Genomic DNA, 57,671 nt, shown 5'->3' with positions numbered 1-57,671 from the left:
TGCCCTACAATTCCGACCCCATCGCGCGGGAAAAGATCAATCGCGGCGAGATGGAGTATTTCGACATGCACCTGAGCCAGGTCGCGCCGATGGCGTGGCAGGGCTTTCTGGGGCCGCTCGACGTGGCGGTGGTGGAGGTTTCGGGCATCCGCCCCGACGGGTCGCTGATCCCCTCCTCCTCCGTCGGCAACAACAAGACTTGGCTCGACCGCGCCGAAAAGGTGATCCTGGAGGTCAATCGCTGGCAGAACCCCGCATTGGAAGGGATGCACGACATCTATTACGGCACGCGCCTGCCGCCCCACCGCGTGCCGATCCCGCTGGTCAGGCCCGACGACCGTATCGGCCAGCCCTATCTGACCTGCGATCCCGACCGGATCGTCGCGATCGTGGAAACCGACGCACCCGACCGCAACCTGCCCTTCGCCCCGCCGGACGCGGCGGCGTTCGCGATCGCGGGGCACCTGCTCGACTTCTTCCGGCACGAGGTGAACAAGGGCCGCCTGCCCGCCTCCCTGTTGCCGATCCAGTCGGGTGTGGGCAACATCGCCAATGCCGTGCTGACCGGCCTGGTCGACAGCCCGTTCGAGGACATGACCGCCTATACGGAGGTGATCCAGGACGGCATGCTGGACCTGCTCGACGCGGGGAAGCTGCGCATGGCGTCGGCGACCGCCTTTTCCCTGTCGCCCGATGCGGCGGCGCGGATCAACGCGGACATGGGCCGTTACCGCGACCGCATGATCCTGCGCCCGCAGGAGATCAGCAACCATCCCGAACTGATCCGTCGCCTGGGCTGCCTGGCGATGAACGGGCTGATCGAGGCGGACATCTACGGCAACGTCAATTCGACACACGTGATGGGCTCGCGCATCCAGAACGGCATCGGCGGGTCCGGCGACTTCGCGCGCAACGCCTATGTCTCGATCTTCATGACCCCGTCGACCGCAAAGGGCGGCCGCATCTCCGCCATCGTGCCGCAGGCGAGCCATGTCGACCATATCGCGCAGGATGTGCAGGTGCTCGTCACCGAACAGGGTCTGGCCGACCTGCGCGGCCTGTCGCCGAAACAGCGTGCGCAGCTCATCATCGAACGCTGCGCCCATCCCGACTACCGAGCGATGCTGGCCGATTACTACGCGCGCGCGCGCGCCGGATCGTACGGCCAGCAATCGCCGTCGCTGCCGGCCGAGGCGCTGAGCTGGCACCAGCGCTTCATCGAGACGGGAAGCATGCTGCCATGAGTGCGGCTGCCACGGACACGACCAAGGCGTCGCTGTTCGACCGGATCGGCGGAGAGGCGGGCGTGCGCGACGTCGTGGAACGCTTCTACGACCTGATGGAGCACGATCCCACCTATGCCGATCTGCGTGCGATGCATGACGCGGACCTGTTGCCGATGCGCGTGTCGCTGACGCAGTTCCTGTCCGCCTGGCTGGGTGGCCCGCGCACCTGGTTCGAGGAACGGCCCGGCGCGTGCATCATGTCCGCGCACCGCGCCATGCCGATCGACCGACGGACCGCGGCGCAATGGGTCCACGCCATGAGCCGTGCGATGGCGGAAAGCCGGGTCGAACCCGAACTGGGCACCCAGATGCAACAGGCGTTCCTGCGCATGGCGAACGGGATGATGATGCGATAGGACGGTTCGTCCTTCCTTGATCGCCGGTCCATGATTGCCGTTCCATGATCGTCCGTCCGCGCCCGACCCTGTTCGACATCCTGTTCCGCGTGCGCGGATCGATCGTGCCGCGCATCGCGGGGCGGCTGACGGCGATGCTCGCGATCTCGGTCGGCGCGGTGCTGCTGGTCGACAGCCACCCGGCGATGCTGGTCCAGCTGGGTGCGATCCCGTTCACGCTGATCGGCCTTGCGCTCTCGATCTTCATGAGCTTTCGCAACACCGCCTGTTTCGACCGGTGGTGGGAGGGGCGGAAGCTGTGGGGCGACCTGATCAACCACAGCCGCTCGTTCGCGCGGCAGATATCCTCGCTTGATGCCGAGGCGCAGGCGCCGCTGCTGCGCGGCCTGATCGGTTTCGCGCACGGGCTGGCCGCGCGGCTGCGCAACGGGCACGAGGCCTCCGTCGTGGCGCGGTGGTGGGCGGATGCGCCGGCGGCGGATCATCCCAACCCGACCGACGCGATCCTGCGCGACGTGGGAACGCGCTGCGCCCGGCTGGCGCGCGCGAGGCACATCAGCGACATCCACCTGTCGATCCTGGAAGGGCAGCTGACCGCGCTGTCGCAGGTGCAGGGCGGGTGCGAACGGATCAAGGCGACGCCCCTTCCCTTCACCTTCACCCTGCTGCTCCACCGCAGCGCCTATGCGTTCTGCCTGTTGCTGCCGTTCGCGCTGGCCAACGCGCTCGGCTGGTGGACGCCGCTGCTGGTGCTGATCGTCTGTTACACCTTTTTCGCGCTCGACGCGCTGGGGGACGAGCTGGAGGACCCATTCGGGCTGGACACCAACGACCTGCCGCTGGACGCGCTGGTGCGGCTGGTGGAGCGCGAGATGCTGGCCGCGATGGGTCGTGACGACCTGCCGCCGCCGCTGCTGCCCGAGCGCGACCTGCTGCTTTGACGGATTGGGGTGCAAGGAACGGGAAGCGCCACGGGACAACGCGCGGTACAGGCGGTGCGTCGCTTACCCCGGACCGCACGCCATGAACGCACCCCACGCCACCAAGGACGACCCCCGCTGGCCCAGCATCGTGGCGCGGGACAAGGCGGCGGACGGACGGTTCTGGTACTCGGTCGACACGACCGGCGTGTATTGCCGCCCATCCTGCCCGTCGCGTGCGGCCCGCCCCGAACATGTCCGCATCCATGACACGCCGGAGGCCGCGCGCGCCGCCGGGGCGCGGGCCTGCCGCCGCTGTGATCCGGACGGGCCGGCGACCGACACCCGCCATGCCGCGCTGATCGAACATGCGTGCCGCACGATCATGGCCGCCGAGACGCCGCCGCGCCTGGCCGCACTGGCCGCGGACGCCGGCCTCAGCCCCGCGTATTTCCACCGCCTGTTCCGATTGATCACGGGCGTCACGCCCCGCGCCTTTGCCGATGCGCATCGCGCGGAGCGGGCGGCCGGCGAACTGGCAAGCGGCGCGTCGGTGACGGAGGCGATCTTTGCCGCCGGCTTCGCGACCAGCGGCCGCTTCTACGCGGGCGCGGCGGGGCGGCTGGGCATGGCGCCGGCCCGGTACCGCGCGGGTGGCACGGGGGAGACGCTGCGCTTCGCGGTCGGGGATTGCTCGCTCGGCACGGTGCTGGTGGCAGCCAGCGAGCGGGGGATCGCCGCCATCCTGCTGGGTGACGATCCGGAGGCGCTGGTGCGCGACCTTCAGGATCGCTTTCCGCGCGCGGAGCTGATCGGCGGCGACGCGGGCTTCGACGGCCATGTCGCGGCGGTGATCGGCCTGATCGACACGCCGGGTGAGGCGTCGCCGCTGCCGCTCGACATTCGCGGCACCGCGTTCCAGCAGCGGGTGTGGCAGGCGCTGCGCGCGATTCCGCCGGGCACCACCGCCTCCTACACCGACATCGCCCGTGCGATCGGCGCGCCATCCTCGACCCGCGCGGTCGCCGCCGCCTGTGCCGCCAACCGGCATGCGGTGGCGATCCCGTGCCACCGCGTGGTGCGCAGCGACGGCGGACTGTCCGGCTATCGCTGGGGCGTGGAGCGCAAGCGGGCGTTGCTGGCGCGGGAGGGCGCCGCGATCATCCCGCCTGGCGATAGCGGCTGAGGAATTGGTGGTGCGGCGGCACCGCCGACACCCGCCGCCGGATACCCGCCGACAGCGACTCCAGCGCCGTACGCAGCTCGCCGGGCGGGATCGCGGCGGGCATGCGGTGGTGGCCGGTCGGCATCACCCCCTGCCCCAGCATCACCTGGACCCAGCTGTCGGTGCGGAACAGCTGGTCCTGATCCTGATGCGCCATCCCATGTTCGCGGAACAGACGGATGCGCCGCGTCAGGCTGTCGGGCAGGTCCATCGTCGCCGCACGCCGCCAGAACGGCTCCGGCCGATCGTTCAGCGTGTAGTGCAGGATGATGAAGTCGCGCACATCCTCCCACTCCGCCCGCGCCCGCGTGTTGTAGCGGTCCGCCAGCGTCTCCGTCTCGGTGCCGAACGGAAAGCTCTGCAACAGGTGCGTCACCGCGATCATCACCAGGTGGATGCTGGTCGATTCCAGCGGCTCGATAAACCCGCTCGCCAGGCCCAGCGACACGCAGTTGCGGTTCCACATGCGCCGCCGCATGCCGGTGGTGAAGCGGATCAGGCGTGGGTCGAACAGGGGTGCGCCGTCCAGCGCGCCGAGCAGCAGCGCGCGCGCCTCCTCCTCCGCCATCTCGGCGCTGGCATAGACCAGCCCGTTGCCCACACGCCGTTGCAAGGGGATGCGCCAACGCCACCCGGCGCGGTGCGCGGTGGCACGGGTGAAGGGCACGGGCGGCTCGACCACCTCCGTCTGCACCGCCAGCGCGCTGTCGGTCGGCAGCCAGCCGCTCCAATCCTCGTATCCGGTCTTCAGCGCCCCCCCGATCAGCAGCGCGCGAAAGCCGGTGCAGTCGATGAACAGGTCGCCCTCGATCCGGCGGCCGTCGTCCAGCACCAGCGCGCGGATGTCGCCGGTGTCGCCGTCCTGATCGACCTCCGCGATGCGTCCCTCCACGCGGCGCGCGCCGGCCGCCTCCGCCAGCCCACGCAGGAACGCCGCATAGGCGGTCGCGTCGAGGTGGTACGCATAAGCCAGGCCGGCATCGGCATCGGCCGAGAACCGCCGCTCCGCCGCCGCCAGCGCCTCCGCCGAATAATCGATGAAGTTGCCGCCATGGCCCTGCGCGCGCGCTTCCAGCCAGAAATGCTGGAAATCGGCCAGCGGCATCGCCCGTCCGATCGATCCGAACGGATGGAAGTACCGCACCCCCTCGCGCAGCCAGTTCTCGAAACTGATGCCCAGCTTGAACGTCGCGCCCGTCGCCCGCACGAACGCGCTCTCGTCCACCCCGATTAGGTCGTGGAAACTGCGCGTGGTGGGAATAGTCGACTCCCCAACGCCGACCGTGCCGATCGCGTCCGATTCGACCAGTGTGACATCGACCAGCGGCCCCAGCTGCTTGACCAGCGCGGTGGCCGCGACCCAGCCGGCGGTGCCCCCGCCCGCCACCACGACGCGGCGCTTAGGGCCGCTCATCGGTTCAGCCTGTTGGCGACCAGCGCGCGCAGCCGCCGCGCGCTGACCGGATCGATCGGCGCCAGCGGCCCTTGCGCCGCCGCCGGCAGGTGCGCCGCCGCGCGATCGGCGGGGCCGAAGACGTAATACTCGAATATCGCGCGCCACGCGGTCTTCTCATGCTCCGGCCGGTCGCGCAGCGACAGCATGGCGTGGAGCAGCGTGGTCATCGGCGTGTCCAGTTCCTCACGCGCCGCGTTCCACCAGAAATTGATCAGGACGTTGAACGGCTCCAGCGCCTCCACCTGGTGCCACCACAGCGCCGGGTAGACGAGCAGGTCGCCCGGCTCCAGCTCCGCCACCTCGCCCGCCTCCACCGCCTCGGCAAAGAGCGGATAACGGGCCAGGTCGGGGTCGGCGAAATCCACCATGGTGACCGCCTGCCCGCCCGGTGTCGGACCGAGCGGACCGGGGTAGAGGTTGGCCACCTGTTCGGGCGGGAACAGCGTGAAGCGGCGGCGGCCGACCGCACAGACCGCCGCGTTGTTCGACTGGTCGTAATGCGCGGCGGCGGTGGTGCGGTTGCCGACCCAGATGCTGGCAAGCGGCGGGTGGCGCGCGAACAGGTCGCCGGCGTTCAGCGGCACCTCAGCCGACAGGCCCGGCAGATAGGTGTCGAGGTCGGTGGAGCCGACATACAGCGCGGGCGCGTCCGGATCGTCCGCGTGCGCCGCGATCCGATCCAGCATCTCCGTCAGCGGCAATCGTTCGCCGCGAAAGTTCATGCGGGTGACCGTCTCGTCGTAATGAAAGCGGCCCCTCGCATCCGGCGGCGCGGTATAGCCGACGATCGGCCGACCGGCATCGAACCGGCGCAAATACGCCGCCGCCGCGCCCGGCGACTCCAGCCCCGCCTGTACCAGCGGCCAGTCTCGCGCCGCGCCGCGAAAGATCGTCGGCACCCCGTCCGCAATCGTCGCCGCCAGATCGGGCGGCGTGCCGCGCCCGTCCCGTTCCCGCGTGCGGCGGGTCACGCGAAGCGGCGCGGTCGTCGGGTCAGGCCGCCCCATCGCGCCGCACCTTGCGATCGACCAGCCGCGTGACGTTGGCGAGCGAGGATGCGACCCACACCGCAGGGCGCAGGAAGTCGTCGCGGTGCAGCGCGGCCAGCGCGTCCCCATCCAGCGCCCCCAAACGATCCTGGCTGACCGTCACGCAATCCGGAAGCGAGAAATGGCGCCCATCCTCCACCTCGACATCGATGTCGACCGGCTCGAACAGGTCGTGCGCGGCGAATGCGGCGCTCAGCGCCGGCTCGATCGCATGGCCCGCATAGATACGACGTAGGACGTCGCCGACCCGGTCGAGCAGCGGCGCGTTGCCGCCATGGTCCAGGAAGATCGGGGCGCCCCAATCGCGGCTGATCCGCGCATGCGTCGGATCGATGTGGATCATCGGCTCTCCCGCCTCTCCCGCCGGTGGCACGCCGATCGAGAACGGACCGCGCTGCATCAATGCGGGGATGTGGTGCGCGTCCCAGCGGTCGCCGTCCAGGAACAGGTTCTCCCCGGCCGCGAGGCCCAGCGGGACGAACGCATGGTACGTGCCCTCCGCGTCGACCCGGAACAGGATCGCATATTCGCGCTGCAATTCCTCGAACTCGGTCGCGAAGACACGGCACTGGTTGACGCCGTCGCCATAGGCCGAGCCCCGTTCCAGAACCACGCGCAGGCCGGCATGGTCCACATTGTTCAACGGGATCGGCCCGTTGTCCGCCCGCTTCTCGTCCACGCTCATGTCCATCCCGGCATCCCGAAAACAGGAAGGGCCGCCGTCGCCGGCGACCCTTCCACCTTACGTCGTCGCGATCAGAAGCGATACCGTGCGCCGATCAGATAGCGCGCCGTTCCCTCCGACTCGTACCAGGTGTTGATCTTGTCGCGGGCGTAGACCCGGATTCCCTCCTCGAACAGGTTGATGCCCTCGAACGTCAGCGCCAGACGCGGCGTCACGTCATAGCTGATGTTCATGTCCACCTGGCCGTAGGGCGCGGTGAACGCCGGGTTGTGGTAGCTGTCGCGGTTGACCTGGCTGAGGAACTTCGCGCGCCAGTTATATGCGACGCGCGCCGACAGCCCGTTCTTGTCGTAGATCAGCGTGGCGTTCGCCGTGTCGGACAGGCCGACCAGCGCGAACTGGTCGACGCTGGGGTCCGCCGCCACGTCGATGCCGACATTGCCGCGCACCAGCGTGTAGCTGGCGGCGATGCCGAACCCGGTGTCGCCCAGGAAGTACTGACCGGCGAATTCGGCGCCGTAGATCTCCGCATCCTTGTTGTTGATCGGGGTATTGACGGAGAAGTTGAACAGCGGGTCGCTGCCATTGGCGATGATGTCCACCGCCGCCAGCGTCTTGTCGACGAAGCCTTGATCCAGGGCGCGGGTCTGCTGGTTGTAATTGGCCCGGAACGCAGCATCCGCCGCCGCCACGTTGCCATTGTTCTGCTGCAACAGCGCCGTATACGTGAACAGGTTCACGTCGGTGATGTCGGCCTGGAAGCCGTTGGTGAGCCGATCCTTGGCAATACCGGAACGCGTGCCCGCCGCACCCGAAGTCGGGTCGCGCAGGCCGAACAGGTTACGCTGCACCAGCGTGTTGCCGATGAAGTTGTGCACCCGCTTGTCGAAGAAGCCGGCCGACAGGTACACGTCCTTGCGCGGATACCATTCCAGCGACACGTCGAAATTGTCCGACGTCAGCGGATCGAGGTCCGTGTTGTTCTGGTTGCCGCTGGCGATACCGCCGATCGCCGTCGGACGCGGCGGCGCGCCGACGCCGGTGGACGCGAACAGGTTGCCGTACGGCGCCCGCGCGATCGTCTTGCTGTAGGAGAAGCGCCCCTTCAGCGACCGGGTGAAATCGACGGAGAAGTCCATCGCCGGCAGCAGATTGTTGTACTTGCCCCTGCTCGTGATCTCCTGACGATCCGTCGAGTTCTGGATGAAGAAGTCGTTGTCGGCCTGCCACACGATCGCCAGCGGCACGGGTTGCAGCGACAAAGCCTTTACGCGCGTGCTTTCGAAGCGGGCACCGGCCACCAACTGGGCATCGAAATCGCCGAGCTGACCGTTCCAGGTGACCTGGCCGTACACCGACCAGATGCTCTCCCGCACGCGATTGTCGTTGTTTGCGTCGATGTTGTTGCGGTGGTCCACGCCATCGATCGACTTGCCCGCGAACCTGACCTGGTCCGGGTCAAGCGGCAGGCCCGTGTAATAATTGAACAGCGCATTATACAGCTTGGTCGCATCTTCCGTACGGAACGCGATCTGCGTGTTGGGGTCTGAGCCAGCATCGTTGTGATGGAACTGGCACGCCGCGCAGAACTGGAACACCTGACCGGGCGCGATCCTGTCGATATCTGGCGGCAGCGAATTGCCCCAGTCACCCAGAACCTGGCGCGTGTTGTACTGGGTCTGACGCGTGTTGGTGACGCGGTAGTTGCCGCCAAAGTCGAACCGGCTGTTGCCGCCTAGGTCATAGCCGCCGTCGAGGCGGATTTCCTTGATCCGCTGCGTCTGGCGGGAGTCGAACTGGCGCTGCACCGCGCCCGACAGATCGCCCAGATCGATCGCGCCGTTCGCGTTGCCCTTGGTGAACGGGAGACCGTTCGGGTTCGCTGTGGACGGCGGCGTGACACTGCGCGTGGCGTCATTGAAGGAGATGGTCTGTACCGGGAAGCCGTTGGTGCCCCAGTCCAGCGAGTGCGCGGTGACGACCGGCGCGTTGAAGGCGACGGTGGTGGAGGTCTGGCCGTTCGGATTGTCCGGCAGGCTCTGCGCCTTGCCGAAATGACCGTCGAGTGCCAGGCTCAGCCGGTCGGTGGCCTGCCACGCGATGTTGCCGCCAAAGTCGTACAGCCGGTTCTTCTGCGCGCGATACGCCTGCTCGAACGCCTCGTCCTTCACGCCGTTGATGGTTTCGTGAAGGTAGCGGGTGGTGGCGATGCCGTTCGACGAGTCATCGAACGTCACCTCGTCGAACGGGCGGTTGAACCAGTTGGACTGGGTCGAACGCCGCTCGGATTCGCGCAGCTGCGCGTACAGCGCGTCGGCGGTGATGGTCAGCGTGTCGGTGGGCTTGAACTGCACCACGCCCTGCCCGTTGATGCGCTCACGGCTCGCTTCGGAGAAGTGATACCGGCTGTCGTCGGGCACCGAAACCAGCACGTTGGAATTGGTCGGCAGGTTGTTGAACTTGGTCGACGGATTGACGAAGCCGTTGGACGGGTTGAGGAAATCGGACAGCGTGCGAATGTTCCAGGCGTTGTTCGCCTGGCTGGGGAAGCTGAAATTGCGCTTCTGGTAGCTGCCGAACAGCGACACGCCGAAACGCTGGTCCGGGTTGCTCCAGCTGGCGGTGCCGGACACTTCGGGCGTGACATGGTCGCCGCACGAGACGCAATCGTCCGCGCCGGTGTCGTAACTTGCCTTGGCGCCGATCGAGCCGGTCAGGCCTGGCGTGCGCTGGTCCAGCGGACGGCGGCTGATGACGTTGATCGTGGCGCCGATGCCGCCCGACGGGACGGCCGCGCGACCTGTCTTGTACACCTCCAGCGTCTTGACGCCTTCCGACGCAAGGTTCGCGAAGTCGAACGAACGGCCGAAGCCGCCCGCGCCGTCGCCGCCCTGATCGCCGCCCACCGCGACGATGTTCGACGTGGCGAGCTGACGCCCATTCAGCGTGACCAGGTTATATTGCGCGCCGAAGCCACGGACGGTGACGGTGGACCCCTCCCCGTTCACGCGGTCGATCGAAACGCCGGTGATCCGCTGCAGCGATTCGGCCACGTTCGTGTTGGGAAACTTGCCGATGTCCTCCGCGCTGATCGCGTCGACGATGCCCGACGAATCGCGCTTGATCGCGATCGACCGTTCCAGCGACGCGCGCACGCCCGTGACGACGATGTCGCCCGGCTGCTGATCGGGAACCGCGTTGGTCGCGGTGGCGCCGCCTTCCTGCACCGGACCGCCGCGCGCGGTATCGGCCTGGGGCGTGCCCTGCTGCGGATCGGTGGCCGAGGTCCCGCCGGGCGGCGGCACCGTTTGCGCCAGCGCGGTGCCGGACATGGCAAGCCCGGTGGCGAGCGCGATCGCCGATGCCGAGCGCGCGAACATGGTCGTGAGCGTAAGCCCCCTCATTACATCCTCCCTGAAGCGCCACGACGGGCGCGTATGTGTCCCCGGCGATGTTTCTCGCCGTTCGACGCAAGACGTAGCCGAGCCGACAACGATGTCAATGGCCGTACCGGACCCGTATCGACGTGACCGGATTTCGTGGCCGGGATGTCACGCATGACGCCTACGACACGCCACCGGGCTTGGGAGCGGGCATTGCATGGTCCGGCCGAACGGCTCATCTTGCGGGCCGTGAACACCCGCTGCCCCGCTTCTTCCGACCACCGATGACCCGCGTCACGATCAAGGATGTCGCCGCGCGCGCCGGCGTGTCGATCAAGACGGTGTCGCGCGTCATGAACGGGGAGGCGCATGTCCGCGCGGACGTCCGCGAACGCGTGATGAAGGTCGTGGAGGAGACGGGCTATCGCCCGAACATGTTCGCGCGGGGCCTGTCCAGCGCGCGATCGTTCCTGGTCGGGGCGTTCTTCGACGATCCTGCCTCACCCTATGCCAGCGACATCCAGCGCGGCGCCCTGACACGCTGCCGCGAACGTGGGCATCACCTGTTGATCGAGGAGGTCGATCGCGATGCCGGCGACTGGAAGTCCACGCTGGACACCACCTTGCGACAGGTGCGGCTGGTCGGGGCGATCCTGACCCCGCCGATCTGCGACTGGCCGGAACTGATCGACCTGTTCGACGCGCATGGTGTCCCGGTGGTCCGGATCGCGCCGGCGCTGGTGCCGGAGCGCACGCCGCTGGTCCGGGTCGACGATCGCCGCGCCTCCGCGGAGATGACGCAACTGCTGATCGCCGCCGGACACCGCGACATCGCCTTTATCAAGGGACCGCCCGCGCATGGGTCGTCGAACGAGCGTTGGCGCGGGTTCTGCGATGCGATGCAGGCCGCCGGGCTGACAGTGGCCGACCATCGCGTGCTGGAGGGCGATTACCGATACCGTTCCGGCCTGGCCGCTGCCGAGACGTTGCTCGACACCGGCACGCCGCCCAGCGCCGTACTGGCCAGCAATGACGAGATGGCGTTCGCCGTCCTGGTAGTGGCGATGCGCCATGGCATCACGGTGCCCGACCGCCTGTCCGTCGTAGGGTTCGACGACATGGCGCTGGCACGCATGGCCTGGCCGCAGCTGACCACGGTGCACCAGCCCAATTTCGAGGTAGCCGCCGCCGCAGTGGACCTGCTGATCGACGCAGCGGAGCCGCAGGACGCGGCGCACCACCGGATCGAGGTCCCCTACACCATCGTGAAACGCGCCAGCGTCGGGCCGGCGGCGGTATAGACGAGCAGTCCTGCCCGGGCGCCCGTCAGCCAGCGAGATGCTCCCCGCGCCGCGCTGTAGTGTCGTTACCGACGCGTCGTGCCCGCCCTAGGCTACGCGCCCAATGCTGGCTCGGACATTACGTACTTGTGGCGACCGCAACTCCGCGCAGGCGAACGACCAACCTGCCGATCACGCCGGCTGGGCATAGCCGCCGCCCGCGTCCAGCCCTCCTACTCAGATGCCGTAATTCGCTGAGCCGCCACCCACAGCCAGCGTCCGCGCGCTGAACGAGCTACCGGAGCCCAGAAAGCCGCTGCCCAGCGAAGCCGTTCCGCGGTTCAGCTTGCCCAGGCCGTCCTGCACGCGCCGCAGCGCGGCCGGCATGTTCGACCAGCCATTGTCAAACCCGACCATCATCGCCAGCGCCTGGCGTACGACCGCGTCATGCGCCTTGGACTGCGCGATGGCGAACACGATGCTCGCCTCCAGGTCCTCGGCGTTCGCGGCCTGCGGCAGCGCCTTCACACTGGCGCAGATGCAGCTGACCAGCTCGGCCACGGCCGGGTCGCGCCGGGCGTCGCCGTTCTGGATCGAAGCGGACATGGCGGCGGCCGGCAGGGACGCGCCCAGCGGGCACACGCACGGATCCTCGGCCTTGCTGTCCGTCACGACACTGGCAACGAGCACGGCCGGCGGAGCATAGGGTGCGGCCGGCAGGGTTGCCACCGGTGCAGGCGGCAGGACGGGAACGCGCGTTCCCTCTGCCATCGCGCTGTGCACCGCCTTTGCCCCCTTTGAGAAGATCACGGCGCGTGGTCGCTGTCGATCGACTTGTGAACGGCGCCCCCGGGCTGGACATGTTGCGCGACTCCGACCCCGACGCCCGTGGCCGCGATGACGACGCAGATCCCCATCCAAATCTTGTTCATCTTATTTTCTCGATTTTCGCGCCCGTAGGAACGGGAAAAACACGCGCTTTGCGTTTTACTTACATGTCACCCAGTCGGGTTTGAAGTCCCGGCCGAGTCGATAAACCGGCCCTCTGTTATATATACACGATCGCCGACACAGGCCTGTTCGAACAACAGCTTCGCAAAGGCGATCGGCACGCCCAGGCAGCCATGGGATGCGCCGCCCCAATCCACTTCGCTGCCATGGATCGCAACCCCGTCGTCGGTCAGCCGCAGCATGTACGGCATCGGCGCGTGATAGATGTTCGACACATGGTCGGCGTCCTTTTCCGTGATCGGAACGGTGCCCAGAGGCGTGGGGTGATCGCGAGCGCCATACAGAATGGCGGCGGTCCCGATCTCGTAGCCCGAACGGAACACCGACAGGTTTCCGCCTGCAGGTCCGCAGTGATGACCAACGGCCCGGCCGGCACCCCGCTGTCGCCTCTGGCATAATCGCCGTGTCGCAACGGGTGCTGCAAGCGGAGTACGCGCTTCACCACGAACGGCGCCGCAGCATTTGAAGCCTTCGGGGCCACAACCGTACCACCCGGCACAAGGTCACGCAGAGCCGGCGTCCCGACCGGAGCCGCCGCCACCGCCATAATCATTGCCCGGGAATACAACACGCTCGCCCCACAATCCGCCTGCACGTAAGGTCCCCGGCGGTCCCCGGCGGTTCCCGACAAAGGCCGCCTATACGTGCAGGCCTGCCGCCTCCGATACGCACCGGAATGGCATCAGTACCGCGATTAGATCGAGAACGGAGACGCTTCACCACCACATGGATTGATCCGCGATCGTTCTCGCAACTAGCACCCGGCTTCGCCCCCATACGCATCGACCGGAGAGCATGCCGTGAAAGACCGATCCGATCGCCTGCTGGGCATCGCCCTGTTCATGGTCTCGCTGGCTGTCACCGCCGCCTACTGGGCGACTTGGCCGACAGAGGCGGAAAGCCCGAACTTCATCGGCTCGGAGGCCGAGTTGGCGCGTCCCTGATCGCGCCTATTAGGTCAGCATCCCCTGTCTTGTTCCTGCAACAGGTTCTAAAAACTCGTATAGCATATTTGCAAAGCCGGCCCACTCATGCTCGTTTGGCTCGGGCGCCGGGGGGCGGCGACGCAACTATGTTGCGCACATGCATGAAGGGTTTGTTTACGCATGGTTTCAGGTTTCGTGACCGGGTCCGCGCGCCTGCGCGCAACAAGCGCGGCCATCGCGCTTGCAATGGGCATGCTCGCCAGCCCGGTTCTGGCCCAGGACGGGGCACAGAGTGGTCAGCCGCAGACACCGGCGGCAAAGGATATCGAGGACCAGCAGACCGCACCCGCGACGACCCAGGGTCAAAGCGATCAGAGCAGCGGTGGTGACGTGGTCGTCACCGGCTCGCTGCTGCGCCGAACCGATACCGAGACGCCGTCGCCGGTGACCGTGCTGACCAGCGACACGCTGGCCAAGGCGGGCATCACCACCGCGTCAGAGGCGATCCGCTCCATCTCCGCCGACAGCGCGGGCTCGATCGGCACCGGTTTCCAGTCGGGCTTCTCCGCCGGCGGTTCGGCGGTGTCGCTGCGTGGTCTGGGCGTGTCGTCGACGCTGGTGCTGGTGGACGGCCTGCGCTCCGCCAACTTCCCGATCAACGACGACGGCCACAACGCCTATGTCGACCTGAACTCGATCCCGTTCAGCCTGATCGACCGGATCGAAGTGCTGAAGGACGGCGCCTCCTCCACCTACGGTGCCGACGCGATCGGCGGCGTGGTCAACCTGATCCTGAAGAAGCACGTCGTCGGCATCGACGGCCTAGTGGAGGGCGGCTCTGCCGAGCGGGGCGATGCCGGCCATTACCGCGCGCACCTGACCGCCGGCATCGGCGACTATGACGACAAGGGCTGGAACTTCTACGTCAACGGCGAATACCAGCGCGACCAGCGGGTTTCCAACCACAGCCGCGGCTTCCCGTTCAACACCCAGGACCTGACCTCGATCGGCGGCCTGGACAACAACACGGCCGACCAGTCGCTGACGGTGAACACGCCGACCGCCTATGTCGCGCCGACGACGCAGCGCGATCCCAACAACCCGCTGTCCGGCGGCACGGCTCTGATCCCCAGCGGCACCTATCTCGATGCCAACGGCCGCCCGCAGAACTACACCAACTACCAGGCGCTAGGCCTCGGCAACTGCACCGGCGGCACCTACACCGTCGCCACCGGCGGGGCACGCGGCACCGGCTGCAAATACGACCTGACCGACCTGTATCGTCAGATCCAGCCGCTACAGGAGCGTTACGCCTTCAATGCGCGCCTCAGCGTGCGGGTGAATGACAATGTCGAGGGCTATGTCACCGGCAGCTACAGCCGCGACTATGTCAGCATCACCAGCGCGTTCCCGGCCGCGATCCGCGCGACCCAGCCGTTCGGTGCCGCGCCCAGCGTCGCGTCGAGCAACCCGGGCGTCGTGCTGCCCGTCTTTGTCTGCGCGGCCGGTACCAACTGTGCCACGGCGACCGATCGTCGGCTCAACCCGAACAACCCGTTCGCGGCACAGGGCAATGCGGCGCGCATCTACTACCTGTTCGGCGACATTCCGGGCGGCAGCGATCGCACCAACGAGGTGATGCGCGCGACGGCCGGCCTGAACGGTCACTTCGGCGAAGGCTGGAACTGGCGCGTGGAGGGTGTCGCCGCGCGCGACGACCTGCACATCACCCAGCATGGCCTGCTCAACATCGCGGCGCTGGCCAACGTCATCAACACGGGCGCGTACAACTTCGTCAATCCACAGCAGAACAGCGATGCGGTGCGACAGGCGCTGGCGCCGGATCGTACCACGCCGTCCAATTCGCAGCTCTACTCGCTCGATGCGTCGATCTCGAAGGCGCTGTTCGCGCTGCCGGGTGGCGACCTGCAGGTCGCGGTCGGTGGCCAGGTCCGGCGTGAAAAGCTGACCAACCGCAACCAGAACGAGGCGCTCGACACCTACGGGCTCACCACCTCCTCCGCGTTCGGAAAGCGCACCGTGGCCGCCGCCTATTTCGAGGCGGACGCACCCGTGCTCGATCAGCTCGACGTGAACGTGTCGGGCCGGTACGATCATTATTCCGAAGGGTACGGCCGCTTCTCGCCAAAGGTGGGCGTGAAGGTGACGCCGTTCCGCCAGCTCGCTCTGCGCGGCACCTATGCGCAGGGCTTCCGTGCGCCGACCTTCGCGGAATCGGGTGAGCGCAGCCAGTATGCCGGCTTCGTCACGTTCCAGCCGCCCGGCAACTTCTGCGCCGCGCATGGTGGATCGGTCGGCAGCAACAACGGCTGCAATACGGGCGGCAATCCTTACAACGCATCGTACAGCCTGGGCCGCGGCGTGGTCGGCAACCCCGACCTGAAGCCGGAAACGTCGAAGAGCTTCACGGCCGGCGCGATCTTCCAGCCGGTGCGCTGGCTCAGCCTCACGGCCGACTATTATAACGTCAAGAAGTCGAACCTGATCGTCGCCGGTCCGGACATCGGCAAGGCGCAGCAGGCCTATTTCGGCGCCACCAACCTGGCGGCCGCGCAGGCTGCCGTGGCGGCTGTCGGACCGGGCTATTCGGTCAACACCGTGGACGCGATCGATCCGCTGTTCCCCAATGCCCTGCCGCGCGTGCTCATCATCAACGCACCGTTCGTGAACGCAAATTACTCGCGCACATCCGGCATCGACCTGGCAGCCACCGCCACGGTGCCGCTGGGCGAGGGCATCAAGTTCACCAGCCGTGTCGAGGCGACGCACATCTTCAAATACGACCTGCACACCGACTCCGGCGTGCAGCGTTATGCCGGCACGTTGGGCCCGTACGACCTGTCGTCGGGCAACGGCACGCCCGACTGGCGCGGCAACTGGCAGAACACGTTGCAGCTGGGCGCCTATTCGATCAGCGCAACGGCCTATTACGTCAGCCACATCAAGCAGGTCAGCGCCGATCAGGGCCTGCCCACCGACTGCGCGAACGGCAACCTCTACTCGCGCGCTGCTCCGTACAATGAGCAGTTCTGCTACGTGAAACGGTTCATCAACGTCGACCTGAACCAGACGTTCGCCGTGAACGACAAGTTCAGCTTCTACGTGAACGTGCAGAACGTCTTCGACGCAAAGGCACCGTTGGCGACGGCCGCTTATGCCAGCGCGCCGAACTTCCTGACCACCTGGCATTATGCCGGACTGATCGGGCGTCAGTACCGGGCGGGTGCGTCCTTCCGGTTCTGATCGACCGGCTAGAGCTGGTTTAGACTTTGGGGGCGGCGGTTCCGGCAACGGATCCGCCGCCCTTTTTTCGCGCACTCCACGGCCGGACCATTCCCGTAAGGGTGAGCGCCCGTCCCGGTTCTCAGGTGCGAGCGGACGTATCGCCGCCAGAAGCGTGCGTGACGAGAGTGGAGATGGGACAGCGTCGATGGTGGGTCCGCCGGGGCTCGAACCCGGGACCTCTCGATTAAAAGTCGCTTGCTCTACCGACTGAGCTACGGACCCGATCCATCGACCCGTCGGGCCCTAGGCATCGGTCGCGTCCGGGTCAACCGGCCGAGCAACTGGCGCAGGGTCAGGCCCGACACCGGGTCATGCCATTCGGGGGCGATCGCCACCGCCGGCTCCAGCACGAAGGTCCGCTCGCGGAATGCCCGGTGCGGTACCTCCAGCCCCGGCGACATCCAGCGGCCGCCCGACCACAGGACGATGTCCAAGTCGATCGACCGCGCGCCCCAGCGTCGTCCCCGGCGACGCCCGAAGGTTCGCTCGATCTCCTTCAGTCGGGCGAGCAGCGCCGGCGGCGTATCCTCGCTTTCCACCAGCGCCACCGCATTGGCGAAGCGTCGCGACGACGGACCGAGCGGCGGCGTGTCGATGATCGGCGACAGGGCGACCAGCGTCGCCACCTTCCCCAGCGTCGCCGCCGCCGCGCGCACCGTCGCGGCCGGGCCGCCGTGGCGGCTCCACCGGTTTCCCCCAAGCGCGACGAGGTAGGTTGCCCTGGCCATCCGGCCCCCTTACCGCGAGCCGATGCTTTTCGCACCCAGCGCCCTGCCCGACACCGAACCGCCCCGCGACTGCCCGCTCTGCCCCCGCCTGGTCGCGTTTCGTGAAGAGTTGCGCGCGGAGCATCCCGGCTGGTGGAATTCCCCGGTGCCCGCATTCGGCGATCCGGACGCGTGGCTGGCGATCAGCGGCCTTGCGCCCGGCAAGCACGGCGCCAATCGCACCGGCCGCGTGTTCACCGGCGATCATGCCGGCGTGCTGCTGTACGACACGCTGCTGAAATTTGGGCTGGCATCCGGCACCTACGCCGCCACGCCGGAGGACGACATCGCGCTGCACGGCGCTATCATCATCAATTCGGTGCGCTGCCTGCCGCCGCAGAACAAGCCGACGCCGGAAGAGATCCGGACCTGCCGCCCCTTTCTGGAGGCACCGCTCGCCACGCTCAGCAATGTACGCGTCGTGGTGGCACTGGGCGCGATCGCGCACCAGTCTGCGGTGAAGGCTATGGGCGGCCGGTTGCCGAAGGCGAAGTTCGGCCATCTGGCGGAACATCGCATGCCGGATGGACGCATCCTGCTCGATAGCTATCACTGCTCGCGCTACAACCAGAACACCGGCGTGCTGACGACGGAAATGTTCGAGGCGGTGTTCGCCCGCGCGCTCCAACTCAGGCACGCGCCGGACAGCGCGACTGCGACCGCAGAGGAGGCGACGACCTGAACATCCTGGCCCCCCGTTTCGACCGTCTGCCCGACCCGCGCGCGATCGTCGACCGGGCGGCGCTGGCGGCGGCGCTCGCCGCCGTACCGGACGGCGACAACGCCGCGATCCGGCACGGCACCACCGCAGAGCTGCGCCGCGCGCTGGACGGTGGCCGGGCGGAGATCGCGCGGCGCCTGACGAAGCATCCGGCCCGCGGGCTGGAGGCGGCCGCGGCGCAGGCCTACCTCACCGACGTTCTGCTCGGTTGCCTGCTCGATGTCGCCGCCACCCGCCTGTATCCGCTGCACAATCCGACGCGTGGGGAGCGGCTGACGCTGATCGCGGTGGGTGGCTATGGGCGCGGCGAGATGGCGCCGTTTTCGGACATCGACATCGGTTTCCTCACCCCGTCCAAACAGACGCCGCACGCCGAGCAGATGATCGAAACGGTGTTGTACACCCTGTGGGACCTGGGCCTGAAGGTCGGCCATTCCAGCCGCTCGCTGGATGAGATGGTGCGTCAGGCGAAGGGCGACAACACGGTGCGCACCGCCCTGCTGGAGGCGCGCTACGTCTGGGGCGATACCGACCTGTACCAGGAGGCGGAGCGCCGCTTCAAGGCGGAGGTGCAGGCCGACACCGCGCGCACCTTCATCGCGGAAAAGCTGGCGGAGCGCGACGCGCGGCACAAGAAGATGGGCGACACCCGCTACGTCGTCGAACCCAACGTCAAGGAGGGCAAGGGCTCGCTGCGCGACCTGCACGCGCTGTTCTGGATCGGCAAATATGTCCATGACGTGCAGTTGGCCCGCCAGCTGGTCGATGTCGGCCTGTTCACCCGTGCCGAATACCGCCAGTTCCACCGCGCCGACGATTTCCTGTGGGCGGTCCGCTGTCACCTGCACCTGCTCGCCAAGCGGGCGGAGGACCGGCTGACGTTCGACTATCAGCGCGAGATTGCGCACCGCATGCGCTTTTCCGATCGTCCTGGCCGGTCGGCGGTGGAACGCTTCATGCAGTTCTACTTCCTTCAGGCGAAGACGGTCGGCGACCTGACCGGCGTGTTCCTGGCGCATCTGGATGAAAAGTTCGCGGCACGCGGCCGCCGCTTCGGCCTGCCGCGTCTCCGCCGCACGCCGGGCAAGCTGCACGGGTTCGTGCTGGATCGCGGCCGATTGGCGCTGCCCCGCGACGATTTCTTCCGCGAGGACCCGATCAGGCTGATGGAGCTGTTCCAGCTGGCCGACCTGCACGTGCTGGAGGTGCACCCGCTGGCGATGCGCGCCGCCGCGCGCGACGCGAAGCTGATCGACGAGCACCGCGCCGACCCGCGGGCCAACGCGCTGTTCCTGGACGTGCTGACCTCGCCGCGTGATCCCGAGCTGGTGCTGCGCTGGATGAACGAGGCGGGGGTACTGGGCCGCTTCGTGCCCGATTTCGGCCGCGTCGTCGCGCAGATGCAGTTCGACATGTACCACCATTACACGGTGGACGAACACACCATCCGCGCGATCGGCCTGTTGTCCCGGATCGAACGCGGCGACCTGCGCGCCGATCATCCGCTCGGCTCCGCGATCATTGGGCAGATCGTGTCGCGACGCGCGCTCTACGTCGCCGTGCTGCTGCACGACATCGCCAAGGGGCGCGGCGGCGATCACTCGATCCTGGGCGCGCAGGTCGCGCTGAAACTCTGCCCCCGCTTCGGGCTGAGCAAGGCGGAGACGGAAACGGTGTCGTGGCTGGTACGCCATCACCTGCTGATGTCGGCCACCGCGTTCAAGCGCGACCTGTCCGACTTCAAGACGATCCTCGATTTCTGCGAAACGGTGCAAAGCGCCGAACGGCTGCGCCTGCTGCTGGTCCTGACCGTGGTCGACATCCGGGCCGTCGGGCCGGCGGTGTGGAACGGGTGGAAACGCCAGCTGCTCGCCGACCTGTTCGAAGCAGCGGAGGAAGTGCTGCGCCTGGGCCACAAGCAGAAGGGCCGGTCCGAGCGCATCTCGGGCAAGCAGGAGATGCTTCAGAGCGCCCTCGGCTGGGATGCGCGGCAGTTCGACGACTTCGTCCGCCGCTTTCCCGCCGCCTACTGGATCGCGGAGCCGGAGGAGGTCCTGCTCCACAACGCGCGCTTCATCGCGAGCGCCGGCGACGGACAACTCGCCATCGACGCGCATGTGGATGTGGAACGCGGTGCGACCCTCATCACCGTTTATGCCGCCGACCATCCTGGCCTGTTCTACCGATTGGCGGGCGCGATCCATCTGGCGGGCGGCAACATCATCGACGCGCGCATCCACACCACGCGCGACGGCATGGCGGTGGACAACTTCCTGGTCCAGGACCCGCTCGGCCGGCTGTTCGACGATCCGGGCCAGCTCGACCGGCTGCGCCGGACCATCGAGGACGCGCTGGCGAACCGCAACAAGCTGGCCGATCGGCTGCTTGCGAAGCCCCTGCCCCGCGCCCGCGCCGACGCCTTTCCCATCGAACCGAACGTGCTGGTCGACAATCGCGCGTCCAACCGCTTCACGGTGGTGGAGGTCAACGCCCGCGACCGGCCGGCGCTGCTCAACCAGCTTGCCCATGCGCTGTTCCAGTCGCGCGTCACGATCCACTCCGCGCATGTGTCGACCTATGGCGAACGCGCGGTGGACACGTTCTACGTCACCGATCTGACCGGCGAGAAGCTGCCCGACGGGCCGCGCGTCCGCACGCTGGAGCGCCGCCTGCACGCCGCGGCGGCGGGGGAAAAGGTGGAGGAACTCGCCTAGCTCGGCGGATCAACGGGTGGTGCGGCAAGGGAGCCGTTAAGAGCCTGCGCCGCCGGGGCGCGGCCGCTACTTCACCGGCCGCTTCTCCAGCTTCCGCGCCAGTGTGCGGCGGTGCATCCCCAGCCGCCGCGCCGTTTCGGAAATGTTGAAGTCGGTCGCCGCCAGCGTTTCGGTGATCCGCTCCCATTCCAGCGTCTTGATGGAGGTGGGGCGGCTGGTGATCGGGGCCTCCACGTCGCCGCCCGCCTTGCCGAACGCGGCCTCGATATCGTCGGCGTTCGACGGCTTCGCCAGATAATGGCACGCGCCCAGCTTGATCGCCTCGATCGCGGTGTTGATGCTGGCGAACCCGGTCAGCACCACGATCAGCATGTCGGGATCATGCTCGTGCAACGTCGCGACGCAGGGCAGGCCGGACGACGTGCCGAGCTTCAGGTCGACCACCGCATAGCCGAAGCTTTGCTGTTCCAGCAGCGCGTCCAGTTCGGTCGGGTCGTGCGCCAGCGCCACCTGATAGCCGCGCCGCTCGAACGAGCGCTGCAACGCGCGGGCCAGCGTCTGGTCGTCTTCCAATATCACCAGGCGGCGCGGTTCGCCCAAATCCTCCGAAGTGTCCTGTCCGGGCGGCGCACCGTCCTGCATGTCAGTCATCCTCTCCGTCACTCAGCACCGGCAGAACCAGCCGGACCTCCGCACCGCCCCCTTTGGGGTTCAATGCCTCCAATCGCCCGCCCATACGGCGCGCGACGTTCGTCGCCAGGAACAGGCCAAGGCCATGCCCGGCACCCTTGCTCGACTGGTAAAGCCGGCCGACCGTCGCCAGCTGGCCGGGAACGAAGCCCGGGCCCCGGTCCCGGACCGCGATCGTCAGCGTCCCGTCCGCGACCTCGCCGGTCAGGCTGGCGCCCTGATCCGAAGCCTCCGCCGCATTGTCGAGCAAGTTCCAGATCGCCTGGCGCAGCGCCGGCTCCGCGACGATGCGATGCGCCATCGCGCCGCGACGGTAATCGAGCGGATAGGCGGCGTGCGTGTCGCGCCACGCCTCCGTCACCTCGTCCAGGAACATGCCCGCCAGCACGCCGGCCATCGCCTCGCCACGCGGCTCGCCGGCGGAATGGAGGATGTCGGTCACGATCGCCTTGCACCGGTCGACTTCCCCCTGCATCTCCGCCACCTCACCCGCCAGTTCGGGGTCGTAAGCGATGCGCGGCATGCGGCGCCAGTCGGCCAGGATCACCGACAGCGAGCCGAGCGGCGTGCCCAGTTCATGCGCCGCGCCGCTCGCGAACAGGCCCATGCGCACGATCCCGTCCTCCTCCGCGGCATGCTGGCGCAGGTCGGCGAGATAGCTGTCGCGCGCGCGCAGACTGCGGCTGATGCGGGTGATGAACATCACCAGCAACGTCGCCACGGTGACGAAGCTCAGCCAGCTGCCGACCGTGTGCAGGTCGTCCGCATCGAAGAAGAACCCGACCCAGACACGGCCGGGCAGCACCAGCGGCACATGCGCGACGATCAGCAATCCGTAACACAGGCTGGTCGCCGCCAGCAGCAACGCGGCCCAGCGCCCCTCCAGCACGATCGCGCCCAGCACCACCTGAAGCAGGTAGAGTGAGGCGAACGGGTTCTCCGCCCCGCCGCTGAAATACAGCTGCAGCGTCAGCGCGGCCATGTCGAGCAGCAGGGTCAGCACGACCTCCGCATTGCGGACGCGGAACCGTTGCAGGATCAGCAGCACCACGCCGTTGGCCAGCGCCAGCCCCGCGGCCACCGCCAGCATCGGCAGCAGCGGCAACGGCACGCCCAGTCCGAAATGCGCCACGAGGATGGTCGCGACCTGGCCGATGACAGCCATCCAGCGCAACTGCACCAGCTGGCGCATCGTGTCGGTGGCCGCCATCTCCTCGCTGCCCCGGCCATCCGGCGCCGGGCGGGTCCGGGTCAGCGCCAGCAGGGGCGCGTCCATCATCGCGCCGGTTCCCGCCGCAACAGCTGCACCGCACCGAACGCCGACAAGGCCGCCAGCGCGAACCAGGTCAGCATGTAGACCAGATGGTTGTTGGGCAGCGACACCACCGTCAGGCCACCGATCGGCAGCCCGCCGGGATTGGGTGTCGCGTCGGCATCGACGAAGAAGGGTGCGACGTGTTCCAGGCTTTTAAACCGCGCGATCGCGCCGACATCGCGCGAGTACCATCGACCCGCCGCCGGATCATTGTGGCGCAGGAACGCTCCGACCGGCTCGGTGATCCTCAGCAACCCGGTCACGGCGATCCGACCCTGCACCTGGCCCTGCGCTCGCGACGCCGGATCGCGGCGGTCACCGGGCACGAAGCCCCGGTTCACCAGATAGATGCCGTTGTCGGTCAAAAGCGGGGTCAGGACCCAGAACCCGGCGCCGCGCTCGGTCAGCGCCTGGACCAGTGTCTCCTTTCTGTGGTCGAACCGGCCGACCAGCCGTATGCGGCGATACGCATCGGCGCGATCGTTGACCGCGTCCCAGCGTGCCGGCGGGGGCGGCGCGACCGGGGCCGCATGGATCCGCGCGTCGATGCGGGCGATCAGGTCCAGCTTCCACGAACGCCGCTCTGCCTGCCAGATGCCGAGCGCCAGGAAGGTGAGCGTCGCCAACAGGCAGAACGCAACCGCCGATGCCCGCCGCCAGCCCCGGTGGCGGGGCACGTCCAGCGGCGGGACCGGCGCCGCACTCACATCCCGTTGCTCATCTCTCCGGCGGTCATCGCCATCATGTTGTTGTTCAGATGGTACATGATCCACAACGACCCCGCGATCACGATCAGCACCAGCACGGCGGTGAACATATAGGCGAGCAGCGTCCAGCCGCCCTCCCCGCGCGTGTTCACGTGGAGGAAGCTGACCGTGTGGACCAGGATCTGCACCATCGCCAGCGCGATCACCGCCAGCGCGGTCGCCTGCGTGTTGTGCAGCGCGCCCGTCATGACCAGCCAGAACGGGATCGCCGTCAGCACGACCGACAGGGCGAAGCCGATCAGATAGCCCTTGCGCGACCCATGGCCATGCGTGTCGCCATGCCCGTGCAGGTCGGGGCTGTGCGCCTCACCGTGGTGGTTGCCGTGAAGAGCGCTCATCGCAGGACCCCAAGCAGGTAGACAAAGGTGAAGACGCCGATCCACACGACATCCAGGAAGTGCCAGAACATGCTGAGGCACATCAGCCGCTTCTTGTTCTCGAAATGCAGGCCGCGCTGGCTCAGTTGGACCAGCATCACGCCGATCCAGATGATGCCCACCGTGACGTGCAGACCGTGCGTCGCCACCAGCGTGAAGAACGCCGACAGGAAGCCGCTGCGCATGGGCGTGGCGCCCTCTGCGATCAGGTTGGAGAACTCGAACAGCTCCACCCCGACAAACCCCATGCCGAGCAGCGCGGTGATCGCCAGCCACAGCCGGACCCCACCCAGCTTGTTCTCCTCCATCGCCAGCATCGCGAAGCCGTACGTGATGGACGACACCAGCAGGATCGCGGTGTTCACCGCCACCAGCGGCAGTTCGAAGATGTGGCGCGGGCTCGGACCGCCGGCATAGCTGGTCGACAGCACGCCATAGGTGGCGAACAGCGACGCGAAGATCAGCGCGTCGCTCATCAGGTAGATCCAGAACCCGATCATGGTGCCGCCGCCCGAATGGGCGTGATCGTGGCTTTCCTCCTCCGCCAGGTAGAAGGTCGGGTTCGCGGCCGCTTCGCCGTTCATTGCATATGTCGCCATGGTTCAGGCCCCCGCGCCGAGCAGTCGGGTGCGCTCGTCCTCGACCCGCGCCACTTCGTCCGGCTGGATGTAGTAATCGCGGTCATAGTTGAAGGTATGGCCGATCGCGGTGGCGATCAGGCCGACAAAGCCCAGCCCGGCCAGCCACCACATGTACCACACCATGCCGAAACCGAGCATCAGGGCAAAGGCCGACAGGATCACGCCCGCCCCCGTGTTGCGGGGCATGTGGATCGGCAGATAGCCGGTGACCGGACGCTCGTACCCACGGTTCTTCATGTCGTACCAGGCATCCAGGTCGTGGATGACCGGCGTGAACGCGAAGTTGTAGGCCGGCGGCGGCGACGAGGTGGACCATTCCAGCGTGCGGCCTTGCCACGGGTCGCCGGTGGTGTCGCGCAGCTGGTCGCGCTTGATGATGCTGACCACGATCTGGATCACGAAGGCGGCGATGCCGACCGCGATGATGAGCGCACCGACGGCGGCGATTACGAACAGCGGCTGCAACGTCGCATCGTCCAGGTGGCGCACACGGCGCGTCACGCCCATCAGGCCCGCGACGTACATCGGCGTCCATGCGACCCAGTAGCCGATGACCCAGCCCCAGAAGTGGATCTTGCCCCAGAACGGGTCCAGCTTGAACCCGAATGCCTTCGGCCACCAGTAATCGATGCCCGCGAACAGCGCGAAGACGACGCCGCCGATGATGACGTTGTGGAAGTGCGCCACCAGGAACAGCGAGTTGTGCAGCACGAAGTCGGCCGGCGGCACGGCCAGCAGCACGCCCGTCATGCCACCCACCACGAAGGTGAGCATGAACGCAACGACCCACCGCATCGGCAGCTCGAAGCGGATCTCGCCCCGGTACATGGTGAACAACCAGTTGAAGATCTTCGCACCCGTCGGGATCGAGATCACCATGGTGGCGATGCCGAAGAACGAGTTGACGCTGGCGCCCGAACCCATGGTGAAGAAGTGGTGCAGCCACACCAGCCACGACAGGATGGTGATGACCACCGTCGCGTACACCATCGACGAATAACCGAACAGGCGCTTGCCGGTGAAGGTCGACGTCACTTCGGAATAGATGCCGAAGGCCGGCAGGACCAGCACGTACACTTCCGGGTGGCCCCAGATCCACACCAGGTTCCAATACATCATCGGGTTGCCGCCGAGATCATTGGTGAAGAAGTTGGTGCCGACATAACGGTCCAGCATCAGGCAGGCGAACGCCGCCGTCAGCACGGGGAAGATCGCGACCGCGAGGATGTTGGAACAGAATGCGGTCCAGCAGAACACCGGCATCTTCATCATGGTCATGCCGGGGGCACGCATTTTGATGATGGTGGTGACCATGTTGATCGCCGACAGCGTGGTGCCGACACCCGCTATCTGCAACGCCCACAGGTAATAGTCCGGCCCCGTGTCCGGGCTGTTCTGCAGGTTGGAGACCGGTACGTAGTTCAGCCAGCCCGCGCGGCTAAACTCGCCGACGAACAGCGAGATCATGACCAGCACCGCACCCGCCACCGTCAACCAGAAGCTGAGGTTGTTGAGGTACGGGAACGCCACGTCGCGCGCGCCGATCTGTAGCGGCATCACGAAGTTGATGATGCCGACCACCAGCGGGATCGCCACGAAGAAGATCATGATGGTGCCATGGGCGGTGAACACCTGGTCGTAATGGTGCGCGGGCAGGTAGCCCTCGCTCGCCCCGAACGACAGTGCCTGCTGCAAGCGCATCATCACCGCATCCGCGAAGCCGCGCAGCAGCATCACGATGCCCAGGATGACGTACATGATGCCGATCTTCTTGTGATCGACCGACGTGAACCATTCCTTCCACAGGTACCCCCACAGGCGGAACTTGGTCAGCGCGGCGACCACGCCCAGCCCACCCAGCACCACCACGGAAAAGGTGATCAGCAGGATTGGTTCGTGGATCGGGAAGGATTCAAACGTCAGGCGACCGAAGATCGCCTTGAGGATGGATTGTTCAGACATGATGGCTCCGACCGCTCAGGCGGCGCCCGTCCCGGCGACGCCGGGCACGGGGGGAATAATGAGATAGGACATGTCGCGGTTCTTCTGCGATGCCGGCTGGGTGGAGCCGGGCGCACCCGGACCGCGGGGCTTGGTGATGTTGGGGCCGGAGCCCTTTTCCTCGCCGTCCTTGAAGATCGCGCCTTCCGGCTTCTGGCCGTGCGGCGGCATCGACTCGTGACCGGATGGCATGCCGGCGCCGGCGCGCACGTCGTTCGGCTCACCGCCGCCCTGCGCCTGGTCGTGGCGCATCACGTCGCTCATGCACGGCTTGCCCGGCTCGACGCAGCGCTCCACCACCCGGCGGAACAGGTCGGCGTCGACGCCGGCGAAGCGCATCACCGGCACCTTCTCGCTCGGCTTCTCCAGGGCGACAAAGGTGCGCGTGTCGAGCGTGCGACCGGCCGCCTTGTTCTGCGCGACCCACTGGTCGAACCCGGCCTGGCCCAGCCCGCGCAGCTTGAAGCGCATGTCGGAGAAGCCGGCTCCGCTGTAATTGGCGGACATGCCCTCATACTCACCGGGCCTGTTCAGCACCGCGTGCAACTGGCTCTGCATGCCGGGCATGGCATAGATCATGCCCGCCAGCGTCGGCGCGTAGAAGGTGTTCATCATGTTGGTCGACGTCAGATCGAACCGGACGGGCACGTTCACCGGCAGCGCCAGTTCGTTGACGGTCGCGATGCCCTGTTCGGGATAGATGAACAGCCATTTCCAGTCGAGCGAGACGACCTGCACCCGGATCGGCTTCACCTTGGGATCGACCGCCTTGTTCGCCGCGATGCGATTTACCGGCCGGAACGGGTCGAGCAGGTGGGTGCTCCACCAGGTCAGCGCGCCCAGCGCGATGATGATGAGCAGCGGCGCTGACCAGATCACCAGCTCCAGCGCGGTGGAATGGTCGAAATTGGGGTCGTAGGTCGCGTCCTTGTTGCCCTTGCGATACCGCCAGGCGAACAGAACGGTCAGGGCCATCACTGGCACGATGATGATCAGCATCAGCGCGGTGGAGATCAGGATGATGTCCCGCTGTTGCAGGGCGATGTCGCCCGCCGGGTTCAGCACCGCGCTCTGACAGCCGGACAACAGGGTTGCAAAGGGAATAGCGGCAAGGGTCAGGGCCCGCCGGGCCGTGCCGCCAAGTTGTTGATCGCGCATGGGGCGGCGCCTTTGCCCCATTCGCTCCGCGCCGACATTGGACATTTTGTCCTATCCCCCGGCGCCCCGGTTCTGGTGCAGGGCGCCCGCCAATGTATATACAATGCCTTGCCGCCGGAGCGAAAGCGTCATGACTGCACCGATCGCTGCCCAGAATGCCGCGGGAGACCCGCTGGCCAATTCGACTTCGCTCGAACGCGACGCGCGACTCGTCAACGCCCGCGACCACAAGATCGCGCCTGGCGAGATCGCGATCGGCGTGATCGTCGGCCGCACGTCCGAATTCTTCGACTTCTTCGTCTACGCCATCGCATCCGTGCTGGTGTTCCCGGCGCTGATCTTCCCGTATGTCGATGCGGTCACGGGCACGCTGTACTCGTTCGCGCTGTTCGCGCTGGCGTTCATCGCGCGGCCGATCGGCTCGCTGGCATTCATGGCGATGGACCGGCGCTATGGTCGCGGCGTGAAGCTGACGGTGTCGCTGTTCCTGCTCGGCGGGTCGACCATGGCTATCGCGTTCCTGCCCAGCTATGCCCAGATCGGATCGGCGGCGGCGTGGCTGCTCGCGATGTTCCGCATCGGCCAGGGCGCGGCGCTGGGCGGTGCCTGGGACGGCCTGCCCTCGCTCCTGTCGCTCAACGCGCCGGAGGATCGTCGCGGCTGGTACGCGATGATCCCGCAGCTGGGCGCGCCGCTTGGCCTGCTGGTCGCCTGCGCGCTGTTCGCCTTTTTCCACTCCACCCTGTCGAACGACGACTTCCTCGCCTGGGGCTGGCGCTATCCGTTCTTCGTGGCGTTCGCGATCAACGTGGTGGCGCTGTTCGCCCGGCTTCGCCTGGTCGCCACGCCCGAGTTCGAGCGGTTGTTCGAGAATCGCGAGCTTCAGCCCGCGCCGGTCGGCGAGACCCTGCGTGAAGAGGGTCGCACGGTGGTGCTCGGCGCGTTCGCCCCGCTCGCCAGCTTTGCGCTGTTCCACCTCGTCACGGTGTTCCCGCTGTCCTGGGTGACGCTGTTCACCGGAGAGGACGCGACTCGCTTCCTGGTCATCGAGATGGTCGGCGCGGCGGTCGGCGTGCTGTCGATCCTGGCATCCGGCGTCATCGCCGACCGGGTCGGTCGCCGTGCGGTGCTGGGCGTGTCGGCGGTGCTGATCGGCGCCTATAGCGGCTTCGCGCCCCAGCTGCTCAACGCAGGCAGCATCGGCGAGACGGTGTACATGATCGTCGGCTTCGTGCTGCTTGGCCTGGCGTTCGGTCAGTCGTCCGGCGCGGTGAACGGCAATTTCTCCGGCGCCCGCCGCTACACCGGTGCCGCGATCACCTCGAATCTCGCCTGGCTGATCGGCGCGGGCTTCGCCCCGCTGGTCGCGCTGACGCTGTCCAGCCGACTGGGTGCCTGGGCGATCGGCCTTTACCTGATGTCGGGTGCGGCCTGCACCATCGCCGCGCTGCTCATCAACCGGCAATGGGGCCGCAAGACGCGGGATACGCACGCACCCCTGACCGCCTGACGCCGGGCCGCCGCCCGCATCACGTGGGCGGCGGCGCCAACCAGGACGACTCGATTTCCTTGTACCGGTCGACAAAGCCGGTGTCGGCGATCATCCGCGCCTCATCCAGAACCCGCACGCGCTTTCCGTTGCGCTGGATCAGGCCCAGGTCTTCCATCTTCCCCAGCGTACGGCTGACATGCACCTTGGTCAGGCCCACGGTGTCGCCGATATCCGTCTGGGTCAGCGGGAAATCGAACGAGTCGATCACGCCGCCCGCCGTGACCCGCAACCGGGCCAGCACGTCGAGGATCAGCGTCGACAGCCGTTGCAGGCTGTCCATCCGCCCGACGCTGGTCAGGCGATCCGACAACGCCACGTTCTCCGCCGCCGACATCGCATACAGCAGCCCGGCCAGGCGCGGCTGCTCGCGGAAGATGCGGCCCAGATTGACCTTCGACAATTCGGACACGATCGCATCCGACACGGCCGTGAAGTCGTGCACCGCCTGCGCCCATGCGATGCTGGACGTGCCCATCAGGTCGCCCGGAAAATGGAAACGCAGGATCTGTCGCGCCCCCGTGGGCAGGCGGATCGCCGCGTGAAACCAGCCCAGTTGCACCACGTACAGCGTGTCGCTGTTCTCACCCCGGCCGAGCAGCCGCTCACCAGCGGGCACACGCGTCTCACGCCGTTCCGCCCAGTCCAGCGCATCGCGCTCGCCCGCGCTCAGCGTCGCATATTGTTCCAACCGCTGCACCAACGCGCTTTTCCGCATAGGATCGTTCTCCCCTCGTCACAAATCGCGAAGGGTGCGTAACGGTTCCTTTCGTGGGCCGCGGTGATCGCGATCAAGCGTCCCGATTGACCTGAAATGGTGCAAAACTTTGTGCGACGGGCATCATCTCGATGGTGTTGATGTTGACATGCGCCGGCAGGGTGGCGACCCAGAACACCGCCTCCACCACATCGTCGGCGCTCAGCGGCTCCGTGCCGCGATATACGGCGTCCGCCTTGTCCCGGTCGCCGCCAAAGCGCACCTGCGAGAACTCAGTGCCGCCGCAAAGCCCGGGCTCGACGCAGGTCACGCGAACCGGCGTGCCGATCAGGTCGGAACGGAGGTTCAGGCTGAACTGGTGCACGAACGCCTTGGTCGCGCCGTACACATGCCCGCCCGGATAGGGATAGGTGCCCGCAACCGACCCCAGGTTGACGACATGCCCCCGCCCCCTGGCGATCATGCCCGGCAACAGCGCGCGGGTCATCTGCACCAGGCCGCGGCAATTGGTGTCGATCATCCGGTCCCAGTCGTCCGGATCGGCCTCCGCCGCCTTGCCCAGACCCAGTGCCAGGCCGGCATTGTTGACCAGGCAATCGACGCCCGCGAACTCCGGCGGCAGGGTCGCCAGCGCCGCCGTCATCGCATCCCGGTCGGCGACATCGAAGGCGAGCGGCAGCACCCGGCCCGCGCCCAGTTCCGCGACAAGGGCCTCCAGGCGATCCAGCCGGCGTGCCGTCGCCACCACGCGCGCGCCCGCACCCGCGAAACGCCGCGCGATCGCGATACCGAATCCAGCGCTCGCACCCGTGACGAGCACCGTGTCGGGGACCCAACCTGCTTGGCCGAAAGCGCTCATCATCTCTTCTCCGTCGGCGGTTCGTGTCGCGGCGCGCTAGCACCGGTGGGGATCGCCCGCCACGCCGGATCGTTGATGCGGCGAAAGGATGCGTACATGACAGACGGCATCAATACCGGCCCGAACAGCCGCCCGCTGAACGACACGGTGGCGGGCACCGGCCCCGGCATTCCCGACGATGCGCTGGCGCCCGGTGAGGACGCACTGCCCGAACCGCCCAGCGACGAGGAGGTCGCGGCGGTGGCACGCAAACTCGGCGCGCCGACCCCGCCCAGCCCGGATTGAGGCCCCTGTAAACGCGCGCCGCGGGAGGGGTCAGCCCGGCATCCGCTCCGCCAAGGGTACGAAGCGGGCGACCTGCCGCCCAACCAGTCGCAACTGTTCCAGCACGGCGGCATCGCTGACCCCGCCCGCGTCGTCGAATCGGGTCAGTTGCGTGTTCACCGCCGCCGCGAACGGTGTCGGCCAGCCGCGCAGGGCGTGTACGATCGACCGCAGCGCCGCGATCGTGGAACCGGTCGCCTGCCACCCATAAGCGGTCGCGATCAGTCCGACGGGCATGTCGGCCAGATACGGCCGTTCGTCGCGCGCAGTCTCCTCCAGCAGGTCCAGCGCGTTCTTGACCACGCCCGAGATGGAGCCGTGATAGCCCGGGCTGGCGATGATCAGCGCCGATGCCTCCCGCACCGCGTCCACGAAGGCGCGCTCCTCGGCGGTGCGGGTCGCCGCGCGTGGATCGAACAGCGGCAGGCGCGCCATGTCCGCGCCGCCGAACATCGCCGTGCGGAACCCCTGTTCCGCCGCCGCGTCCAGCGCGATGCGCAACGAGCGTTCGGTGGACGACACACCCCCGATCGTGCCGCCGATACCGACGACGAGGGGGCGGGTTGTGGGCGCTACGTGCTGCATGGTTCGACCTGCTAACCGCTTTGCCTCCCGCTGTCGCCGCTGATATGGCACGCCTTCCCGATGCGCTTGCGGGCAGTGTCGTAGCGCGGTAATACACGCAGCTGTCCATGAACCCTTTCGACCCGCGCCGACCTCATCGCGATGCCGCGTCCGACAGCTTCGGCGAAGGGCGGCGCGTTGATGACGAACCGAACGATCGCCCCGGCATGTCGCAGCGCCCGCTGCGCTACGCTCCCGACCCCGCCACCTGGGATGACGAGGACCGACCCTACCGCGCCTATTCGCGTGAGGAACTTCAACGGCAACTCGACGGGTACGACGCCGTACTGTCCGATGCGGGCGACGATGGTGACGGGTCCGATCCGTCCGGCAGTCGCGACTCCACGTTCCGCACGGTACTGCGCTGGGGCATGCGGGGGCTGGCCGCGGTCATCGTGTTGCTGGTGATCGCGATCGGCTGGCTGGCGGTGACGGCACCGTTGTCCCGCTCGCTCAAGCCGCCGACGCCGCCCTCGATCACCCTGCTCGCCAGCGACGGCACGCCGATCGCCCGGCGCGGCGCGATCCTGGGCGCACCCGTCGACGCATCGAAGCTGCCGCCCCATGTGCGCGAGGCGTTCGTGGCGATCGAGGACCGGCGCTTCTACTCGCACTGGGGGATCGACCCGCGCGGCATCCTGCGCGCCGCCTGGCACAATGTCGGCGCCGGCGGCGTGCGGGAGGGTGGGTCGACCATCACGCAGCAGCTGGCGAAGAACGCGTTCCTCGACTCCGACCGCACCGCCGCGCGCAAGATCCGGGAGGTGATGATCGCCTTCTGGCTGGAGGCGTGGCTGTCGAAGGACGAGATCCTGTCGCGCTACCTGTCCAACGTGTATTTCGGCGACAACGTCTATGGCCTGACCGCCGCGGCCAAGCATTATTTCGGCCGCGCGCCCGAACGCCTGAACGTGGGCCAGGCCGCGATGCTGGCCGGGCTGGTCAAGGCGCCCTCCCGCCTCGCGCCCACCACCAACCTGGCGGGCGCCCGCAAGCGGGAGGCGGTGGTCGTCGGTGCGATGGTCGATGCCGGCTTCCTGACCCCTGCCGAGGGGCGCGCCGTGCAACCGCAGCGCGTCCTCGCCAGCCGTCCGCAGCAACTGCCCAGCGGCACCTATTTCGCCGACTGGGTCCTGCCGGAGGCGCGCGATCAGGCGGGTGAGATCAACACGGAGACGACCGTCCGCACCACGCTCGACCCGGAGCTGCAGCGCCAGGCGGAACGGGTGATCCGTCAGGCAGGGTTGCGCCAGGCGCAGGCGGCGCTGGTCGCGATGCGGACGGACGGACAGGTGGTCGCGATGGTAGGCGGCCGCTCCTATGCCGACAGTCCGTTCAACCGCGCGGTGCAGGCGAAGCGCCAGCCGGGCTCCACCTTCAAGCTGTTCGTCTATCTGGCCGCGATGCGCGCCGGCATGACGCCCTCCTCCACCGTAGACGATTCGCCGGTGGAGATCGCCGGGTGGAAACCGCGCAACGACGATGGCCGCTATCTGGGCGAGATCAGCCTGGCCCGCGCCTTCGCCCGCTCGTCCAACGTCGCCGCCGCCCGCCTGACGCAGCAGGTCGGCGTCAAGCAGGTCATCAAGGCGGCGCGCGACCTGGGCATCACCACGCCCATCCCGAACGAGGCGACGATCGGCCTCGGCACGTCCGAGGTGTCGCTGCTCGAACTCACCGCCGCGTACGCCGGGATCGCCAACGGCAGCTACCCGATCGTGCCGCGCGGGCTGAAGGACGTGAAGGGCAAGGGGTGGTACGAATCGCTGACCAGCCGCACCCGCCGCATCCCTGAGAATGTGCAGGATGAGATGAAGTCCCTGCTCGGCTCGTCGCTGCGCGGGACGGGGCGAGAGGCGCGGTTGACCGTCGATGCCTATGGCAAGACCGGCACGTCGCAATCGGGGCGCGACGCCTGGTTCATCGGCTTTGCCGGCGACCTGGTGGTCGGCGTCTGGGTCGGCAACGACGACAACACGCCCAATCCCGGCCTGCACGGTGGCGGGATCCCCGCCCAGATCTGGCGCAACTTCATGGTCTCCGCGCTCGATATCGCACCGGTGCGTGCGCCCGTCGTTGTCGACGAGGATGCTGCCGATCCGGAGGCGGTCGAGAATATGGCCGAGATTCCGGACATGAGCGAGGCCGTCGACCGCGCGGTGGACGGTGCCGTCGACGGTGCGGTCGGCCAGGCCGGCGACCGGCTCCGCGACATCGGCATCGACCTGCGCCGGGGCGAGGACGGGTCGATCACCGTGTCGCCAACCCGCGGCCGCGACCGCACCCCACCCCCGCCGCCCCGCGACGATCGCCGCCCGCCGGACGATGACGGCGGGGAGGAGTGAGGTCGTCGCCCAGGCAGTTGTCCGTGGGAAGCGCCACTCGCTGACGCAAGAACAATCGTCGCGAGAAGGGAGGCCAGCCGCTGCGACCAAAAGCGTCGATCCAAGCAACCGTGGGAGGTGCGTCAGCCCTGACCGAGCCGATCTGCCCTCCCGCTGATAAGTACCGACAACCACCTTCGTAGAATCCTCTTGCCGGCCGCATCAGGTCGGCGCGGCCGACCCGATGTCGCCCGGATCTCCGCCGGCCGAATGGATCGGCGCGGCTCGCCAGCGTGGCGCGGTTTCCGGACAAAACATGTGGCAGCGCGCCACTTTCTCCACGCCACCCCCTCGCGGCATGCCGCGACCGGTCGTAAGGCCCTCCCCATGCGCTTCTTCTCCGACAACGCCGCGCCCGTTCACCCCCGCGTGCTGGAGGCGATGGCCGCCGCCAACGCACTCGACACCGCCTATGACGGAGACGCGCTGTCGCGGCAGCTGGATGGGCGCTTTTCAGACCTGTTCGAGCGCGACGTGCGGGCGCTGTGGGTGCCCAGCGGCACCGCCGCCAACTGCCTGGGGCTGGCGGCGATCTGCCCGCCTTATGGTGGCGTGGTGTGCCACCGCGACGCGCATATCCAGAACGACGAATGCGGCGCGCCCGAATTCTACACCCATGGCGCGAAGCTGATGCTGGCGGACGGCGACGGGGCGAAGATGACGCCGGACACGGTCCGCACCGTCCTCGACGCGATCGCCAACGACGTCCACCGGGTCCAGCCGCACGCGATCTCGATCACCAATGCCACCGAATATGGCCGCGTCTACCGACCGGACGAGGTGGCGGCGATCGGGGAGCTTGCCCGGTCCCGGGGCCTGCGCCTTCACATGGACGGCGCGCGCTTTGCCAATGCGGTCGCGCATGCCGGCTGCTCTCCCGCCGACATCACCTGGCGCGCCGGGGTGGAGGTGCTCAGCTTCGGCTTCATCAAGAATGGCGGCATGAGCGCGGAGATGCTGGTGTTCTTCGACCCCGATCTGGTCGGCGCGACGCCGCAACGGCGCAAGCGCGCGGGGCTGCTGTTCTCGAAGGGGCGATTCCTCGCTGCGCAGGTGCTGGCGATGCTCGACGGCGACCTGTGGCTCGACAATGCCCGCGCGGCCAACGCCGGCGCGACGCTGCTGGCCGGGGGTGCGGGCGACCGGCTGATCCACCCCGTCGAGGCGAACGAGGTGTTCCTGCGCGCCACGCCGGACGAGGCCGCCGCGCTGCGCGCCAGGGGCTTCGACTTCTACGATTGGGCGGCCGGGGAGATCCGGCTGGTCACGTCATGGGACCAGACACCTGACGCGATCCGCCCGCTGGCGGATGCGATCGCCGCGCTGTGAGCGACACGCCCGCCCCGCAATCCACCCGTCTGTCCATCCTGCTGCCCTTTGCGGTGGTGACGCTGATCTGGGGATCGACCTGGCTGGTCATCCGCGATCAGCTGGCGGTGGTGCCGCCGGGATGGTCGGTGACGTACCGCTTCATCGTCGGCGGGCTGGGCATGACCGGCTGGGCGCTGGTCCGGCGCGACAGCTGGCGCATCGGCGGCGAAGGCGCGCTGTTCGCGGTCGCGATCGGCCTGTTGCAGTTCTGCGCCAATTTCAACTTCGTCTATCAGGCCGAACGCTTCATCACCTCCGGCCTCGTCGCGGTGGTGTTCGCGCTGCTGCTGGTGCCCAATGCGCTACTCGCCCGCATCTTCCTGGGGCAGCGCATGGGTGGGCAGTTGCTCGCCGGATCGGCGGTCGCGATGGCGGGCGTGGTGCTGCTGTTCGTGCATGAGGTGCGCAGCGACCCGTCCGGCGGGCACACGATCCTGGCGGGGCTTGGCTTCACGCTCAGCGCGATCCTGGCGGCATCGTCCGCCAACGTGTTGCAGGCGACGGAGACGGCGAAGCGCTTTCCCATGGCGCCGACGCTGGCGGTGGCGATGTTCGCCGGCGCCGCGCTGGACGCCGCACTGGCGTGGACGATGAGCGGACCGCCGCGCTTCGACCCGCGGCCCAGCTATCTGGCCGGCATCCTGTACCTCGGCCTGTTCGCCTCCGCCCTCGCCTTTCCGCTGTACTACCGGGTGCTGCGCGTCATCGGTCCGGCCAAGGCGGCCTATTCCAGCGTCATCGTACCCGTGATCGCGATGCTGCTGTCGACGCTGTTCGAGGGTTATCGCTGGTCGCTGCTCGCCGGGGCCGGTGGTGCGCTGGCGGGCGTCGGGCTGGTCATCGCGTTGAGGGCGCGCAGGCCCAACCGGTAATCGGCGAAGCGGGGGCGCCAGCCCAGCACCCGCTTGGCCTTCGCATTGGCGACCCGCCGGTTCTCCGCGTAGAACCCGCGCGCCGTCGGCGACAGGCTGTCCAGCGACGCAAGCGCCGGCACCGGCAGCCCGAGCAGTTCGGCCGCAAACGTGACCACCGCGTCCTGATCGCACGGTAGGTCGTCGGCCAGGTTGTACGCCCCCGCCGGCCCGTCGAAGCTTGCGACGATGCCCGCGATCAGGTCATCGACATGGATGCGGCTGAACACCTGACCGGTGATCCCGACGCGGTGCGCCCGCCCCTGCTTCACCCGATCCAACGGCGAGCGCCCGGGGCCATAGATGCCCGGCAGGCGCAGGACCCGCGCGCCGGCCGCCAGCCACGCCGCATCCGCCGCCGCCCGCGCGCCACGCCGGCCACTCCCGGTCGGCGCGCCTTCATCCACCCAGGCGCCACCGGTGTCGCCATAGACGCCGGTCGAGGACAGGTAGCCGAGCCAGGCACCGCTATCCGCCAGTACGGCGCCATAGCGCGTCAGCACCGGGTCGCCCTCCCCCTCCGGCGGGACGGAGGACAGGATGTGCGTCGCCGCCGCCACCTCGGCCAGCACCGATCCCGCATCGTCGAACCGGACGGAGCCGCCACGCCCGTCGCGGGTCGTGCCGGCGACGTGCCACCCCCGCCCTTGCAGATGGCGGGAAAGCATCCCAGCGGTGTAGCCGAGGCCGAAGACGAACAGCCGGCTCATCGGCTCACTTCTGCATCGGCCCCTTGTAGGTGGTGCCGAAATAATCGCCCTTGTTCCACACCGGCGCCTCCGCCCCGTCCGCGATCTCCTTGGCGATGCGGTAGTTCACGTCGACGAAGCGCGGCCCCTGGCTCCAGTCGATGTTCAGCGTCGCCAACTCGTCGCAGGGCCGGTGATAGCATTTGCCCATGAACTCCGCGAACCCGGCCTTCCCCGGCCCCTTCTGACCCGGCCACAGGAACACCGACGGAATGCCCTGCTGCACGAAGCGGAAATGGTCGGAACGGACGAAGATGCCCTCTTCCGGCGCGGGATCGGGCGACAGGTCGACACCCGCGGCGTTGACCGCGCGCCGCACGATCGGGCCCAGCGTGGACCGGTCGGCGCCGTACACGATCATGTCCTCGAAACGGTACGTCAGGATCGGCATGTCCAGGTTGACGTCCGCCACGATCGACTTGGCCGGCACGGTCGGCTGGTGCGCGAAATAGTCGGAGCCGACCAGCCCCTTCTCCTCGCCCGTCACCGCCAGGAACATCAGCGTACGTTTCGGCGCGGTGCCCGATGCGGTGAAGCGCTTCGCTTCCTCGATCAGGCTGGCGATGCCGATCGCATTGTCCAGCGCGCCATTGTTGATGCGGTCCTTTCCAGGCGCATCGCCCTCCGCCGGCTTGCTGACGCCGATATGGTCGAGATGCGCGGACAGCACCACGACCTGTGCGCCAAGCGTCGGATCGCTGCCCGGCAGCAGGCCGACGACATTCTCGGACGATGCGGGGGTGAAGCTGGTGCGCGTTTCCGCCGACAGCGCGCCGCCCAGTGCAAAGGGCTTGAAGCGGGCGTCGGGGTCGCCCAGCCGCGGCTGCACCTTTGCCCAGCCCTTTGCACCAAACAGCTTGGCCGCGCCGGCCTGGCTGATCGTGCCCAGAACCGGCGCGCCCTCTTCGGGGGTAGAGCCGGTGCCGTCCGGCCGGGCCCAGGTCATGCGCGCCGTGTCCATGCCGCGCACCAGCGTGGCGAAGGGTCGCGCCCGCGGGCCGGGCGTGTCGATGAACACCATGCCCGCCGCACCGAGCCGGCGTGCGATCGCCGCCTTTGTCCCGGCGGACCCGAAATAGGCGCGCTCCTCACCGCCGAAACCGGCCGGCGCACCGCCCAGCACCGCCACGATCCGGCCGCGCACGTCGACGCCCTTGTAATCGTCGACCTTGTACTGTGGCGCGACGATGCCGCGTCCGACGAACACCACCGGCTTGCTCAGCGAGGTGGCCGCGGACAGCGGATTGGCGGAGGGCACGTAATCCTCCCCGAACACCAGATCGACCGGCGCCTGTCCGCGCGGGGTCCAGCGCATCGCACCCTTGTCCGCCGCCTTGTAGCTGACGAGCGGCACATGCTGCAGATAGCCACCCTGGTCGCCGCCCGGCTTCAACCCAGCGGCATAGAATTGGGCGGCGACGTACTGCGCGGCGATGTCGAATTCGGGGCTGCCCGCCTCCCGCCCGCGCATCGCGTCGGAGGCGAGGAACATGACATGCGCCTTCAACGCGGCCTGATCGGCCGCCAGTGGCGCGGTGATCTTCGCGTTCACCTGCGCGGGGTCGGGCTTGGCCGGCTGCGCCGCCGCAGTCTGCTGCTGCGTACCCGCCTTGCCGGGTTCGGGCGCGGCTTGGCCGGCGGTTGCGGGAATGGCGGCGTCGGGCTTTGCGGGGGTCGTCTGCGCGCCGAGCATGGCGGAAATGGCCAGCAACGAGCCGGCGGCAAACAGACGCAACATGTGATGATCCCCGGTTAATTCGACGGGCTCGCGCTAGCACAGCATGCCACCTGCGCAAGCTTTGGTAGCGGCTGGCCGATCCGTGCGTATAACGCCCTATGCCCGACGCCACACACGCCATCGCCACCCCGGCACCCAGCCAGCCGGCCGTCATCCATCGCTCGGATTACCGCCCGCCCGCCTGGATGGTGCCGGACGTGTCGCTCGACTTCGACCTCGACCCGGACGCCACCCGCGTGCGGGCGAAGCTGGACGTGCGGCGGGGAAGCGCGGCCGGCGAGCCGCTGCGCCTGGACGGCGCGGGACAGACGCTGTTGTCGGTCCATGTCGACGGCGTGGCGGTGAACGACTGGACGCTGGACAACGACGCGCTGGTCATCCCGCTGTCCGGCGAAGCGCACACGGTCGAGACGGAGGTGGAGATCGCGCCGGAGGCGAACTCCCAGCTGATGGGCCTGTACGCGTCCAGCGGCATCCTGTGCACCCAGTGCGAGGCGGAGGGGTTCCGCCGCATCACCTACTTCCCCGACCGGCCGGACGTGCTGGCCCGGTACCGCGTGCGCATGACGGCGGACAAGGCGCGCTTTCCCATTCTGCTCGCCAATGGCGATCCGGTGGACGGCGGCGATCTGGACGATGGCCGGCACTGGGCCGAATGGCACGATCCCTATCCCAAGCCATCCTATCTGTTCGCGCTGGTGGCGGGCGACCTGGCGGTGAACCGGGGCAGCTTCACCACCATGTCCGGGCGCGAGGTGGTGCTTGGCATCTGGGTCCGCGAGGGCGACCTGGCCCGCACCGACCATGCGCTGCACGCGCTGAAGCTGTCGATGGCGTGGGACGAACAGGTCTATGGCCGCGAATACGACCTCGACGTGTTCAACATCGTCGCCGTCGACGATTTCAACTTCGGCGCCATGGAGAACAAGGGGCTGAACATCTTCAACAGCCGCTACATCCTGGCCGATCCGGATACCGCCACCGACATCGATTACGACAATGTCGCGGGCGTCGTGGCGCACGAGTATTTCCATAATTGGTCCGGCAACCGCATCACCTGCCGCGACTGGTTCCAGCTGAGCCTGAAGGAAGGCTTCACCGTCTATCGCGACCAGGGCTTTTCCGCCGACCAGGGATCGGCCGCGGTGAAGCGGATCGAGGACGTGCGCTCGCTCCGCGCCAGCCAGTTTCCGGAGGATGGCGGCCCGCTGGCCCATCCGGTCCGGCCGGAAAGCTTCATCGAGATCAGCAATTTCTACACCGCGACCATCTACAACAAGGGCGCGGAACTGATCCGGATGATGGCGACCATCCTGGGCCCGCAGCGCTTCCGCGCCGCCACCGACCTGTATTTCGAGCGGTTCGACGGCACCGCCGCGACCTGCGAGGATTTCGTCGCGTGCATGGAGGACGCGGGCGGCGTCGACCTGTCGCAATTTCGCCTGTGGTACAGCCAGGCCGGCACCCCGCGTGTCGCCGCGACGCTGGATCATCAGGCCGGCGGCGGCCGCGCGACGCTGCGCCTGTCGCAACAGGTGCCCGCCACCCCCGGTCAGCCGGAAAAGCACGCCATGGTGCTGCCGCTGAAGATCCGCCTGTTCGGTGCGGAAACAGGCCGGCCGCTGACCGACGAGCAACTGGTACTGCTGGACCAGCCGGCCGAGACCCTGGTGTTCGAGGCGATAAGCGAGCGTCCGGTGCTGTCGATCAATCGCGGCTTTTCCGCGCCGGTGGTGATCGAAAGCGATCGCAGCCCCGCCGACCTCGCCTTCCTGTCCGGGCATGACGACGATCCCTTCGCCCGGTACGAGGCGATGCAGCAGCTGATGCTCGACACGCTGGTCGCCGGCGCGATCGAGGGGCAGGCCGATCATCGCGCGGTGATCGGCGCGGTCGGCGCGACGCTGTCCGATCCGTCGCTGGACCCCGCCTTCGTCGCGGAGGCGGTGCTGTTGCCGGCGGAAGGGTTCATCGCCGATCAGCTCGCCACCGTCGATCCGGAGGCCGTGTTCACCGCACGCGAGGCGCTGCGCCGCGATCTGGGTGCCCAGCTGGAGGGGCAATGGCGCGAGGCGTACGACGGCCCGCGCGCGCCCTATGCCTATACCCCGCGTGACAAGGGATTGCGGCGGCTGCGCAACGTCGCGCTCGGCTACCTGGCCGCGACCGGCGCGGAGGATGCGGCGAAACTCGCCTTCACCCAGTTCGCCGCCGCCGACAACATGACCGATCGCCAGGGCGCGTTGCAGGTGCTGTCCAACACCGATTTCGACGAGCGGGTCGCGGCGTTCGACATCTTCTTTCACCGCTATGCCGACAACCCCTTGGTGCTGGACAAGTGGTTCCAGACACAAGCGCTGTCGTCGCGCGCCGACACGGCGGACGTGGTGGTGGAACTGGCGCAGCACCGCGCCTTTTCCCTGACCAATCCCAATCGCGCGCGGGCGCTGGTCGGCGCGTTCGGCGTCAACCAGCGTGCGTTCAACCGGGCGGACGGTGTCGGCTATCGCTTTCTGGCGGACCAGTTGATCGCGCTGGACCGGATCAACCCGCAAACCTCCGCCAAGCTGCTGCCGCCGCTCGGCCGCTGGCGCCGCTTCGACCCGGCGCGCTCGGCGCTGATGCGGGGCGAGCTGGAGCGGATCGTCGCCACGCCCGGCCTGTCCAAGGACCTGTTCGAACAGGCATCCAAGAGCCTGGAGGGCTGAGATAAGGCGCGCCGGCGACGGAACCGGCGCGCCTCCCCCGTCATTGAGGGGCATGGCAACCAAAGCAGTCTTCTTCGACATCGACGGCACGCTGGTCGACAGCAACCGCTGGCACATCGAAACCTGGCATAGGGTCTTCGCCGCGACCGGGCGCCCGGTGGACCGGGAGCGGATCGCGGAACAGATCGGCAAGGGCGCGGACAATCTGGTGCCCACGCTGTTTCCTGAAATGTCCGACGATCAGGCGGAGGAACTCGGCACGCTGCACGGCCGGTTCTTCAAGGCGGACTATCTCGACCGCGTCCGCCCGTTCCCGCATGCGCGCGATCTGCTCCAGCGGGTGCACGACAGCGGGCGGCGCGTCGTGTTCGCCTCCTCTGCCAGCGGGGAGGAACTGGACCATTATATCGACCTGCTCGATGCGCGGTCGCTGGTCGATCTGTCGACCACGAAAGACGATGTGGAGACCACGAAGCCCGCGCCCGACATCTTCGCCACCGCGCGCGACAAGGCGGATGTCGATCCCGCCGAAGTGGTCGTGATCGGCGACGCGCCGTACGACATGCAGGCGGCGGCGAAATGCGGCATGCACCGTGTCGGCGTCCGCTCCGGCGGGTTCGACGACGCGGTTCTGACGGAAGCGGGCGCGCAACTGCTGTACGACGACGTTGCGGCGATCCTGCGCGATTTCGACGCCTCGCCGCTTTCGCGTTGATGGCCGACGCCGAACAGCGGGCGGAGGCGACCCACGCCACCATCGCCCGCAGCGCGGCGGTGCAGAAGACCAACGCGGAACGCACGACGCAGCTGGCGGCGGACCGCACCGTGCTGGCGGCGGAGCGGACCTATGCCGCCTGGGTGCGCACCGGCCTCGCTGCTCTGGCGGCGGGGATCGGCGCGCGCAAGCTGTTGGAGGGGCTGGTCGCCGACTGGCTGGCGACCACTGCCGGCACGGCCCTTGTCCTGTTCAGCGCCTTTTGCTTCGTGGCGGCGGGGTGGCGGGAGTTTCGTCCACGCTACGCCGACCCGCAGCCGGAGGCGCGTCGCATGCCCGCCGCGTTGCTGCTGGCGGTCAACGGCCTGCTCGCCTGCGTCAGCCTGGCCGCCTGTGTCGGCCTGTTGCAGCACCCCTGAACAGTTGGCGGCGTGCGCCAATAGCTGGCGCGATCCAACCACGACGATGATGTTCAGGCCTGGCTCATCCGTCCTACTTCACTGGAAAACAGCGGTTTCCGGCGGTTGGCACACATCGTGCGATGTCGTTGGCATGAGTGGACGTGACGTTCGCCGATCAGGAGTTTTCCGCATGCAGACCCCCGCCGCCAACCCGTTCATGCGCGCCGATACGCTGTTCGGCACCTGCCAGGCGATCGGCGAGGATTTCGGCATCAACCCGCTGTTCCTGCGCCTCGCCTTTGCGGTCGGCGTGTTCTGGAGCGCGGGCTGGGCCTTTGCGGTCTATGCCGGGCTCAGCTTCGTCGTGCTCGCCTCGCACCTGCTGTTCCCGATGCGCGCGCGCCGGGCGACGCCGCTGGTCGAACAGGCGCCGGTCGTGGTGCAGGCCGAAAACGACCAGGGCGAACAGCCGACGGCGCTCGCCGCCTGATGCTCAAAACATCCGCCCGCCATTGGGCACCGGCAGATCGGGCGCGAGCAGCACCACCTCCCCCGCCGCGTCCGGGAAACCCAGGCACAGCACCTCGCTCATCACGGGACCGATCTGACGCGGTGGAAAGTTGACGACCGCCGCCACCTGTCGCCCGACCAGCTCATCCGGCGTGTAATGCACTGTGATCTGGGCGGAGGAGCGCTTCACCCCGATCTCCGCGCCGAAATCGATGCGCAGCTTGATCGCCGGCTTCCGCGCCTCCGGGAAGGGTTCGGCGGCGACGATCGTGCCGACGCGGATGTCGACGGCGAGGAAGTCGTCATGGGTGATGGTCATGTTCGCAACTCCCGCCCGCGCCGTCGGACGTGATCGGCGGCGCAGATCCCACGGGCCGTCGCGGCATGTGCCAGCTTTGCTCGCGTGAACCGCTCAGAAATCCACATTGTCGTAATGTGCCGGCGGTCCGATCACCTCCATCCGCTCCGACAGCAACGGGCGGAACGACGGACGGCTCTTCAGCCCGCGATACCAGCGTGCCGTCTGCTCATGACCCTTCCAGTCGATGCCGCCCAGGTAATCGGTCACGGAAATCTGTGCCGCGGCGGCAAGATCGGCCAGACTCATCGTCGCGCCCGCCAGCCAGTTCCGGTGGTCCAGCAGATAATCGATATAATCGAGATGCTCGATCGCCGCCTTCATCGCCTGTCGCAGCGCCTTGGCATCGGGGGCAAGACGGTGCGCCAGTCGCTTCACCATCCGCTCCTCCAGCAGGGGGCCGGTCACATCGCGGTAGAAATTGTTGTCGAACCACGCGACCAGCCGGCGGATCTCAGCGCGGTTGGCCGCCGTGCCGTTGATCATCGCCGATTTCTCGACCGTTTCCTCGAAATATTCGCAGATCGCCATGGAATCGATCAGGACGGTGCCACGCTGCACGTCGACCACGACCGGGGTCTGTCCCGCCGGGTTCATATCCAGAAACTCGTCGCGCCGCGCCCATGGCGATTCGCGTACCAGTTCGTACCCGATCCCCTTTTCGCCCAGCAGCAGGCGCAGCTTTCGGGAGAAGGGGCAAAGCGGGAATTGGAAAAGCTGCCACATGTCGGCACCGTCCTAGAACGCGCCGCCTCCGCGCGAAAGGGGCGTGCGACCACGCGTGTCGCAAAGCCGGGGCGGGTCAGGCCGTATCCGCGCCCGAACCAGAAAGGCCGGTCGTCCCGCGACTTCGCTGACGCATCTCCGACGGCGCAAAGTCGACGCGCTCCGCTCCACGCGAGACACCGATCGACGCCGACCCAACGGCTGCGAGGTCGCCCCGTAGCCTCGCTACTCCGCCGCCACCAGATCGCCCGCGACCGACACCGGCTCGTCCTCCAGCGGATGGCCCAAGCGGGTCAGCATCTCCTTGGGCACCACCTGCCAGAAATCGCCCGACACGCGGTCCCAGTCGTCCCGCAGGCCCTTGGACCAGCGGCTGTCCGTCGCGGCGGCGTGGTCGCACACCAGTTGGTGGAGCAGCCCCTCCCAATGTCGCGACGACAGGCGCCGCCACACGATGCTGTCCGGGTTCGCACGCCGGTCGAAGGCGCCATCGGGGTCGTAGACGAACGCCATGCCGCCGGTCATGCCCGCGCCGAAATTTGCACCGACGCCGCCCAGCACCACCGCCGTGCCGCCGGTCATGTACTCGCACCCGTTCGCGCCGCATCCCTCCACCACCACCGTGGCGCCGGAGTTGCGGACCGCAAATCGCTCGCCCGCCTGCCCCGCCGCGAACAGGCGGCCGCTGGTCGCGCCGTACAGCACGGTGTTGCCGAGGATCGTGTTCTCCTGGCTCTTCAACGGCGACGACACGGCGGGACGCACGACGATGGTGCCGCCCGACAACCCCTTGCCGACATAGTCGTTGGCATCACCGAACACCTCCAGCGTCACACCCCGCACCAGGAACGCGCCGAGCGACTGGCCGGCGCTGCCACGCAGGCGCACGGTGACATGCCCCTCCGCCAGCGTGCTCATGCCGAACCGGCGCGTGATCTCGCTGGACAGACGCGTGCCGACCGCGCGGTGCGTGTTGCGCACCGAATAGGTCAGCTGCATCTTCTCACCGCGCGAAAACACGTGCGCGGCATCCTTGATCATCTGCGCGTCCAGGCTGTCGGGTACCTCGTTGCGGAAGGTGTTCAGGGAGAAGCGCCGCTCCGCATCGGTCGCGTCGACCTTGGCCAGGATCGGGTTGAGGTCCAGGTCGTCCAGATGCTCCGCGCCGCGGCTGACCTGGCGCAACAGTTCGGTCCGCCCGATCACCTCGTCCAGCGAGCGGCAGCCGAGCCGGGCCAGGATGTCTCGCACCTCCTCCGCGATGAAGGTCATCAGGTTGATGACCTTTTCCGGCGTGCCGACGAACTTCTGCCGCAGCCGGTCGTCCTGGGTGCAGATGCCGACCGGGCAGGTGTTGCTGTGGCACTGGCGCACCATGATGCATCCCATCGCGACCAGCGACAGCGTACCGATGCCGAACTCCTCCGCGCCCAGGATCGCGGCGATAACGATGTCGCGCCCGGTCTTCAGGCCGCCATCGGCGCGCAGGCGGATACGCCCGCGCAGACCGTTCAGGGTCAGCGTCTGGTTGACCTCCGACAAGCCCATCTCCCACGGCGTGCCGGCATATTTGATGCTGGTCTGGGGGCTGGCGCCGGTGCCGCCGACATGGCCGGACACCAGGATAACGTCGGCATGCGCCTTCGCCACGCCCGCCGCCACCGTGCCGATCCCGGCGGAACTGACCAGCTTCACGCACACGCGCGCACGCGGATTGATCTGCTTCAGATCGTAGATCAGCTGCGCCAGGTCCTCGATCGAATAGATGTCGTGATGCGGCGGCGGTGAAATCAGCGTAACGCCGGGGGTCGCGTGGCGGAGCCGGGCGATGAACTCGGTCACCTTGAACCCCGGCAGCTGTCCGCCCTCGCCGGGCTTGGCGCCCTGCGCGACCTTGATCTCGATCTCCTCGCACGCGTTCAGATATTCGGCGGTGACGCCGAACCGGCCGCTCGCCACCTGCTTGATCGTGGAATTGGCGTTGTCGCCATTTTCGTACGGCTGGTACCGCGCCTTGTCCTCGCCCCCCTCGCCCGACACCGCCTTGGCGCCGATACGGTTCATGGCGATGGCCAGCGTCTCGTGCGCTTCCTTGGACAGCGCGCCCAGCGACATGCCCGGCGTCACGAAGCGCTTGCGGATCTCCGTGATCGCCTCGACCTGATCGACCGGCACGCCCTCGCCCGGAAAATTGAACTGGAGCAGGTCGCGCAGGTACACCGGCGGCAGGTCCGCGACGCCACGGCTGAATTGCAGGTAGCTGGTATAGCTGTCGGTCGACACCGCCGTCTGCAACAGGTGCATCAGCTGCGCCGAATAGGCGTGCGTCTCACCGGTGTGGCGCTGGCGATAGAAGCCGCCGACCGGCAGCGTCGCCACCGCGCTGTCCCACGCCGCGTCGTGGCGGATCGTCGCGGAAAGGTGCAGCGAGGCGTACCCTTCGCCGCTGATCTTCGCCGGCATCCCGGGGAACAGGTCCGCGACCAGGCTGCGCGACAGGCCGACCGCCTCGAAATTGTACCCGCCCCGATAGGAGGAGATCACCGCGATCCCCATCTTGCCGATGATCTTGAGCAGCCCCTCCTCGATCGCGGTGCGATGCCGCTTCAGGCATTCGTCCAGGCTCAGGTCGCCGAACAGGCCGCGCGCCTGCCGGTCGACGATCGCCGCCTCCGCCAGATAGGCGTTCACCGTGGTCGCACCGACCCCGATCAGCACCGCGTAGTAATGCGTGTCGAGGCACTCGGCCGATCGCACGTTGATCGACGCATAGGACCGCAGGCCGCGGCGGACCAGATGCGTATGCACCGCCGCCGCCGCCAGCACGCCGGCGATCGCGACCCGATCCTCCGACACATGCTCGTCGGTCAGGAACAGCTCGGACCGGCCCTCCCGCACCGCCTGCTCGGCCTCCTGACGGATACGGGCGATCGCCGCGCGCAGCTTTTCCGGGCCGCCGCCCGCCTCGAACGTGCAGTCGATCTCCGCCGCGGAGCGCCCGAAATGCGCGCGCAACCGCGCCCAGTGCGTGCCCGTCAGCACTGGTGAATCAAGCACCAGCACCGCCTCGCGCCGATCCTCTGTGTCGAGGATGTTGGCCAGGTTTCCGAACCGCGTCTTCAGGCTCATCACATGCCGCTCGCGCAGCGAGTCGATCGGCGGGTTCGTGACTTGGCTGAAATTCTGGCGGAAGAACTGGCTGATGAGGCGCGGCTTGTCGGAGATGACCGCCAGCGGCGTGTCGTCGCCCATCGATCCGATCGCTTCCTTGGCGGATTCGACCATCGGCGACAGGATCAGCTCCATGTCCTCCAGCGTCTGGCCGGCCGCGACCTGACGCCGCGCCAGCTCCGCCCGGTCGAACCGCACCGACGCATCGCCCATCTCGGGCAAGTCGGACAGGGTGTGGAACGCGCCGGTCATCGCCGGATAGTCCGCTTCGCCCGCGATCCGGTCCTTCACCGCCCTGTCGTCGAGCAGCACGCCCTCCGCCAGATCGACGGCGATCATCTGGCCCGGACCCAGCCGTCCCTTCGCCACCACGGTTGATTCCGGCACCGGCACCATGCCCGCCTCCGACCCGACGATCAGCAGGCCGTCGCTGGTGCGGATATAGCGCAACGGGCGCAGCGCGTTGCGGTCGACGCCGGCCACCGCCCAGCGCCCGTCCGTCATCGCCAGCGCGGCCGGGCCGTCCCACGGCTCCATGACGCTCGCCAGATAATTGTACATCGCGGCGTGGTTCGCGGGCATGTCCGCGCGCGCCGCCTCCGGCACCAGCATCAGCTTAGCGGTGGGCGCGTCGCGGCCGGAGCGACAGATCGCCTCGAACACGGCGTCCAGCGCGGCGGTGTCGGACGCGCCGGCGGGGATCACCGGCTTGATGTCCTCCGAATGCTCCCCGAACGCGATGCTCGCCATGCGGATCTCGTGGCTCAGCATCCAGTTCTTGTTGCCGCGCACCGTGTTGATCTCGCCGTTATGCGCGAGGCAGCGGAACGGCTGGGCCAGCCACCATTGCGGAAAGGTGTTGGTGGAATAGCGCTGGTGAAAGATCGCGACCCGGCTCTCGAACCGCTGGTCCTGCAGGTCGGGGTAGAAGGCGGACAGGCTCTCCGCCAGGAACAGCCCCTTGTACACGATCGACCGGCACGACAGCGAGCAGATGTAGAATCCGTGGATCTGCGCCGCGATCACCCGCTTTTCGACGCGGCGCCGGACCAGGTACAGCGTCTTTTCGAACTCCGCCTCGTCCACCGTTTGCGGATCGGGGCCGGCGATCATGATCTGCTCGATCTCGGGACGCGTCGCCTGCGCCTTCAGGCCGATCACCGACACGTCGACCGGCACCTGCCGCCAGCCATAGATGGTGTAGCCCGCCTCGATGATCGCACTCTCAACGATCGTCCGGCACGTCTCCTGCGCGCCCAGGTCGGTGCGCGGCAGGAAGATCATGCCCACCGCCAGCCGGTTGGGCAGCAACCGGTGTCCCGACGCCGCCACCGCATCGTCGAAGAAGCGCAGCGGCAGGTCGACATGGATGCCCGCGCCATCGCCGGTCTTGCCGTCAGCATCGACCGCGCCGCGGTGCCACACCGCCTTCAGCGCATCGATCGCCGACTGCACCACCCGGCGCGAGGCCGTGCCGTCGGTGGAGGCGACCAGGCCGACGCCGCACGCGTCGCCTTCGGAATCGGGGCGGTACATGCCATGTTCAGCGAGATAGGCGCGCTGGTCGGTCATGCTGGTCACTTTCCGGACTGGGATTTGCGGGTAGCGGGCGGCAGGTCCTTGGTCGCCGCCTCCACCTTGGCCATGATGCCGGGCATCGCCGCCATCATCTGGGGGGCGAACTGCTGCATCTGGGCCATCATCTCGGGGCTGGCCATCAACGTCATCGAGTCGGCGGCGTATGCGCGTCCCGTCGGCGTGGCGAAGAAGCGGCGAAGCTCGCCGAGCTGGTCGGCGGTGAAGCGCCGGGCATAGGCGCTGGCCAGTGCATCGCGCACGCCCGGTTCCATGCGGGTCATCAGCGCCGTCATCTCATCGGTCATCACGCGCATCGTCCGGCGCATCCGCTCCTGATAGGCCGGATCGTTCTGCGCCATCATCTCGCCCAGCGTCCGGTCGCCCGCCTCTTTCGCGGCCTTGGGATCGGTGCCCTTGACCAGATCGGCCGCCTTCATGCCGTACATGCTCGACATGGTGCCATTCAGCACCTGGTCCATGGTGGCGCGCATGATCCGCTGATAGGTGCCGAGCGGCCAGACCTGGTCGATGACGGGCCGTGCCGCCGCAAGCCGGGCGGGATCGATGGCCGACAGCGGCACGGTGGACGACACCAAACCGGCCGGCGCGTTCGTCGCGGGAACCTGGGCGAATGTCGGTGCGCCGATCGTCGCGAAGGCTGCCATTACGACCAGATGCCTCACGGCTGTGCTTCCACGCCTCACGCCGCCTTCCTTTCGCTCGCAGCCTTTGCCTTCAGCCATTTGTGCATCGCGCCGGCCACGTCGCGGCCGTCGCGGATCGCCCACACCACCAGGCTCGCGCCGCGCACGATGTCGCCCGCCGCGAACACGCCGTCCAGGCTGGTCATCAGCGTCTTGCCATCGACCAGCACGGTGCCCCAGCGGCTGACCCCCAATTCGGGTGCACCCCACAGGGTCGGTAGCGCCTCCGCATCGAAACCCAGCGCCTTGATGACCAGATCCGCTTGCACCGCATAGTCGCCGCCCGGATCATGCTCCGGCGCGCGCCGGCCGCTGGCGTCCGGGGCGCCCAGCCGCATGCGGCGGACGGCCACGCCCGAGACGCGCTCGCCCGCGCCGACGTCGAACCCCTGCGGCGCGGACAACCAGACGAACTCGGCGCCCTCCTCTTCAGCATTGGCAACTTCGCGTTGCGATCCGGGCATGTTCTGTCGATCGCGGCGGTACAGGCACTTCACCGATGCCGCGCCCTGGCGAATGGCCGTGCGGACGCAGTCCATCGCCGTGTCTCCGCCGCCGATCACCACGACATGCTTGCCTGACGCGTCCAGCGTGCCCTCGTCATAGGCGGGCACCGCATCACCGAACCCCTTGCGGTTGGAGGCGGTCAGGTAATCCAGCGCCTCCACCACGCCGTCCGCCCCGACGCCCGGCGCCTCGATCGCCCGCGCCTTGTACACGCCCGTCGCGATCAGCACCGCGTCATGGCGCTGGCGCAAGTCGTCCAGCGTCGCGTCGCGCCCGACCTCGAACCCTTCGTGGAAGACGATGCCGCCCGCCTTCAGCCGGTCGACACGGCGCATCACCACCGGCTTCTCCAGCTTGAAGCCGGGGATGCCATAGGTCAGCAGCCCGCCCGCCCGGTCGTGCCGGTCATAGACGTGCACGTCGTAACCGTTGCCACGCAGATACTCCGCGGCGCTCAGTCCGGCCGGCCCGGCCCCAATGACTGCCACCGATTGCCCGCGCGCGGGGCCGGGGACCAGCGGTTCCACCCACCCCTCTTCCCAGGCGGTGTCGGTGATGAACTTTTCGACCGATCCGATCGTCACCGCGCCGTGGCCGGTGAACTCGATCACGCAATTGCCCTCGCACAAACGGTCCTGCGGACAGATGCGGCCGCAGATTTCCGGCATGGTGGAGGTGCTGTTCGACAGCTCGTACGCGTCGCGCAGCCGCCCCTCGGCGGTCAGGCGCAGCCAATCGGGGATATGGTTGTGCAGCGGGCAATGCACCGAGCAATAGGGCACGCCGCACTGCGAGCAGCGCCCGGCCTGCTCCTCGGCCGTGGGCACCGCGTAACGCTCCGCGATCTCACGAAAGTCCTCTGCACGCAGGGTTGCCTGACGCTTGGCTGGATAGGATTGCCCGCGATCGATGAACTTGAGCATCGGGGTATCGGCCACGGCACATCTCCTCACGCCCTCGCGTGGCAGCGTCGTACCATGGCCGATTACATCATCAAGTCAGTGGTGCTGACCTTTTGTAAAGTTTCTCGCCTAAGAGGCTCGGCTCTGCTTGATTTCAGGGTAGAACAAGGTCCGTTCCGGTCTTAGCTATTCAACAGCCATATGAGCGCGGCGGAGCCTGCCACGATGCGGTACCAACCAAACGGTCCAAAACCCCGCTTTCCGACCAGATTGAGGAACCAACGCACCACTACCAGCGCGACGAAGAATGCGACGACAAAGCCGATTGCAATGTCGAGGATGCCGACGCCTGTGCCGCTCGACAGCGCATGGCGGTTCTTCCAGATCTCCAGCGTGCTGGCGCCCAGCATCGTCGGGATCGCCAGAAAGAACGAGAATTCCGCGGCCGTGCGCCGCTCCACGCCCAGCGACAGGCCGCCAAGGATCGTCGCGCCGGACCGGCTGACGCCGGGCACCATCGCCAGACACTGGATGAAGCCGATCGCGATGACCGTCGGCAGGGGGATGTCGGCCACGCCACGCACATCGCCCGGCTTCGCCAGCCGCTCCACGATCAGAATGGCCACGCCGCCCACGGTCAGCGCGATCGCCACAACCTCCGCATTGCCGAGCAGCGCCTCGACATGCTTGTGCACCAGCAGACCGATCGCCGCCGCCGGCAGGAACCCGATCAGCACGTTGCGGACGAAGCGGATCGCCCCCGCCTCACCCCGCAACAGGCCCTGCAACACCGTCCAGACGGTGCGCCAGTACAGCACGGTGATCGCCAGGATCGCGCCCAGCTGGATGACCACGTTGAACATCGCCCACCGATCCGCATCGTAGCCGAGCAGCCGGGTCGCCAGGATCAGGTGCCCGGTGGAGGACACCGGCAGGAATTCGGTGATCCCCTCGACGATGCCGAGCAGGATGACGGTAAGGAGATCGTTCAAGCGGGATGTCCGTGTCTGAAAGGGAAAGGATCAGGCGGCGAGTTCGTCGCGACGACGCGCGAAGCGGCCCTGCCGGCGGAACCGGACCAGCCAGTTCGACGCGACCGCCGACATCGGCGTTGCGGTCAGGCCGAGCGCCTCCAGCCCATCCTGCGATCCGGCAACCACATTGTCCTTTTGCAGCAACAGCAACTGATCGCGGGTGATCGGCGCGCCCGGCAGCCGTGCGATGAGGCCCGCCGCCGCATCGGGCAGCGTCACGAAGTGCGGTGACCGGCCCGTCTCCGTCGCGATCCACTTCAACAGGTCGGCCATGGACAGCACGTCCGGACCACCCAGCTCGTACAGCTGCCCTGCGAATCGCGCCGGCTCCTTCAGCACGGCGGCGACGGCATCACCGACATCGCCGGCGAACACCGGCTGGAACCGCGTATCGGGTCGCACCACCGGCACGATCCGGGTGCGGCGGATCATTTCCGCAAACCTGTTGAGGAACTGGTCCTCGCGCCCGAACACCACCGACGGGCGCAGGATGGTGGCGGCTGGGAACGCGGCCCTGACCGCTTCCTCGCCCAGCCCCTTGGAGCGGGCATAGGTCGACGCCGAGCCGCTGTCCGCGCCGATGGCCGACAGGTGGACCAGCGCCTTCGCCCCGGACGCGGCAACCGCCTTCGCCACCGTGGATGCACCCTCCGCCTGGATGCGCATCGCGTCGCCGAAGCTGCCAACCAGGTTGACCACCGCGTCCGCCCCCTCGACCGCCCGAGCGATCGTGTCGGGCCGGGTCACGTCCGCCGCGACGAACTGGGTCTGACCCAATCCCCCCAGCGGCTTCAGGTAAAAAGCCTGGCGCGGATCGCGCTGCGCCACGCGCACCCGCCATCCCTGCCGCATCAGCGCCTGCGCCACATAGCGGCCGACGAACCCGCCCCCGCCGATCAGCGTCACCAGCTCGTACATCGCGTTCACATCCCGACAGCAGAAAGTTTTTCTCGTGAAGCGCCCTTGCCCGTCACAGACGCTGTTGACAAGCATGCGAACCCTCCACTAGAGGCGCCGGCCTACCCCGTGCCCAGATGGCGGAATTGGTAGACGCACCAGCTTCAGGTGCTGGCGATCGCAAGGTCGTGGAGGTTCGAGTCCTCTTCTGGGCACCAGAAACGCTCCCGGTATAGTCCGGGGGCGTCCAGCAAGCAGCTGGTTTCACAGCATAACTCGACCAAAACTCGCCGACTGAACGTCCGGCGACGTCCACCGGATTCCAGCCCAAACACCAACATCTGTTGGTGTTATTGTTGGTGGTGGATCGACCCGGCCCAGCTGGGGAATCGATATGCTGTCTCACCTGCGAATCAGCGCCGCCAAGCCGGCGCCGAAGCCGTTCAACCTCTCCGACGGCCAGGGACTGTTTCTCACGGTCCAGCCCAACGGCTCCAAATTGTGGAAGCTGAGCTTCCGCCATCTCGGCAAGCAGAAGACACTGCACCTTGGTCGCTGGCCCGACGTGGGCTTGGCCGATGCGAGAGAACGGCGGGACGAGGCGCGCCGCAAGATTGCCGCCGGGCTCGATCCAGCCATCGAGAAAATACGGTCGCGGATCGCCGCCAAGGTTGCCGCCGCCAACACCTTCAAGGAGGTCGCCGAGGAATGGGTCCAGAAGTGCGAACGTGAGGGACGCGCGGAAATCACGCTCAGCAAAATCCGCTGGCTGCTCGGCATCGCCTATCCGATGATCGGCAACCTGCCGGTCGCCGAGGTGACGCCCCAGGAGGTGTTGGCCGTGCTGCGCAAGGTGGAATCGAACGGACGGTACGAGAGCGCCCGTCGTATGCGGAGCGTCCTCAGCCGCGTGTTCCGTTATGGCGTTGCCACCGTGCGTTGCCAGAAGGACGTCGCCTCCGACCTTCGCGGGGCCATCGCCACCCCGCGCGTAAGGCATCTGGCGGCGATCACCAACCCTATCCAAGTCGGCGCGCTCCTGCGGGCAATCGACGGTTATGAGGGGCAATTGATCACGTTGATGGCCCTCAAGCTTTCCCCACACCTGTTCGTCCGCCCGGGCGAGCTCAGGCAAGCGCAGTGGAGCGAGTTCGATTGCGGCAACGCCGTCTGGTATCTGTCGGCCGAACGAATGAAGATGCGCCGACCGCACCGCGTCCCGCTGTCACGCCAGGTACTGAAGCTGATCGAGGAACTGCGGGAACACACCGGCCACCAAGACTATCTTTTCCCGTGCATGGGCAATCCGAAACGGCCGATGTCCGAGAACGCCGTCAACCAGGCGCTGCGCCGGCTTGGCTACAGCCAACAGGAAATGACCGCGCACGGCTTCCGCGCCATGGCGGCGACGCTGCTCAACGAAATGGGCTTGTGGAACCCTGATGCGATAGAGAAGCAGCTCGCGCATCTTGATGCCAGTGCCGTACGGCGGGCTTACACCCGCGGCGAATATTGGGACGAGCGCGTCCACATGATGCAGCACTGGTGCGACTATCTGGACAGGCTGCGCGAGAGCGGGAAGTCCGGGCGCCCCGGCGTCGGAACTGCGCGAATTTGCGGAGAGGATGGTATGCGATTATCCAGCCATGCCGACAACAACAACTCCTACCCGCTTCACGGCGGCAGCATGATGTTCGACCTGACATAATCGGCGAGACCAGGATTGGTCGAATAGGACATAAAGTCGTGTTATACCTTGCAAGGTATAAGTCGAATATAGGCCCCACCGGAATATTGGGCATTTAGCCCTCGCGGGGTATACCGTTGCTGAAGGGCGTTTCTCGTGGCCCACGTTGCACGCCCTCCCAGACGGCTCGGTGGGCTGTCAGTCTAATGCGAACCGGCCTCCACACGATGCAGTTCGGCCTTTGAACGTGGCAGCGTAGCTCGCGAGCCTCTGCCACTCCGCCAAGAAGGCGGCGCGTCGCTGCCTGTAGTCTGGCAGTCGATGAAGCGGCGTTCGAGGTTGAAGTGGTTGTGGACGTTGACATGCACTAACGCGAACTTCTGCAGGCTCCGCATTCGCCTGAACCGCAGCATCGCCCGCTCCCGTTGTCGGAACGGCAGATGGCTGTTCTCCACTGAGTGCGGGGGGCGGCTCAACCCTGGCTCCTACACACCGCGCCAAGCGAGTGGACCTGGCGTCGCGTCGGCCGAGAAGTCTACCTGGAGGACGCGGCGTCGTCGCGGCGGATCGGCGGCGAGCGAAGCGTGGATGATCGACGTGGCGTACAGCCAGACGTCACCGCGCTCGGCGAGACATAGCCGCTCGCCGAATGTCGCCACCACGCCCGCGATCTCGGCTTCGGGCAGGCGGCCGAGCCTGTGCGAGCCGGGCACGATGCGGAGGGGCGCATTGCCCTCCTCAACCGCATCCAGGTGCACGCGTAGCGTCACCATGCGCTCAAGTATTTCGAATGGCGGCTCCACCTGGATCAGCCCGGACTTGACCGTCCACGGCCCGTATCCGTCCGTGTTCCTACGCTCCTTGACCACGATCGTCCGGTCCTGGTGCCAGCCGAGCGCCCAGTTCCGCCCCGCGGTTTTGTCGAACAGGATCGCACGTACGGGGCGAGCCTGTTCTCCGAGCACGGACGCCGCGATCCCGCCGATCGGGCCGGCGTGATCGAGAAAGGGCTGCAACTGCTGTCCTTCCCCGATCCGCACACCGGGTCTGCTCGTCGGCAGCAGGGCCAAGGCAGTCTCGAGGCGACCGCACGCAGCTTCGTCCAGAGCTTGCGCGAACAGCTGGGCTCCATCATCGTTGAGGGTGAGATCAGCGGATCGGCAGACGGGTGCGAGCATGAGGTTGAGGCTAGCCCGACCGCCTCTCGGCGTCGACCCGATCCGATGTCAGCCGTTCAGCGGCCGCTTCGAAGAGGCGACCTGCATGCGTCGTTAGCTACCCCTCAGCGACCGCCTCAGCGATAGAGGCCACTTTGGTGAAGTTTCCACTTGACCAATATCACGCAATCGTAAAAGTGAGGTGAATACTTCAGCAAGGAGCTCAGCATGATCGACTCCAACGCCGTGCACGGCAGCTTCACGATCGAACGGCGCTATCCGGCCGCACCCTCCAAGGTCTTCGCCGCTTGCGCGGATCCTGAGCTGAAGAAGAGCTGGTTCGCCGAAAGCGACACGCACGAGATCGAGGCGTACGAAAGCGACTTCCGGATCGGTGGCAGCGAACGGCTGACGTATCGCTTCGGGCCGAGCACACCTTTTCCGGGAGCGAAGCTCACCAACGAAGGGGTGTATCACGACATTGTTGACCAGAGGCGCATCGTCTCGTCGTCGCGCATGGCGCTGGAAGGCAGAGCGATCTCGGTCGCCCTGGAGACGATCGAGATCGCCGAGGTCGGTGATGAAACCAGTCTCACCTGCACCTTCCAAGGCGTGTTCTTCGAGGGCGCGGACGGTCCCGAGATGCGCGAGCAAGGCTGGCGCGATCTTCTGGATCGGCTCGGTCGTGCGCTGGCGAGCTGACATGGCCCGTCCGCGGCGAAGGGTGGACACCGACCCGATCGACCGGTTGCTCCACGCGTTGGGTGATTCAACGCGGCGGCGTATGGTCGAGATGCTTGGCACACGCCCGCACGCCGTGACCACCATGGCCGACCTCTGCGGGATCACCCTTACAGCCGTTGGCCAGCACGTCCGCATTCTAGAGGAGGCGGGCTTGGTGACCAGCAGCAAGCTGGGCCGCGTTCGGTCTTGTCAGCTTGATCCGAACGGGCTTGAGACACTGCAGCGTTGGTTGGCGGCTCGTCGATCAACCTGGGAGAAGCGGCTCGACGCCCTTGGAGCACTTCTCGTTGTGGATGAGAAGGAATGAGGGCCTCGCGGCGATGGAGACCCAGAACCGGCCATCCGGCGAGCAATGAGTGGAAAACGGCCTCAGGATGGGCCGGTCAGGTTCGCCGCGACGGCTCGACGAATGAGCGCCCTCAGGGCCACGGTGCCAAGCGTGTCGCCGTCCCGCAGGTCAACGGCGCGGCGCACGCCAATCGCAGGCACGTTGAACAGACCGTCGGGATCGTCGAGATCGCGGCCTCGCATGAAGGTCAGCTTGACCTTGTCCTTGTAGCTCTCACCGGTGCAGATGATCCCGCCGCGCGACCAGGTGGGCACGCCGAGCG

50 protein-coding genes, 2 tRNA genes and 1 pseudogene (1 of these 53 running past the window's edge) are annotated in these 57,671 nt (G+C 67.5%); 22 read left to right on the top strand and 31 right to left on the bottom strand.

Annotated features, from left to right (window positions below; genetic code table 11):
* From BMX37_RS04615 to ada, 4 genes are all read left to right on the top strand, one after another.
* A protein-coding gene (locus BMX37_RS04615) for a succinyl-CoA:acetate CoA-transferase ScpC (RefSeq protein ID WP_093664335.1) crosses the window boundary here: on the top strand, positions 1-1,244 show its 3' portion. It extends 268 nt beyond the left edge of the window; only the last 1,244 of its 1,512 coding nucleotides appear in the window; the start codon falls outside the window, past its left edge; the stop codon is at positions 1,242-1,244.
* Entirely contained in the window at positions 1,241-1,642 is a 402-nt protein-coding gene (locus BMX37_RS04610) for a group II truncated hemoglobin (protein ID WP_093664334.1), read from the top strand. The genes BMX37_RS04615 and BMX37_RS04610 overlap by 4 nt, the downstream gene beginning before the upstream one ends.
* Positions 1,643-1,686: 44 nt before the next feature.
* Positions 1,687-2,583, top strand: coding sequence for a bestrophin family protein (locus BMX37_RS04605; protein ID WP_093664333.1), 897 nt, complete (start codon positions 1,687-1,689; stop codon positions 2,581-2,583).
* Positions 2,584-2,665: 82 nt separating this feature from the next.
* A complete protein-coding gene (ada, locus tag BMX37_RS04600; RefSeq protein WP_093664332.1) occupies positions 2,666-3,748 on the top strand; it encodes a bifunctional DNA-binding transcriptional regulator/O6-methylguanine-DNA methyltransferase Ada in 1,083 nt (360 codons plus the stop codon).
* On the opposite strand, the gene BMX37_RS04595 is transcribed toward ada, so the two are convergent.
* The 4 genes from BMX37_RS04595 to BMX37_RS04580 all read right to left on the bottom strand — a co-directional run bounded on the left by BMX37_RS04595 (position 3,723) and on the right by BMX37_RS04580 (position 10,381).
* On the bottom strand, positions 3,723-5,201 hold the full coding sequence (locus tag BMX37_RS04595; RefSeq protein ID WP_093664331.1) for a tryptophan halogenase family protein: 1,479 nt from the start codon (positions 5,199-5,201) through the stop codon (positions 3,723-3,725). The two genes, ada and BMX37_RS04595, sit on opposite strands and share 26 nt — an antisense overlap.
* Complete coding sequence (locus tag BMX37_RS04590; RefSeq protein WP_093664330.1) at positions 5,198-6,250, bottom strand: cupin-like domain-containing protein; 1,053 nt, start codon at positions 6,248-6,250, stop codon at positions 5,198-5,200. Before BMX37_RS04590 ends, BMX37_RS04595 begins: the two co-directional genes overlap by 4 nt.
* The gene (locus BMX37_RS04585) at positions 6,237-6,983 is read right to left on the bottom strand and encodes a SapC family protein (protein ID WP_244501391.1); all 747 of its coding nucleotides are present in this window, start codon (positions 6,981-6,983) and stop codon (positions 6,237-6,239) included. The genes BMX37_RS04590 and BMX37_RS04585 overlap by 14 nt, the downstream gene beginning before the upstream one ends.
* A 65-nt stretch (positions 6,984-7,048) precedes the next feature.
* A complete protein-coding gene (locus BMX37_RS04580) occupies positions 7,049-10,381 on the bottom strand; it encodes a TonB-dependent receptor (protein ID WP_093664329.1) in 3,333 nt (1,110 codons plus the stop codon).
* Positions 10,382-10,644: 263 nt separating this feature from the next.
* Here BMX37_RS04580 and BMX37_RS04575 point away from each other — a divergent pair, with 263 nt between their 5' ends.
* Positions 10,645-11,661: a LacI family DNA-binding transcriptional regulator gene (locus BMX37_RS04575; protein WP_093664328.1), complete on the top strand. Its 1,017-nt coding sequence runs from the start codon at positions 10,645-10,647 to the stop codon at positions 11,659-11,661.
* Between the two features lie 216 nt (positions 11,662-11,877).
* Here BMX37_RS04575 and BMX37_RS04570 read toward each other — a convergent pair whose 3' ends face one another.
* From BMX37_RS04570 to BMX37_RS04565, 3 genes are all read right to left on the bottom strand, one after another.
* Entirely contained in the window at positions 11,878-12,411 is a 534-nt protein-coding gene (locus BMX37_RS04570) for a hypothetical protein (protein ID WP_139198002.1), read from the bottom strand.
* Positions 12,412-12,446: 35 nt separating this feature from the next.
* A complete protein-coding gene (locus BMX37_RS19285) occupies positions 12,447-12,572 on the bottom strand; it encodes a hypothetical protein (RefSeq protein ID WP_280139220.1) in 126 nt (41 codons plus the stop codon).
* Between the two features lie 66 nt (positions 12,573-12,638).
* Positions 12,639-12,974 (bottom strand): L,D-transpeptidase family protein, encoded by a 336-nt coding sequence (locus BMX37_RS04565; protein WP_425288434.1) that lies wholly within the window; start codon positions 12,972-12,974, stop codon positions 12,639-12,641.
* Positions 12,975-13,451: 477 nt separating this feature from the next.
* Between BMX37_RS04565 and BMX37_RS18695 the strand changes: the two genes are divergently transcribed.
* A complete protein-coding gene (locus tag BMX37_RS18695) occupies positions 13,452-13,595 on the top strand; it encodes a hypothetical protein (RefSeq protein WP_170841840.1) in 144 nt (47 codons plus the stop codon).
* A 162-nt stretch (positions 13,596-13,757) separates the two neighbouring features.
* On the top strand, positions 13,758-16,841 hold the full coding sequence (locus tag BMX37_RS04560) for a TonB-dependent receptor plug domain-containing protein (RefSeq protein ID WP_093664326.1): 3,084 nt from the start codon (positions 13,758-13,760) through the stop codon (positions 16,839-16,841).
* Between the two features lie 188 nt (positions 16,842-17,029).
* Here the strand turns inward: BMX37_RS04560 and BMX37_RS04555 are convergent.
* Positions 17,030-17,105 (bottom strand) — tRNA-Lys (locus BMX37_RS04555).
* Complete coding sequence (folK, locus tag BMX37_RS04550; RefSeq protein WP_093664325.1) at positions 17,096-17,611, bottom strand: 2-amino-4-hydroxy-6-hydroxymethyldihydropteridine diphosphokinase; 516 nt, start codon at positions 17,609-17,611, stop codon at positions 17,096-17,098. The genes BMX37_RS04555 and folK overlap by 10 nt, the downstream gene beginning before the upstream one ends.
* A gap of 22 nt (positions 17,612-17,633) precedes the next feature.
* On the opposite strand from folK, the gene BMX37_RS04545 reads away from it, so the two are divergent.
* Both BMX37_RS04545 and BMX37_RS04540 read left to right on the top strand, forming a co-directional pair.
* Complete coding sequence (locus tag BMX37_RS04545) at positions 17,634-18,332, top strand: uracil-DNA glycosylase (RefSeq protein WP_093664324.1); 699 nt, start codon at positions 17,634-17,636, stop codon at positions 18,330-18,332.
* Positions 18,333-18,337: 5 nt separating this feature from the next.
* Positions 18,338-21,085 carry a [protein-PII] uridylyltransferase gene (locus BMX37_RS04540; protein WP_093664323.1) on the top strand — a complete coding sequence of 916 codons (2,748 nt, stop codon included), beginning with the start codon at positions 18,338-18,340 and terminating at the stop codon, positions 21,083-21,085.
* A gap of 66 nt (positions 21,086-21,151) precedes the next feature.
* Here BMX37_RS04540 and BMX37_RS04535 read toward each other — a convergent pair whose 3' ends face one another.
* The 7 genes from BMX37_RS04535 to cyoA are packed head-to-tail and all read right to left on the bottom strand — an operon-like array spanning position 21,152 to position 28,034.
* Positions 21,152-21,727, bottom strand: coding sequence for a response regulator transcription factor (locus tag BMX37_RS04535; protein ID WP_425288437.1), 576 nt, complete (start codon positions 21,725-21,727; stop codon positions 21,152-21,154).
* Between the two features lies 1 nt (position 21,728).
* Positions 21,729-23,054 (bottom strand): ATP-binding protein, encoded by a 1,326-nt coding sequence (locus tag BMX37_RS04530; protein ID WP_244501390.1) that lies wholly within the window; start codon positions 23,052-23,054, stop codon positions 21,729-21,731.
* Entirely contained in the window at positions 23,051-23,797 is a 747-nt protein-coding gene (locus BMX37_RS04525; RefSeq protein ID WP_093664322.1) for an SURF1 family protein, read from the bottom strand. The genes BMX37_RS04530 and BMX37_RS04525 overlap by 4 nt, the downstream gene beginning before the upstream one ends.
* Complete coding sequence (gene cyoD / locus BMX37_RS04520; RefSeq protein WP_093664321.1) at positions 23,794-24,195, bottom strand: cytochrome o ubiquinol oxidase subunit IV; 402 nt, start codon at positions 24,193-24,195, stop codon at positions 23,794-23,796. The genes BMX37_RS04525 and cyoD overlap by 4 nt, the downstream gene beginning before the upstream one ends.
* Positions 24,192-24,833 (bottom strand): cytochrome o ubiquinol oxidase subunit III, encoded by a 642-nt coding sequence (gene cyoC / locus BMX37_RS04515; protein ID WP_093664320.1) that lies wholly within the window; start codon positions 24,831-24,833, stop codon positions 24,192-24,194. Before cyoC ends, cyoD begins: the two co-directional genes overlap by 4 nt.
* 3 nt (positions 24,834-24,836) lie before the next feature.
* Positions 24,837-26,837, bottom strand: a complete 2,001-nt coding sequence (gene cyoB / locus BMX37_RS04510) for a cytochrome o ubiquinol oxidase subunit I (protein WP_093664319.1) — start codon at positions 26,835-26,837, stop codon at positions 24,837-24,839.
* A gap of 15 nt (positions 26,838-26,852) precedes the next feature.
* Complete coding sequence (gene cyoA, locus BMX37_RS04505) at positions 26,853-28,034, bottom strand: ubiquinol oxidase subunit II (RefSeq protein WP_093664318.1); 1,182 nt, start codon at positions 28,032-28,034, stop codon at positions 26,853-26,855.
* Positions 28,035-28,164: 130 nt separating this feature from the next.
* Here cyoA and BMX37_RS04500 point away from each other — a divergent pair, with 130 nt between their 5' ends.
* Positions 28,165-29,544: an MFS transporter gene (locus BMX37_RS04500; RefSeq protein WP_093664317.1), complete on the top strand. Its 1,380-nt coding sequence runs from the start codon at positions 28,165-28,167 to the stop codon at positions 29,542-29,544.
* A 19-nt stretch (positions 29,545-29,563) separates the two neighbouring features.
* Here the strand turns inward: BMX37_RS04500 and BMX37_RS04495 are convergent, their stop codons facing one another.
* Together BMX37_RS04495 and BMX37_RS04490 are read right to left on the bottom strand one after the other, a co-directional pair.
* Positions 29,564-30,301 (bottom strand): Crp/Fnr family transcriptional regulator, encoded by a 738-nt coding sequence (locus BMX37_RS04495; RefSeq protein WP_093664316.1) that lies wholly within the window; start codon positions 30,299-30,301, stop codon positions 29,564-29,566.
* Between the two features lie 73 nt (positions 30,302-30,374).
* Positions 30,375-31,163, bottom strand: a complete 789-nt coding sequence (locus BMX37_RS04490; protein WP_244501389.1) for an SDR family oxidoreductase — start codon at positions 31,161-31,163, stop codon at positions 30,375-30,377.
* Positions 31,164-31,256: 93 nt separating this feature from the next.
* Here BMX37_RS04490 and BMX37_RS04485 point away from each other — a divergent pair, with 93 nt between their 5' ends.
* Positions 31,257-31,445, top strand: coding sequence for a hypothetical protein (locus BMX37_RS04485; RefSeq protein WP_139198000.1), 189 nt, complete (start codon positions 31,257-31,259; stop codon positions 31,443-31,445).
* Between the two features lie 30 nt (positions 31,446-31,475).
* On the opposite strand, the gene BMX37_RS04480 is transcribed toward BMX37_RS04485, so the two are convergent.
* Positions 31,476-32,069: an NADPH-dependent FMN reductase gene (locus BMX37_RS04480; RefSeq protein ID WP_093664313.1), complete on the bottom strand. Its 594-nt coding sequence runs from the start codon at positions 32,067-32,069 to the stop codon at positions 31,476-31,478.
* Between the two features lie 107 nt (positions 32,070-32,176).
* On the opposite strand from BMX37_RS04480, the gene BMX37_RS04475 reads away from it, so the two are divergent.
* The 3 genes from BMX37_RS04475 (at position 32,177) to BMX37_RS04465 (ending at position 36,735) form a co-directional block, all read left to right on the top strand.
* A complete protein-coding gene (locus BMX37_RS04475) occupies positions 32,177-34,453 on the top strand; it encodes a transglycosylase domain-containing protein (protein ID WP_244501388.1) in 2,277 nt (758 codons plus the stop codon).
* Between the two features lie 366 nt (positions 34,454-34,819).
* A complete protein-coding gene (locus BMX37_RS04470; protein ID WP_093664312.1) occupies positions 34,820-35,821 on the top strand; it encodes a threonine aldolase family protein in 1,002 nt (333 codons plus the stop codon).
* On the top strand, positions 35,818-36,735 hold the full coding sequence (locus tag BMX37_RS04465; protein ID WP_093664311.1) for a DMT family transporter: 918 nt from the start codon (positions 35,818-35,820) through the stop codon (positions 36,733-36,735). Before BMX37_RS04470 ends, BMX37_RS04465 begins: the two co-directional genes overlap by 4 nt.
* Here BMX37_RS04465 and BMX37_RS04460 read toward each other — a convergent pair.
* Together BMX37_RS04460 and BMX37_RS04455 are read right to left on the bottom strand one after the other, a co-directional pair.
* Complete coding sequence (locus tag BMX37_RS04460; RefSeq protein WP_093664310.1) at positions 36,645-37,484, bottom strand: Rossmann-fold NAD(P)-binding domain-containing protein; 840 nt, start codon at positions 37,482-37,484, stop codon at positions 36,645-36,647. The genes BMX37_RS04465 and BMX37_RS04460 overlap by 91 nt on opposite strands.
* 4 nt (positions 37,485-37,488) lie before the next feature.
* The gene (locus BMX37_RS04455) at positions 37,489-39,261 is read right to left on the bottom strand and encodes a M28 family metallopeptidase (protein WP_244501387.1); all 1,773 of its coding nucleotides are present in this window, start codon (positions 39,259-39,261) and stop codon (positions 37,489-37,491) included.
* A 98-nt stretch (positions 39,262-39,359) separates the two neighbouring features.
* Here BMX37_RS04455 and pepN point away from each other — a divergent pair, with 98 nt between their 5' ends.
* From pepN to BMX37_RS04435, 4 genes are all read left to right on the top strand, one after another.
* Positions 39,360-41,969, top strand: a complete 2,610-nt coding sequence (gene pepN / locus BMX37_RS04450; RefSeq protein WP_093664309.1) for an aminopeptidase N — start codon at positions 39,360-39,362, stop codon at positions 41,967-41,969.
* A 52-nt stretch (positions 41,970-42,021) separates the two neighbouring features.
* Positions 42,022-42,684: an HAD family hydrolase gene (locus BMX37_RS04445; RefSeq protein WP_093664308.1), complete on the top strand. Its 663-nt coding sequence runs from the start codon at positions 42,022-42,024 to the stop codon at positions 42,682-42,684.
* A complete protein-coding gene (locus BMX37_RS04440; protein WP_093664307.1) occupies positions 42,684-43,103 on the top strand; it encodes a DUF202 domain-containing protein in 420 nt (139 codons plus the stop codon). Before BMX37_RS04445 ends, BMX37_RS04440 begins: the two co-directional genes overlap by 1 nt.
* A gap of 172 nt (positions 43,104-43,275) precedes the next feature.
* A complete protein-coding gene (locus tag BMX37_RS04435) occupies positions 43,276-43,575 on the top strand; it encodes a PspC domain-containing protein (RefSeq protein ID WP_093664306.1) in 300 nt (99 codons plus the stop codon).
* Between the two features lie 3 nt (positions 43,576-43,578).
* Here the strand turns inward: BMX37_RS04435 and BMX37_RS04430 are convergent, their stop codons facing one another.
* The 7 genes from BMX37_RS04430 to BMX37_RS04400 form a co-directional block, all read right to left on the bottom strand.
* Entirely contained in the window at positions 43,579-43,914 is a 336-nt protein-coding gene (locus BMX37_RS04430) for a tRNA-binding protein (protein ID WP_093664305.1), read from the bottom strand.
* 93 nt (positions 43,915-44,007) lie between these two features.
* Positions 44,008-44,679: a glutathione S-transferase family protein gene (locus BMX37_RS04425; RefSeq protein ID WP_093664304.1), complete on the bottom strand. Its 672-nt coding sequence runs from the start codon at positions 44,677-44,679 to the stop codon at positions 44,008-44,010.
* Positions 44,680-44,904: 225 nt separating this feature from the next.
* Positions 44,905-49,422 carry a glutamate synthase large subunit gene (gene gltB / locus BMX37_RS04420; RefSeq protein WP_093664750.1) on the bottom strand — a complete coding sequence of 1,506 codons (4,518 nt, stop codon included), beginning with the start codon at positions 49,420-49,422 and terminating at the stop codon, positions 44,905-44,907.
* Positions 49,423-49,427: 5 nt separating this feature from the next.
* Entirely contained in the window at positions 49,428-50,111 is a 684-nt protein-coding gene (locus BMX37_RS04415; protein ID WP_170841839.1) for a DUF2059 domain-containing protein, read from the bottom strand.
* 17 nt (positions 50,112-50,128) lie between these two features.
* The gene (locus tag BMX37_RS04410; RefSeq protein WP_093664302.1) at positions 50,129-51,577 is read right to left on the bottom strand and encodes an NAD(P)-dependent oxidoreductase; all 1,449 of its coding nucleotides are present in this window, start codon (positions 51,575-51,577) and stop codon (positions 50,129-50,131) included.
* A 146-nt stretch (positions 51,578-51,723) separates the two neighbouring features.
* Positions 51,724-52,533, bottom strand: coding sequence for an undecaprenyl-diphosphate phosphatase (locus BMX37_RS04405; protein WP_093664301.1), 810 nt, complete (start codon positions 52,531-52,533; stop codon positions 51,724-51,726).
* 30 nt (positions 52,534-52,563) lie between these two features.
* A complete protein-coding gene (locus BMX37_RS04400) occupies positions 52,564-53,493 on the bottom strand; it encodes a complex I NDUFA9 subunit family protein (protein WP_093664748.1) in 930 nt (309 codons plus the stop codon).
* Between the two features lie 110 nt (positions 53,494-53,603).
* On the opposite strand from BMX37_RS04400, the gene BMX37_RS04395 reads away from it, so the two are divergent.
* Positions 53,604-53,690: transfer RNA gene (locus BMX37_RS04395), tRNA-Leu, on the top strand.
* Positions 53,691-53,866: 176 nt separating this feature from the next.
* A complete protein-coding gene (locus BMX37_RS04390) occupies positions 53,867-55,180 on the top strand; it encodes a tyrosine-type recombinase/integrase (RefSeq protein ID WP_244501386.1) in 1,314 nt (437 codons plus the stop codon).
* Between the two features lie 243 nt (positions 55,181-55,423).
* Here BMX37_RS04390 and BMX37_RS19425 read toward each other — a convergent pair.
* Positions 55,424-55,614: pseudogene (locus tag BMX37_RS19425) on the bottom strand (IS6 family transposase); the annotation flags it as partial.
* Between the two features lie 30 nt (positions 55,615-55,644).
* Positions 55,645-56,337: a phytanoyl-CoA dioxygenase family protein gene (locus BMX37_RS04385; RefSeq protein WP_093664300.1), complete on the bottom strand. Its 693-nt coding sequence runs from the start codon at positions 56,335-56,337 to the stop codon at positions 55,645-55,647.
* A 207-nt stretch (positions 56,338-56,544) separates the two neighbouring features.
* On the opposite strand from BMX37_RS04385, the gene BMX37_RS04380 reads away from it, so the two are divergent.
* Complete coding sequence (locus BMX37_RS04380) at positions 56,545-57,018, top strand: SRPBCC family protein (RefSeq protein WP_093664299.1); 474 nt, start codon at positions 56,545-56,547, stop codon at positions 57,016-57,018.
* 1 nt (position 57,019) lies between these two features.
* On the top strand, positions 57,020-57,367 hold the full coding sequence (locus BMX37_RS04375) for an ArsR/SmtB family transcription factor (protein WP_093664298.1): 348 nt from the start codon (positions 57,020-57,022) through the stop codon (positions 57,365-57,367).
* A gap of 62 nt (positions 57,368-57,429) precedes the next feature.
* Here BMX37_RS04375 and BMX37_RS18690 read toward each other — a convergent pair.
* Positions 57,430-57,671: DUF1801 domain-containing protein (locus BMX37_RS18690; RefSeq protein ID WP_425288433.1), on the bottom strand; the 242-nt coding region annotated here is incomplete at its 5' end.

This window comes from Sphingomonas gellani, from assembly GCF_900110035.1.
Taxonomy (GTDB): Bacteria; Pseudomonadota; Alphaproteobacteria; order Sphingomonadales; family Sphingomonadaceae; genus Sphingomonas; species Sphingomonas gellani.
Note: the sequence above shows the minus strand (reverse complement) of the source record. Positions and strands in the feature narration are given on the sequence as shown.

Excerpts from the sequence above, each read along its gene's own strand:
- cyoD (WP_093664321.1), bottom strand. The coding sequence starts at position 24,195 with ATGAGCGCTCTTCACGGCAACCACCACGGTGAGGCGCACAGCCCCGAC.
- BMX37_RS04590 (WP_093664330.1), bottom strand. The coding sequence starts at position 6,250 with ATGGGGCGGCCTGACCCGACGACCGCGCCGCTTCGCGTGACCCGCCGC.
- gltB (WP_093664750.1), bottom strand. The coding sequence starts at position 49,422 with ATGACCGACCAGCGCGCCTATCTCGCTGAACATGGCATGTACCGCCCC.
- BMX37_RS04610 (WP_093664334.1), top strand. The coding sequence starts at position 1,241 with ATGAGTGCGGCTGCCACGGACACGACCAAGGCGTCGCTGTTCGACCGG.
- BMX37_RS04595 (WP_093664331.1), bottom strand. The coding sequence starts at position 5,201 with ATGAGCGGCCCTAAGCGCCGCGTCGTGGTGGCGGGCGGGGGCACCGCC.
- BMX37_RS04485 (WP_139198000.1), top strand. The coding sequence starts at position 31,257 with ATGACAGACGGCATCAATACCGGCCCGAACAGCCGCCCGCTGAACGAC.
- BMX37_RS04535 (WP_425288437.1), bottom strand. The coding sequence starts at position 21,727 with ATGCAGGACGGTGCGCCGCCCGGACAGGACACTTCGGAGGATTTGGGC.
- BMX37_RS04435 (WP_093664306.1), top strand. The coding sequence starts at position 43,276 with ATGCAGACCCCCGCCGCCAACCCGTTCATGCGCGCCGATACGCTGTTC.
- cyoC (WP_093664320.1), bottom strand. The coding sequence starts at position 24,833 with ATGGCGACATATGCAATGAACGGCGAAGCGGCCGCGAACCCGACCTTC.
- BMX37_RS04475 (WP_244501388.1), top strand. The coding sequence starts at position 32,177 with ATGAACCCTTTCGACCCGCGCCGACCTCATCGCGATGCCGCGTCCGAC.
- BMX37_RS04430 (WP_093664305.1), bottom strand. The coding sequence starts at position 43,914 with ATGACCATCACCCATGACGACTTCCTCGCCGTCGACATCCGCGTCGGC.
- cyoA (WP_093664318.1), bottom strand. The coding sequence starts at position 28,034 with ATGCGCGATCAACAACTTGGCGGCACGGCCCGGCGGGCCCTGACCCTT.
- pepN (WP_093664309.1), top strand. The coding sequence starts at position 39,360 with ATGCCCGACGCCACACACGCCATCGCCACCCCGGCACCCAGCCAGCCG.
- BMX37_RS04545 (WP_093664324.1), top strand. The coding sequence starts at position 17,634 with ATGCTTTTCGCACCCAGCGCCCTGCCCGACACCGAACCGCCCCGCGAC.
- BMX37_RS04575 (WP_093664328.1), top strand. The coding sequence starts at position 10,645 with ATGACCCGCGTCACGATCAAGGATGTCGCCGCGCGCGCCGGCGTGTCG.
- BMX37_RS04500 (WP_093664317.1), top strand. The coding sequence starts at position 28,165 with ATGACTGCACCGATCGCTGCCCAGAATGCCGCGGGAGACCCGCTGGCC.
- BMX37_RS04490 (WP_244501389.1), bottom strand. The coding sequence starts at position 31,163 with ATGATGAGCGCTTTCGGCCAAGCAGGTTGGGTCCCCGACACGGTGCTC.
- BMX37_RS04530 (WP_244501390.1), bottom strand. The coding sequence starts at position 23,054 with ATGATGGACGCGCCCCTGCTGGCGCTGACCCGGACCCGCCCGGCGCCG.
- ada (WP_093664332.1), top strand. The coding sequence starts at position 2,666 with ATGAACGCACCCCACGCCACCAAGGACGACCCCCGCTGGCCCAGCATC.
- BMX37_RS04385 (WP_093664300.1), bottom strand. The coding sequence starts at position 56,337 with ATGCTCGCACCCGTCTGCCGATCCGCTGATCTCACCCTCAACGATGAT.
- BMX37_RS04390 (WP_244501386.1), top strand. The coding sequence starts at position 53,867 with ATGCTGTCTCACCTGCGAATCAGCGCCGCCAAGCCGGCGCCGAAGCCG.
- BMX37_RS04585 (WP_244501391.1), bottom strand. The coding sequence starts at position 6,983 with ATGGACATGAGCGTGGACGAGAAGCGGGCGGACAACGGGCCGATCCCG.
- BMX37_RS04570 (WP_139198002.1), bottom strand. The coding sequence starts at position 12,411 with ATGGCAGAGGGAACGCGCGTTCCCGTCCTGCCGCCTGCACCGGTGGCA.
- BMX37_RS04580 (WP_093664329.1), bottom strand. The coding sequence starts at position 10,381 with ATGAGGGGGCTTACGCTCACGACCATGTTCGCGCGCTCGGCATCGGCG.
- BMX37_RS04400 (WP_093664748.1), bottom strand. The coding sequence starts at position 53,493 with ATGTACGAGCTGGTGACGCTGATCGGCGGGGGCGGGTTCGTCGGCCGC.
- BMX37_RS04375 (WP_093664298.1), top strand. The coding sequence starts at position 57,020 with ATGGCCCGTCCGCGGCGAAGGGTGGACACCGACCCGATCGACCGGTTG.
- BMX37_RS04445 (WP_093664308.1), top strand. The coding sequence starts at position 42,022 with ATGGCAACCAAAGCAGTCTTCTTCGACATCGACGGCACGCTGGTCGAC.
- BMX37_RS04455 (WP_244501387.1), bottom strand. The coding sequence starts at position 39,261 with ATGTTGCGTCTGTTTGCCGCCGGCTCGTTGCTGGCCATTTCCGCCATG.
- cyoB (WP_093664319.1), bottom strand. The coding sequence starts at position 26,837 with ATGTCTGAACAATCCATCCTCAAGGCGATCTTCGGTCGCCTGACGTTT.
- BMX37_RS19285 (WP_280139220.1), bottom strand. The coding sequence starts at position 12,572 with ATGAACAAGATTTGGATGGGGATCTGCGTCGTCATCGCGGCCACGGGC.
- BMX37_RS04380 (WP_093664299.1), top strand. The coding sequence starts at position 56,545 with ATGATCGACTCCAACGCCGTGCACGGCAGCTTCACGATCGAACGGCGC.
- BMX37_RS04560 (WP_093664326.1), top strand. The coding sequence starts at position 13,758 with ATGGTTTCAGGTTTCGTGACCGGGTCCGCGCGCCTGCGCGCAACAAGC.
- BMX37_RS04460 (WP_093664310.1), bottom strand. The coding sequence starts at position 37,484 with ATGAGCCGGCTGTTCGTCTTCGGCCTCGGCTACACCGCTGGGATGCTT.
- BMX37_RS04470 (WP_093664312.1), top strand. The coding sequence starts at position 34,820 with ATGCGCTTCTTCTCCGACAACGCCGCGCCCGTTCACCCCCGCGTGCTG.
- BMX37_RS04495 (WP_093664316.1), bottom strand. The coding sequence starts at position 30,301 with ATGCGGAAAAGCGCGTTGGTGCAGCGGTTGGAACAATATGCGACGCTG.
- BMX37_RS04605 (WP_093664333.1), top strand. The coding sequence starts at position 1,687 with ATGATCGTCCGTCCGCGCCCGACCCTGTTCGACATCCTGTTCCGCGTG.
- BMX37_RS04440 (WP_093664307.1), top strand. The coding sequence starts at position 42,684 with ATGGCCGACGCCGAACAGCGGGCGGAGGCGACCCACGCCACCATCGCC.
- folK (WP_093664325.1), bottom strand. The coding sequence starts at position 17,611 with ATGGCCAGGGCAACCTACCTCGTCGCGCTTGGGGGAAACCGGTGGAGC.
- BMX37_RS04425 (WP_093664304.1), bottom strand. The coding sequence starts at position 44,679 with ATGTGGCAGCTTTTCCAATTCCCGCTTTGCCCCTTCTCCCGAAAGCTG.
- BMX37_RS04480 (WP_093664313.1), bottom strand. The coding sequence starts at position 32,069 with ATGCAGCACGTAGCGCCCACAACCCGCCCCCTCGTCGTCGGTATCGGC.